The sequence below is a fragment of the Mycobacterium gordonae genome, assembly GCF_002101675.1.
Taxonomy (GTDB): domain Bacteria; phylum Actinomycetota; class Actinomycetes; order Mycobacteriales; family Mycobacteriaceae; genus Mycobacterium; species Mycobacterium gordonae.
In genome coordinates this window covers 1-55767 of the sequence record NZ_LQOY01000210.1, presented here as the reverse complement: position 1 = coordinate 55767, position 55767 = coordinate 1, and the positions used below count along the sequence as shown (strand labels likewise).

The following is a 55767-nucleotide window of genomic DNA, read 5'->3' as shown; positions in this document are numbered from 1 at the left end:
GAACGCCCGCCCCGAGCCTGCCCCGGCCAGCAACCATCCGGCGGCCGTCAGGCCGGCAATGGCGAACACGCACGGAACGAACACCGAGGCGATGCGGTCCGCCAGTCGCTGCGCATCGGCCTTCTGCACCTGCGCTTCCTCGACCAGGCGGACCATCCCGGCGAACTGGGTGTCGGCGCCGACGGCGGCAGCCTCCACGATCAGCCTGCTGTCCAGGACCACGGTGCCGCCGATCACCTGGGCACCCGGATGGACTTTCACCGGCTTGGCCTCGCCGGTCATCGCGCTGACGTCGACCGCCGCGCAACCTTCCACAACCAGTCCGTCAGCGGCGATGGTCTGGCCGGGGCGCACCACGAAACGCTGCTGCTCGCTGAGGTCGTCCGCCGGGATCACCCGCTCGGAGCCGTCGGGCTGCAGCACTGTGACGTCCTTGGCGCTCAAGGCCGCCAGCGCCCGCAGCGCGCCGCCGGCCCGTGACTTGGCCCGCGCCTCGAAGTACCGCCCGGCCAGAACGAACACCGTCACACCGGCGGCGACCTCGAAGTAGATGGCATCGCTGCCCAGCAGCGCCTGCCAGACACCCCGTCGTTCCACGGATTGCTGGGCGCTGAAAGCCGTGCGCAACGACCACACCGTGGCCGCGGTGATCCCCACCGAAATCAGCGTCTCCATCGACGCGGCGCCGTGCATCGCATTACGCAGCGCCACCCGGTGGAACGGCCACGCGGCCCAGACCACCACCGGCAGAGCGAGCAGCGTGAGCACCCATCCCCAGCCGGTGAATCGGGTGCTGGGCACCACCGCGAACATCACCGACAGATGCGCCAGCGGTACGAAGAACACGGCTGCCACCGCCAACCGAACCAGTAGATACCGGGCGTGATCGGCGTCGGGATCGGCGGTGTGACTGCCGCCGGCGCGCGGTTCGGCCTGGTAGCCGGCGCGTTCAACGGCCGCGCACAGGTCCTCGGTGGTGATGTCCTCGCGGAGCTCCAGCGTCGCCACCCGGGTGGAGAAGTTGACCGATGCCCGCACACCGGGCAGCTTGTTGAGGGTCGACTTCACCTTGTGTGCGCAGGCCATGCATGACATCCCGGTGATGTCGAGCTGGACCCGCTGCACATCCGCGTGCGCCTCTGCCGTTGCCGTCGTCACGCTCATTCTTCTAGCCCCTCGCCTCCCTGCGAACTCGTCCCTAGACAAGTCGTCACGGCCGGTTCAAGAGTTCCCTGCGTTCGCCACTTGCGCATGGCCTAGGCTCAGAGCCCGTGGCCCCGGGCAGTGACGATGACCAAATTACCGATCTCGCCAGATCCGCGGGACGGGGCGACCGGGCGGCGTTGTCCGAGTTCATCCGGCGCACCCAGCGCGACGTCTGGCGGATGGTGGCGTATCTCGCCGATCCCGGCAGTGCGGATGATTTGACCCAGGAGACATTCCTGCGGGCCATCGGCTCGCTGCCCAGCTTCACCGGGCGCTCGACCGCGCGGACCTGGCTGTTGTCGATCGCCCGCCGTGTCGTCGCGGATCACTTCCGGTCCAAGATGCGCCGGCCGCGCTCGGCGCAGGTGGCCGATCTAGACGAGGCGCTCGGGCAGGGCCGGCGCGGTAGCAGGATCGAGAACATGGTCGAAATCCGGCTTCTGCTGGACGGATTGGACCCGAAGCGCCGGGAAGCGTTGATCGTGACTCAGGTTCTCGGTCTGTCGTACGCCGAAGCGGCCGAGGTTTGCGGGTGTCCCGTCGGCACCATCCGCTCACGGGTGGCCCGCGCCCGCGACGACCTGCTGCGGGCTGCCGCTGAAGGCGACTGCGCGGGCTAGCCGACGGCGTTCAATTGCCCTTCATCGCAGGGTGATTGCGGCTCAGCAGGGGCAGCATCCATTCGGGCGGGGCGACCCGGAACAGGCCCGCGGAGATTCGGTTGGCCAACCCGGGAACGACGACGGCCTTGCCCGCCGCCAGGCCGTCGATGCCGGCCTGCGCCACCTGATCGGCGGGGACCCACATGACCCTGGGCAACGCCGCGTCGGCTTCCTCCTTCGAGAACCCGGCCGCCTCGCCGAATCCGGTGTCGACCGGGCCCGGACACAATGCTGTCACCGAGACTCCGGTCCCCTTCAGCTCGCCCCGCAGGCTGTGGGTGTAGGACAACACGAAGGCCTTGGCCGCCCCGTAGGCCGCTTGTCCGGGCAGCGGCCCGAATGCGGCTACCGATGCCACGTTCAAGATGGCACCACGACGGCGGTCCACCATGCCGGGCAGGAACCGGCTGCACAGATCCACCACGGCCGCGACGTCCACCTCGACCAGGTTCAGCTCCTTCTCCGGATCGGACTTCGCCACCACTCCCAGCGTTGACAGGCCGGCGTTGTTGATCAGGATGTCGGGCGTCAGGCCGAGTTCGCCGACCCGATCCAGCAGGGTCGCGCGGTCGCCGCGCTGGGCCAGGTCGGCGGGCAGCGGATGGGCCTTGGAGCCCAGCTTTCCGGCCAGCGCCTCGAGTCGGTCGGCGCTGCGGGCAACGAGGACGATGTGATAACCGCGCTTGGCCAGGATGGTGGCGATCTCCTCGCCGATGCCCGACGATGCCCCGGTGACGACGGCCGCGCTGGTGTTTCCTGCAGGTGGGAGAGCCATATGGTGACCGTACCCGGGCCGCTACGGCTGCGTGCCTTCGGCGATCGCCGCGAGCCGGTCGATCGACGCCCGCAACCACTGCGCGGTGGTGGCTTGCGCGCGCGCCAGGCGATCGGGATCTTGCAGGGCCGTCCAGTCGTAGGTGTGTGTGACCGTGGTGCGCGTGTCGGACACCGGGGTGAGCTCCCAACGCCACAGATGGCCGGGCGGCGGGTTGCCCGGTTCCGACGGGCACCAGGCGATCCGTCGCCCTTCCTCGAACTCGACTACGTGGTTGTGCCGGACGGCGCCCAGCGTCAGCGTCATCTCGAAGACGTCACCGACCCGACGGACGCGCTGCCCGGGGTCGGCGGCCGCAAGGTTGTCGTTGCCGTCCCAACTCGGCTGGCGAGACGGATCGGCGATCAATTCGAAGATTCGCCGGGCGCCGGCCGCGATGTCCCGCGTGGCGCTGACCACCCGCGCTGACTCCGCCATCACACGATCCAAACATGCCGCTGCGTCATCCCGCCCGCAGCGCCTCGACCGGGCCCGACAACGCGGCCTTGACCTGCCGGGTCAGGTCGTCGGCCAATACTTCCGCATCGCCGCGTTCGACGCCGTCCAGGATGGCACAGGCCACATCCCGCGGGTCGTTCTTCGGGGCGTCGAGATCGGCGACCATGTCGGTGTCGGTGTAGCCGAGGTGCACACCGGTGACCGAGGTGCCCTGCTCCTCGAGTTCTAGGCGCAGCGAGTTGGTGGCCGACCAGAGCGCGGCCTTGGAAGCGCCGTAAGCGCCATAACCCCCCAGCCAGGACAGTACGGAGTGGATGTCCACCAGCGCTCCTCCGCCATTGGCGGCCAGGATCGGCGCGAAGGACTTGGCGACGCGAAGCGCGCCGAAGTAGTTCGTTTCGAACACTTCTCGGATCTCCCCCAAATCGCTGGCGAGCAGGCTGTGCCCGCCGACGATACCGGCATTGTTGACGACGATCTGCGCATCGGTGGCCGTTTGGGCCAGTGCCGCAACGGATTCCGCGTCGGTGACGTCGAGCGCGACACTGACCACCCGCGGATCCGCGCTGGGCTGCGGTACCCGAGCGGTGGCATATACCTTGGCCGCGCCCCGCGCCAACAACTCGGTTACGACGGCCTTGCCGAGGCCACGTTGCCCGCCGGTGACCACCACTGTCGCCCCGTGAATGCTGACCATGATCGGCTCTCCCTGGAAAGTAGTTCGGCTGTATCTGACATAGGCAACTAAACTTTGGCTATGTCAATTCCATGGCCTGCGTCACAGCGGTACGGACTCACGCCTGCGCCCGGCGGCCTGGGCCTGGCCCAGGACTTTCTCAACACGGTCGGCATCGGTGATTACGGTCCGGATCTGTTGGGCGAAGGCAGGCTGGCCCGGGCATGGGCGACGGACGCGGCACGAACGTGGTTGACCGAGCGCGGCATCGACGTGACTCCGCCCGAACTGAGCGACGCGGATGTGGCCCGGCTTCGAGGCTTGCGGGACACGATCACGAGGCTGGTCATCGGCGAATCCGCAACCGCGGACATCGGATCGGTTTCGGCGAGGTTCGCGTTAACCGACCGCGGCGACGTACGCCTGGAACCCGTTGGCAGCGGCTGGCGCTGGTACGCCTCGGCGCTCTGGACGGAGATTCTGCACAGCCAGCACGACAACACCTGGCGCCGCATCAAGCAATGCCGCAACCCGCGCTGCGCCTCGACGTTCTATGACCGCTCCAAGAACAACAGCGGTGTCTGGCATGACGTCAAGACGTGCGGAAACGCCGCCAACCTCCGGGCGTCCCGGGCCCGTCGCCACCAACCGGGGGTGGAACGTTGAACGTCAGCAGCGCTCGGCGCCAGGGCGCATGAGGTTGGGGCCGGTAACCGGCGGCCGCGGCCGCCCTCGCCGCATGGCGTACAGCGCGCGGCAGGCCCGCGCCTTCATGGGCGCGGCAATCGCGGAGCCACCGGGGCTCTGGGTGATCCAGTTCTGCAGTGCTGTCACGGTGTGGGTCCTTGATAGGTGCGACTTCGGTACGTCGCTTGGTGCCATATCAGCCGATTCCCTTTAAGCCTGCACCGCGGCACGGTGAACATCGTGGAACGCCGACCCGTTGCGGCCTGTGCGATCCGGCACACTGCACAGCAGACGTCACGGCAGTCACAAAAATTCGAATCAGCGCTTCGCTTTTCGAATGACTACATCGGAAAACGAAACGTCGTGACCGGCCGCACACCGCACCTGCGGGACCACAGGCTGACCGCAACCCTCGTGCACCAATTCCGTAGCGGGCTCGGCCTGCAGCATCCTGCCGAATTGGATCAAGCTGATCAGCACCGGGAACAGGTCGCGTCCCCGATCGGTGAGAAAGTATTCGTACCTCGTGCGCTGGCCGGGTTCCCGGTAGGGCTGCTTCTCCATCAACCCCGCCTCGACGAGCTGGCGCAGACGTTTGGCCGCAATCTGTTCGGTGACCCCGGCCCGGTGCGCCAGATCATCGAAACGCCTTCCGCCCCAGAAGGCTTCGCGCAGCAGCACCATTGCCGAATGGGTGCCGATCAACTGCAGCGCGTATTCCATCGGGCACCAGTCGGCCGCCGTCCAGCCATCCCGATCGGCGAGCCGTCCCGAAAGCTTCACGTCGGTCTCAGGCGTTCAGAATCAGGCAGTTACTGGTGGCGGTGGCCAGCAACTTGCCGGTGCTGCTGGTCAATTTCGCCTCGGCCAGCGCGGTACGCCGGCCCAGGTGCGTCACCGTGCCGGTGCACCGGACCGGCCCGGTCTCCACGCTGATGGCGCCGATGAACCGCACCGACAGATCGAGGCTGGTGTACGCCACCCCGGCGGGCAGCATGCTGTGCACCGCGCACGCGGCCGCCGAATCCAGCAGCGTGCAATACATTCCGCCGTGCACCGACCCGATCGGATTGTAGTGAAACTCGGCCGGCGTCAGGGTGAAGACGGCCGTACCTGGCGAAACCGATTCGAGCCGGCCACCAATGGTGCTCATGACGGGCGGCTGCGGAATCTCGCCGTCCACCATGGCCTGCAGGAACTCCAAGCCGCTGCGGCTGCGCGCCGCCTGCGCCGCGCTGAGGGGGTCTGACCATTCGATGGTCCGGCTTCGCTCGTCTTGCTCACGCTCGGGAACGCACGCGGTTTCGGTCATACGCGGCATCATCCGGCGCTGACTAAACTCAAGTCAAGCTAGCGCCGGTGTTGCCTGGCTCACACCGGCCACTTTCCAGGTACCGGTCTCAGGCAGCCGTCATGGCCGCGCGCTCCAAGTCCAGGAGTTGTTCGCCGTGCCGTTCCTCTTCGTAGGCCTCGCGGCCGCCCCGTATCCCGAACAGCCGCTTGGAAATCAACAGGTAGAGCACCGCGGCGACATTGATCGTCAAAGTCGCCACCCGCGTCGTCGTGACGCCCTTGAGCAGGTCGTGAATCTCCAGCGGCAAAAACACCGACGTGGCGACCACCGCGAAATACTCACCCCAGCGTTTCATCAGCCACAGCCCGACGCCTTCGACGACCTGCAGTACGGCATAGGCGGCGAGCAGGCAGGTGATCAGGGCCAGGGTGGAAGGTTTGGCCGCCAGCGCCTTCTCCAGCTCGTGGATCGCCGACATCTGGTCGACCTTGAAGCCGGCGGCACGAAAGACCGGTAGGTCGCGGTCGAGGGTTGCCTGGATGGCTCCCCGGGCGCCACGGAACGTCCACACCGCCCACGCGGCCAGTCCGAGCACGACCGCTCGTCCGAGCCGCTCGACGGCCAACGCGCGGATGATGATGGCCTGCCGTAACGCCTTGCCGCGCATGATCATCGGCGCGTCCTCGGGATGCCCCCGGCCGTGCGGTTCACCCAGCGCGAAGTCACCGCAGCGCAGGCAGCGCCATACCTCGCCGAGCTCGGTCCTGGCGGACAGGCGCTCGGCCAGTGCCTCGTCATCGGGAGCATAGGTGGCGTGGCCGGCGACCGCGCACGTCACCAACTCCCACCGGTTGACCGCGCGACTCTTACGTTTACCCACGTACGCTCCTTCGGCGAGGCTGAGGCCGATCATTCAACGGGAACAGCAGGCAACGCAAGGTGACGCGCGTCGGTGGCGATGCGCAAAGTCGCCGCGCGCCGCGTCCGCGTTGGCTTCAACCGCGAGCAGTGCACCCGTCGTGCATGACGACGGGAACGGACTCGCCTACGTTTCGGATCGAGCGTCGGCGAATTCGCAGAACGCCTGAAAGGCGCGGGCGCCGTAGATGGTGCCCGGCCCGCCGTGCATCATGATGCTGACACCAATAGCCTCCGCGGCCTCTTCCTTGGTGGCTCCGGCGCGGACCGCCGCTTTAGCGTGGGAGGCGATGCAGCCGTCACATCCGTGCACCACGCCGATCGCGAGCGCGATCAATTCCTTCAACTTCGCATCGAGGGCGCCGGACGCCATGGCTGCTTTGCTCATCTCGCCGAATCCGGCATACGCGCCGGGAATCATCTGCCGCAGCGCACGATGCTGGGGGTTGAGGTCATCCAGAACGCTTTTGTGAACGTCGTGATTAGGGTGCTGTTGGTCCATGGCCAACACTCTACTGATACCGGTAGGGGTATTGGTATATGATGTGGGCAGGGGTGCGACAGGAAGGCATTCGATGAACTCTGACGAAGACACGATGGCGGCGGTGCTCAATCGATTGCGTCGGGCGCAGGGGCAACTCGGCGGCGTGATCGCGATGATCGAGCAGGGCCGAAACTGCAAGGACGTGGTGACCCAACTCGCGGCCGTGTCGAAAGCGCTCGACCGGGCGGGGTTCAAGATCGTCGCCTGCGGCCTGCGTGACTGCATCAACGGCACGCAGCACGGCGACTCGCCGCCCCTGAGCGAGGCCGAGTTGGAAAAGCTGTTCCTGGCTCTGGCCTGAGGAACAGACCTACGAATAGAAAGGGATCAGCCATGACGATAGGAACCACCGGTTTGACCACGACGCTGCACACCTCGTTCAGCGACGCCGTCGAACAGACCACGCAGGCTCTGTCCGAGCAGGGCTTCGGCGTGCTGACCAGCATCGACGTCAAGGCCACGCTGAAGCAAAAGCTCGGCAAGGACATGGAGGACTACCTGATCCTGGGCGCCTGCAACCCGCAGCTCGCACACCGCGCCCTGGACGTCGACCGCCAGATCGGACAGTTGCTGCCGTGCAACGTGGTACTGCGGACGGCCGAGGACGGTGGCGTCCTGGTGGAGGCGATGGACCCGCAGCTGATGGTCCGAGTCGTGGACCAGCCAGGCCTGCAGGAGGTTGCCGACGAGGCCGCGGCCAAACTGCAGGCTGCCATCGGCAAACTCAGTGAGGCAGCGCACTAACGGCGGAGGCCATCGCGGCTTCGTAGGTCCCCGACGCACTCGAGCTGGCCCGGCGGTCGCGGGCCCACCGCGAATAGTCGTGCACCCCAACGGAGACTGAGCGATGACGGAACGCGAAGACAGGCAGGACATTTCCGAGCTGCTGGTGCGCTATGCCACCGGAATCGACCGCCGGGACTGGGCACTGTTTCGCACCGTCTTCACCGATGACTGCGAGCTGGACTACGGCGAGATCGGTTCGTGGAGCGGCATCGACGCCGTCACCGACTTCATGGAGAAGGTTCACGCGCTGGCTGGGCACACCCTGCATCGGTTGAGCAATCAGGACATCACTGTTGATGGTGAGAATGCGGTGGCTCGCACCTACGTCGACGCCCTGATCATGTCCGCCGACAACGCCGGCGGCGTCAACGGAATCGGCTTCTACGACGACGACATCGTGCGCACTTCGCAGGGATGGCGCATCGCACGCCGGCGATTCACCGCCGTGCGAGTCAGTACGGTCGGATAGGAGCCCTGGTGACATTCGCGGCGAAGTACGGACCGTGGGCGCTGGTGGCGGGCGCCTCTGATGGTGTGGGTGCCGCGTTCGCCACCGGGCTGGCCGAACGGGGCGTTAACGTCGTCCTGCTGGCCCGCCGGCAAGCGGTATTGAATGACGTTGCCGCACAAATTGATTCGGCGACCTCCGCGCAAACCCGGACCCTGGCCGTCGATCTCGCACAGCCAGGCGCGGCGGCCGCCATCGCCGAGGCCACCGCCGAACTCGAGATCGGGTTCGTCGTCTATTGCGCGGGGGCCGACCCGAATTTCAAACCGTTCCTGTCCAGTCCGGTCGAGGCCGCCGAGACCATGGTGCAGCGCAACTGCATGGTGTTGATGCAGCTGTGCCATCATTTCGCGCCGTCGATGGTCGAGCGCGGGCGTGGCGGTATCGTCATTTTCGGTTCCGGAGCCGGGTTCGCCGGCGGACCCAATATGGTGGCATACGCCGCTTCGAAAGCTTTCGACATGGTTTTCGCGGAGGCATTGTGGGCCGAGTTGCGCGATAAGGGCGTCGACGTCCTCGGTCTCATCCTCGGCAAGACGGACACCCCCGCGCTGCGCGAACTCGAGTACAGCCGTGGCCGGATCGCTTCGCTCGACCATGTCCCGCCCGGCGCTGTGGCGGTCGACGACGTCATCGCCGAGGCGTTCGAGAACCTGACCAGCGGACCGACCTGGATCGTCGGGGAGGAGCTGCGCGCCGGTATGCAGATATTGGGATCGCTCACCCGCAATCAGGCCGTCCAACTCATCAGCGCCGCCAGTGAAGCGGCAATGGGTTCCGGTTGAGGGGTGTTTGTCCTCGGTAAAGGCGGGCATCACAAGCACGTGAGCGGCCCCCGCAGCGCATTCGACCGAGACCTGCTGCAGGAGTTGTTGTGGACCTACGGTCCCTGCGGCCAGGAGGACGCCGTGCGCGAGGTCTGCCGCCGGGAACTGGAGCCTGTCGTGGACGACAGCTGGACCGATCAGGCGGGCAACCTCGTCGGGCTCATCCGCGGCGGCACGGCCACCCCAGACACCGAGTCGACCCGCGTCATGGCACACCTGGACGAGCTCTCCATGCTGGTCAAACGGGTTGAACCGGACGGTTCCCTGCACGTGACTCCGTTGGGGACCATGTATCCGGGAAATTTCGGGCTCGGGCCGGTGGCCATCCTCGGCCATCACGAAACGCTCATCGGGGTGCTGGCCGTCGGCTCCGAGCACACCACCCGGGAAAGTGAGCGAATTTGGCAGACCAAGCCCGATCAAGGCGATCAGGCGCTGGACTGGACGCACGTCTACGTATTCACCGGCCGCACGCCGGACGAATTGGCCGCCGCCGGCGTACGGCCGGGTACCCGGGTCTGTGTCGAGCGAGGTAAGCGAACGCTGGTGGAATTCGGCGATTATCTCGGTTCGTATTTCATGGACGACCGCGCGCCGGTCGCCGCACTGCTGCAGGCGGCCCGGTCGCTGCACGATGGCGAGGTGCGTCCGGCCCATGACGTGTACCTGGTGTTCACCACCAACGAGGAGGTCGGAGGGATCGGTGGGTCGTATGCCGCCCGCAGTCTTCCCGGCGACGTCACCCTTGCCCTCGAGGTGGGTCCCACTGAACAGGAGTACGCGACCAGCTGCGCTGGTGGTCCGATGGTCGCCTACAGTGACGCCGAGTGCGTCTACGACAAGGACATCGCTGACCGGCTGATGGACATCGCGGAGAAGCTGGGCCTGTCGCCGCAGCCGGCGGTACTCGGCGCCTTCGAGTCCGACGCGTCACACGTGAAGGCAAACGGCTTGTCTCCCCGCGCGGGGCTGCTCTGTCTGCCCACCCTGAGCACTCACGGGTATGAGGTGATCACCCGCCGGGCGATTTCTGAGATGGTCGACGTGCTTCGGGAGTTCATGCTGCGGCCGTCGATCGCCAGCTGATCAGCACCCGTCCATAGAGCAGGCGCCGAATCCGTGCGCCGGGAAGCACCGCACGCACGTGCGCGCGCAACTCGGCGAAGGTGTCCGGCGGAGGCCACTTGATCGGAGCGGTGTGTTCCCACTTGCCCCGGATCTGGTTGACGACACCGCAGGCCATCCACGAGGTCAGATGCCAAACCCCCTCTCGCGCCGAGGGTTTGACGAAGGTGACCACAGCCAGCGTCCCACCCGGGTGCACCAGGGCGGCAAGGCGTGCCAATGCCGCCCGGGTGTCGTCAACGTGGTGCAGTGCGGCGTTGGACACCACCGCGTCGAAGCCGGGCAGTTCGGCCGTCATCACGTCGCCGTGTGTCCACTGGACCGGCACATCCGGGAACCGGGCAATCGCGCGCTTCAACACGGGCTCGTCGATGTCCAGAGCGATGACCCGGGGGATCCGCTCGGCGAGTCTGGCGGCCAGGAAGCCGTCACCGCAGCCGACGTCCAGCACCTTGTGCGCTTCGGCGGGGACCTGGGCGTCGACCAGCGCGTCGTAGTGGATGTTGATATTCCATGGTCGTTGGTTCGACATTTCATCCACCGTAGCTCCGGGAGTTCTATTCTTCGATTGGCGTCAGAACCGGATCGGGGTGCAGGCATGACGAACGCGGTGACCGCGTGCGTGACGTGCGGCACCGCGTTGCGTGCCGCGGCGAAGTTCTGCGACGAGTGCGGAGCGCGGATTGCAGCGTTACCTTCCCCCGCGGAATACAAGCACGTGACGGTGCTTTTCGCTGACGTGGTGCACTCGATGGATATCGCCGCGGCGGTGGGCCCGGAGCGGTTACGCGAGATCATGGCCGAGCTCGTGACGGCCGCCGCGGCGGTTGTGCAACGATTCGGCGGCACTGTGGACAAGTTCACCGGCGACGGGATCATGGCGGTTTTCGGCGCACCGGTCGCGTTGGAGGATCACGCTTTTCGGGCGTGCTTGGCCGCGCTCGGGATTCAGGATGCGATAACGCGGCTTGCTGCCGACGTCACGCACCGGGATGGTATCGACCTGCAGTTGCGGGTGGGATTGAACTCGGGTCAGGTGATCGCCGGTGAAGTCGGCTCTGCTGCTTTGGGTTACACCGCGATCGGCGAGCAGGTCGGCATGGCACAGCGGATGGAATCGGCGGCGCCGCCAGGTGGGGTGATGCTCAGCGAATCAACCGCCCGCCTTGTGCGAGACGTCACCGTGCTGGCCGAGCAGGACCTGGTGCGCATCAAGGGCGCGACTGACCCCGTCCCCGCGCACCGCCTGATTACGACGACAACAGCACACCGCGTCCGCACCGACCCTGAGCTTGTCGGACGCATCTGGGAACTCCAAACCATTACCGGTCTCCTTGACGAAGCTGGTAGCGGGATCGGTTGTGTCATCGGTGTCGTCGGGCCAGGCATCGGAAAGAGCCGCATCGTCCGCGAGGCGGCGGCACTCGCTCACGTCCGTGGCATCAAGGTCTTCACCACTTACTGCGAGTCCCATACCAGTGACATTCCTTTCCACGTTGTGACCGGACTGCTGCGCGCCGCCCTGGAAATCGGTCCGCTGGACGACGAGGCTGCGCGTGCTCAGGTGCGTGAACTTGTCCCGGATGCCGACCCGGAAGACCTGATGCTCCTCGATGACCTGCTGGGCATCGCCGACCCCGGCATCGAGCCGCCCGGCGTCGAAGCCGATGCACGTCGACGCAGGCTGACCGCCCTGGTGAATGCGGCATCGCTGTCTCGTACGGAGCCGGTGATGTATGTGATCGAGGATGCCCATTGGGTCGATGAAGCCAGCGAATCGATGTTCGCCGACTTCTTGGCCGTGATCCCACAGACCGCGTCTCTGGTCTTGATCACTTACCGCCCCGAGTACCGCGGTGCGCTCACAACGATGCCGGGCGCTCAGACGATCGCTTTGCGTCCTCTGAATTCGACCCAGACAGCTGCCCTGATCGGTGAATTGCTCGGCGGCGACTCATCGGTGCGCGCTCTGACCGACGCTATCGCCGAACGTGTCTGTGGGAATCCGTTTTTCGCGGAGGAGATGGTGCGTGACCTCGCTGAGCGTGGAGCGCTGGAAGGGGTCCGCGGATCTTATCTGCTGCACGGCGAAGTCGCGGCGACGTTGCCGCCCACTTTGCACGCCGCCATCGCGGCGCGGGTGGACCGGCTCAGTCGCCGTGCCAAGCGGACCTTGAATGCCGCAGCGGTTATCGGATCACGCTTCACGCCCGAACTGGTCGCGCTGCTCGGCGTCGATCCAGTCGTCGAAGAACTGGTCCATGGTGAACTGATCGACCAGATCGGATTCACGCCCCAGGTGGAATACGCCTTCCGCCATCCGCTGATCCGGGCAGTGGCGTACGAATCACAGCTGAAATCTGACCGTGCCGAACTACACCGGAGGCTGGCCGCCGCGATCGAACAGCGCCAATCGGCTGACGAAAACGCTCCGCTCATCGCCGAACACCTGAGTGCCGCCGGCGATTTGAGCGCCGCGTTCGACTGGCACATGCGGGCCGGCACCTGGCTGACTCATCGCGACATCACAGCCGCGCGGGCCAGTTGGCGACACGCGCGCGACGTCGCTGACCGACTAGCAGACGCCGATCACGCGGCCACGACGATGCGGGTAGCGCCACGGACACTTTTGTGTGCCAGTGCCTGGATGGCAGGTGGCAGCATGGCGGACACCGGGTTTGACGAATTGCGCGCCCTTGCCTCCGCGGCGGGCGATCAGGTATCGCTGGCAACCGGCATGGCCGGGTGGCTGTCGGCAGCTTTGGTTCACGCCCGATTCCACGAAGGATCTCGGCTGGCTGCCGAACTCGTCGACCTGCTGGAGTCGATAGGCGACCCAACACTGACACTCGCGTTGTCGTACAGCGCGGTCACCGCGAAGTATCAGCACGGCGAGCTGTCGGCCGCAATTGATCTGGCTGAGAAGATGATTGATCTGTCGGAGGGAGACCCGGCGAAAGGTGACCTGATCATAGGATCCCCGCTGGCGGCCGCGACCCTCCTGCAAGGCTGTGCCAAATGTTTCGTCGGTAACCCGGAATGGAGGACCGACGTCGACCAGGCTTCCGCCCTGGTTCGAGCCTTCGACCCGACACTGCGAGCGATAATCTCGATGTTCAAGTACGTCTTGCACGCCGTCGGTGCTTGGCTTCCGGACGACGCAGCCCTGCAGGAAACAGCGGAAATGCTTGACATCGCGGAACGCTCGGGCGACAACCTCACGCTGGCTTGCGCTCAATACGCGCGTGGTCTCGCCCTAGCATCCCATCCGGGTCCCGAGCGCGAAGACGCCCACCCCTTGATGTCCGCGGCCCGCAATGCTGCCCTGCACGAACGCTCGATGATGTCGCTTGCCACTTTTATCGACGTGTGGGAGGCCGGCGAAAGGATCCGGTACGGCCTTGAGGGTGCGGTCGAACTTTCCCGGGTAGCCGTCGAGACGGACTACGCGTCCGGCGACATGACAATGCTCGCCTGTGCCACCGACACCCTGGTCCGGGCACTACTGCAACGAGGTGAGACTAGCGACGTGCTGGAAGCGCAGGCAGCCGTCGAGCGGCTGGCATCCGAGCCCACCGAACCTGGATTCATCATGAATGAACTCTGGCTGCTTCGGATGCGCGCGCTCCTGGCCAGGGCGCATGGCGACGACGAGGATTACCGCGATCATCGCCATCGCTACCGTGAGATGGCGAATTCACTTGGCTTCGAAGGGCATATTGCCTGGGCAAGGGAGATGCAGTGACGGTATACCGCGAAGTGCTGACCGTGATCGGCGCCGGCGGCATGGGTCAGGCGATTGCCCGGCGGCTGGGTTCGTCGAAGACGGTGCTGCTGGCTGACAACAACGAACGGGTGCTGACCTCGGTGGCCGAATCGCTCTCCGCGGACGGCTACGACGTCGAGAGTCAACCGGTCGACGTCTCCGCGGCCCAGTCTGTCCGCGCGCTGGCGACCTTCGCCGCCTCCCTCGGCCCCGTCGTTCAGCTGGCCCATACCGCCGGACTCTCCCCCGCGCAGGCCTCCGCCGACGCGATCCTCGCCGTCGACCTACTCGGTGTTGCCTTGGTACTGCAGGAATTCGGCGATGTCATCGCACCCGGCGGCGCGGGCGTTGTCATCGCCAGCATGGCGGGGCACTTCATGCCACCGTTGACGGCCGAGCAGGAAAAGGCGCTGGCGCACAGTCCACCCGAGGAACTGCTCACCCTGGACTTCGTGACCAGGATCAGCGAACCGAACTTCGCCTACCCAGTTGCCAAACAGGCCAACCATCTTCGCGTTCGCGCGGCCAGTGCGCACTGGGGCCGTCAGGGCGCCCGCATCAACTCGATCAGCCCCGGCATCATCTCCACCCCGATGGGACAGCAGGAACTCGACTCACCCGTGGGTGACGGGATGCGGGCCATGATCGCCATGTCCGGCACCGGGCGCATCGGGACCCCGGACGACATCGCGGCAGCCACGGCGTTTCTGCTCGGCAGCGACGCCTCGTTTATTACCGGCACCGACCTGCTGGTGGACGGCGGTGTCGTCGCCGCAGTGAAAGCTGGCTCGCCGTATTCTTGACCACGATCGCGGTCCCCGCCAAAGCGATTGCGACGATACCGAGGACGTTGAGCCACGACACCCCGCCGAGCCAACGCAGACGGCCACTCACAGCGATCCCCGCTCCTACGCTCGACGTGCAATTCGACGATGCTAGCGATCGGGCCATCGCCAGGCAGCGGTGAGAATCAGGCAGAAAATAAGGCCATGGCGCTCACGGCCGCAGGTCGACGACCCGCTGCAGGTCGTCGGCGCAGGCCTTTACGACGTTGGCCAACATCATCCCCTCGACGTCGGTGGAGTCCAACGACGCCGTGCATCCGCAGGCGGACCGCACGTGTGCGCTCGCGGCGTCGGCGTCACCCTCGATGTCAGTGAGACCACTGGCGAGTTCACCGATTGCCTCCCGCACGGGTTGGGGCAGTCCCGCCCCACCATGCACCGGCGCCGCGATGCGGGCCAAGTGCAGCACGGAGCCGGCCAGCAGCGTCATTTCCGCGGCCTGCCGATCGGCGGTTTCAACGGCGGCGCGCAGGTTCCGGCGCAGCGGTGCGAATCTAGCCAGCAGTCGCGCGTGATAGCGCGCCTCGATGAGGTCGTCAAGCCGCTCGTGCACCCGGTCGGCCGCCGGCCGGATCTGATCTGATTGCGTGAGAACGTGTTCCAGAGCCCGCAACACCTCAACGCGGGCCTCACGCAGAATCCTCACCGGGTTTCCCGGGAACAGCACGAGGCTCATCGCCAGGGCCAGACCGCCGCCGATCATCGCTTCCTGCAGGCGCTCGAAGAGCCGGTCACCGCCGGTGATCGCCATCACCAATACGGCTGACCCGGCGGTCTGGTTGGCGAATGTCAGTCCCTCGCCGAGAAATCCGTGACCGATCAACACCGCGATGCACAGCGCGAGGAACACCGCCCCGGACATCGCGATCCATTCGCTGCCGAGCAGCAGTTGTACCGCGGCGCCCAGGCCGATGCCCAGGGCCACGCCGCAGATGTTCTGGATCACCCGCTGAGCGTGAAACACGTTGCTGGCCGACAGTGTTACCGCCGCGGTGATCGGCGCGAAGAAGGGATCGGAATGACCTAGCAGGTCGTGGGCGATGTACCAGGCCAGTCCGGCGGCGGCAGAGGCCTGCACGATCGCCCACAACACGTCGCCCAGCCGGCGGGCCGCCAGCTGACTGTTGCCCTTTGTCCTGGTGAGCAGCGAAGCGTTCATCACGCCTGCTTACACCAACATCAGCGAATGTTGAACTCGTGCAACGTTTGGCCGGTTCCCTCGCTGACCGTCACGTAGCCCTGACCGTCGGGGTGGAAGGCGATCGCTTCACCCTGTGTCTCACTGACGGCGGGTGCGTCGACCGGCGGCTTGTCGAATGGAGACCAGGCGCTGGTTCCCGGTGCGCGATCCCAGAGCAGGACATCGCGATACGTGCGCACCGCCAGTTGCGAGCCGTCCGGTGAGAAGTCCGCGGCGGTTACCAGCTTCGACGAAGAGTCTGACATGTCAAGCGTGGCAACCTGCTTCCACTGCGTCGCGGCACTGCTGCTGCCCGCGCTGGACCAGCCGGCGTCCGGAGCGACGAACACCCGGGAGACGTTGCCGCTGGTCTTCTCGACGACCACGAGGTTGTGCGTGTTCGGGTCGACCGCAAGCGCCTCGGAGTTGATTTTCTCCCCGTCGGGATATTGAAGCTTGAGCTGTTCGACTCCCGACAGCGAGCCGCTGGTGGGATTGCTTGCCGTGCCGGTGACGATCGGCTCGGGAACCCGGTAGACGGTGACGCTGCTGCGCGACAGGCCGTTGTCCCCGATGTCCCCGACGTAGATGTACGACTTGCCATCCGGGCCCTTGGCAACCTCGATGTCCTCCCAGTCGCTCGCCGTGGCGCCACTGAGCTTGTAGGTGGCCAGGGTCTGACCGGTCTTGGCGTCGACAGCGAAGATCCGCGCCGTGTCTCCGGAATCGTTGTGCACCCAGTAGACATTCGGGTTGTTGATCCCGGCGTCGACGCCGGAGATCTCTTTGAGGTTGCCGTCGGTGATGGTTCCACCGTTGGAGGAACTGATGTTGCCGTCGCGGGCCGCGTCCACAGCGTTCTGGCCAGAGGGGTCGGTCGGGTTGCCCGGGTCGGTCGGGGTACCGGGGTCGGTCGGGGTACCCGGGTCGGTCGGAGTGCCCGGGTCGCTGGGGACGCTGACCTTGGTTCCCGTTGCGCCCTGCGCGCCGTCGTGGCCGGCGAGCCGGCCCCCGGAGCCGCCCGCGCCACCCGCACCCGGCGTTTGACCGGACCCGCCGGTACCGCCGTTGCCGCCGTCGCCGGCCAATCCCGCGTTGCCCCCGGCACCGCCGGTACCACCGATCGCGCCGGAACCGCCGACGCCGCCCGCACCACCGTTGCCCGCCAGCAGCCCGCCGTTGCCGCCCCGGCCGCCCGCCGGAGCCGGCCGGGTGGCATCGACGCCGGCACCCCCCTGCCCGCCCGCGCCGCCGTTACCGATCAGCCCGGCGCTGCCGCCGTTGCCGCCGGTTTGGCCGGCCGCCCCCGATCCGCCCTTACCGCCGTTGCCGTACAGCAGTCCACCGGCTCCACCGTCGGCACCGGAGCCGGCCGCCCCGTCGGCGCCGTTCCCGATCAGCGGACGGCCGACGAGTGTCCGGGTCGGCGCGTTGATCAGGTTCAGCGCCTGTTCGAGCGGGTTGACGTTGGCCAGTTCGGCTGCGGCATACGAGCCCGCCCCGGACGTCAGCAGCCGCACAAATTCCTGGTGAAAGGCCTCGACCTGGGTGTTGAGCGCCTGGTACTCCCGGGCGTGACCGGCGAACAGCGCGGCGATGGCCGCCGACACTTCGTCTCCGGCCGCAGCCAGGATCGTCGTCGTCGGTGACGCCGCCGCGGTGTGCGCGGCGGCCAGCGTTGACCCGATCCCCGCCAACTCCGACGCCGCCGCCGACACCATCTCGGGGATTGCGACAACGTACGACATCGGCGACCTTCCAGACGGCTATAACCAATCAATTGATCGTATGTGCGGCGCCCAGTCACCGGAGGCGTTTTACCAAATAATCAATCAGTTGATAGTTTAGACCCGGTTGGTCGGGGTCTTCGCGGCAATTTTCGGCGATACAACCCGGTCGTGCGCCCAATCGCCGGGCTTGACACGCCAGGTACGGCGCGCGTACTCCAACTCGGTGTACGGCCACTGGGTCACCACACGGCCACTCGGCGACCGGAAGTAACTGTCGCATTGCGTCCAGATGGAGCGTTCCAGGTCCGCCGAGAGGCGCTCGTTGTACCGCCGCTCCGCCTCCGCGCGCACACTGAGATATCCCCCATGACGCGCGATCCGAGAGACCGCACTCGCCACCAACCTGGCGCCCGCCTCGAGGATGTAGACGATCGAATTCCCACCCTGATTGGTGTTGGGCCCATACAGCATGAAGAAGTTCGGGAACCCCGACACCGCGACACCCAGGTAAGCGCTCGGGTCTTCGCCCCACCGCTCGTGCAGGCTCTGTCCCCGCGCGCCCACCACCTCGATGCCCGACAGGTAGTGCGAGGTTTCGAATCCGGTGGCCAACACCACGGCATCGACGTCGGCCGTGACGCCCGACGCGGTGACCACCGCGGTGGTAGTCAACCGCTCGATGGGATCGGTGACCAGGGTGACGTTGTCCCGTTGCAGCGCTCGATAGAAATCGTCGCCCAGCAACACGCGCTTGCAGCGGAACGGATAGTCCGGCGTCAACGCCCGGCGCAGTTGCTCGTCGGGCACGGTGCGCTCCAGGAAGGACGTAGCGAATTCAGAGCGCGCGGCGACGATCGGGTCGTCGGCCATCGTCGCGGTGTTGTCGTGCTGGAATTTCCAGATCTGCCAACGCTTCCGGCGTGCCGCCAGCGGGTTGCGGCGGAACTTGGTCAATTCGGTTTCGCTGTAGGGCCGGTCCTCCTTGGGCACCATCCACGGCGGTGTGCGCTGGAATACCGTGAGGTGTTCGGCGATCTTGGCCAGTTCGGGAACGACCTGCACGCCGCTGGCACCGGTGCCGATCACGGCCAGCCGTCTACCCGTCAGATCGACGCCGTGATCCCACTGCGCGGTGTGCATCACGGTGCCGCCGAAGTCGGCCAGGCCCGCGATATCGGGAAGCCGCACCGAACCGAAAAGCCCAGCGGCACAGACGACGGCGTCGACAACCAGGTGCTGGGTGCCTGCTCGGCAATCCAGCTGCAGATGCCACTGCCCGGCATCGTCGTCCCAGCGTGCGTAGCGCAGCCGGGTGTCGAGCATCAGATGGCGGCCGAGGTCGTAATCGTCGACCACCGACTCCAGGTAGGCCAGTATCTCGGGCTGCCGAGCGTAGGTCCGGCTCCAGGATTTGTTGGGCGCGAACGAAAACGAGTACAGATGGCTCTGGATGTCGCAGGCCGCGCCCGGGTAGGTGTTGCGCCGCCAGGTGCCCCCCACACCGTCGTCGGCTTCGATGATCACCAGGTCGTCGATGCCGGCGCGGCGCAGCGCCACTGCCGCACCCAGGCCGCCGAACCCCGCGCCGATGATCGCCACCTTCGGCGACGGCCGGCGGCGGGTGGCCGCCCTGATGCGGCCGAGGACGTACTTCACCGAAGGTCCCTGGTGGGCCGGACCTCGAGCCCGGCCAGGTCTCCGTCGGCTCGCCAGGCTGCCAGCAGATCGGCATATTCGGTAGGGCCACCGAAGAAGAAGCTGCCCTGGCGGGTCTTGGCGTCGGCCTTGCCTTCCCGGTTGTAGTAGCCGGGCGTACAGGTCCTGGCCCGTTCGGCGGTGGCTGCGGAGCGCTGCACCACCGTCTGGACCCAGGTGGCTTCGGCAGCCTCCGATGCCTCAACCTCGGCGACTCCGTGTTCCAGAGCCCAGGCGATGATCCAGGCGGCGTGGGTGGCCTGAATGTCCAGCAGATACGGGAAATTCACGGTGAGCCCCGCTTGGGCGATGCTCTCGATGAAGCAGTTGGGAAATCCGTTTGCGCACAGGCCCTGGAAGGTTCGCACACCGTCGCTCCACCGCTCGGTCAATGTCACGCCGTCGCGGCCGATCAACTCGAACCCGGTGCGGCGGCAGTAGTCGGTGCCCACTTCGAAACCCGTTGCGAAGATCAGCAAGTCGAGCTCGTAGGTCATCCCGTCGACCACTACGCCCGCCCCGGTGATCTGCTCCACGCCCCGTCCGCGGGTGTCCACCAGAGTCACGTTGTCGCGGTTGAAGGTCTGCAGGTAGTCGTCATGGAAACAGGGTCGCTTACAGAAGTAGCCGTACCAGGGCTTGAGCGCCTCGGCCGTCGCGCGATCGACCACGATCTCGTCGACCCGCGCCCGGATCTCCTCCATTTTGGCGAAGTCGGCGATCTCGATGTCCCTGGTGCGTTGCTCCGGGCTGACGGTGGCATCGGTGTCATGGCGCATCACCGGCAGCTTGCGGGTGATGCTCGTCCACGCATCGGCGACCAAATCCTCCTCGGCCTGCCCGCCGGAGGTGAGTATCTGGAAATTGTCGATCCGCCGGCGCTGCCAACCCGGCTCTAAGGTGTTGGCCCACATGGGGTCTGTAGGTCCGTTGGCCCGGACGTCGACGGACGACGGCGTGCGCTGGAAGACATACAGCCGCTGCGCCGCCGCCGCCAGATGCGGCACACACTGCACCGCGGTGGCGCCGGTACCGATGATGCCGACCCGCTTGTCGGCCAAATGTTCCAACTGCGGACCGGTGTATTCGTAGTCCCAACGACTGGTGTGAAAGGTGTGGCCCCGGAACTCATTGATGCCGGGAATGCCGGGCAGCTTCGGCTTGGCCTGATACCCGTTGGCCATCGAGATGAACTTCGCCCGCATCTCATCGCCGTGATTCGTCTTGATAACCCAGCGGGAAGTGTCCGCCTCCCAACGGATTTCGTGCACATCGGTCTGCAGGCAGGCATCCCGGTACAGATCGTAGTGCTCGGCGATGCGCCGGCAGTGCCCGAAGATCTCAGATCCCCTCGCATACTTGTGCTCGGGAATGTAACCGAGCTCTTCCAGCAGCGGGATGTAGACGTAGGACTCGACATCGCAGGCGATTCCCGGATAGCGGTTCCAGTACCAGGTGCCGCCGACATCGGCCGCCCGGTCGATCAGCCGGATGCTGTCGACCCCGAGCTGGCGTAGCCGAACGCCGGTCAGCAGTCCGCCGAATCCGGCGCCGACAATCGCCACGTCCACCTCGTCGGTGACCGGCTGGCGGGTGAAGTTCTTGTCGGCCCACGGGTCGTCGGCAAAACGGGCGAACTCCCCCGCGATCTCCACATACTGGCCGATCCCGTCCGGACGCAGCCGGCGCCCGCGCTCGAGGGCGTACTTCTGGCGCAGCGCTTCTACGTCCAATGTGCGTCCGACAGTCCCGGTCACCTTCGACCTCCGTGAGCCCGCCTGGATAATCGATCGCTTGATCGCATCAAGCAGATGCTAGCTTCCCGGGGCGAAGAGTTCCCCCCTGACCATTACTTTGGCCGCATTCAAGGCCGCCTGGTAGTCATCGGCCGGCAGCGTCGCGGCCAGCTCCGTCAGGCCATAGATGAGCGCGTAGATCGCTTCCTCGGTGGCGCGCGGGTCGGGCTGAGCTCCGAGCTCACCGTTGCGGCAGGCCTGCTCAACCAGGCCCTCGATGATCTCGCGGAACCGCTCGAACCGGGCTTCCCCGCCGAACTTCGCGAAGTGCTCCGCCCGGATCGCCCACTCAAATGCCGCCAGATCGGGGTACTCACGCATCAAGGCGCCGCATTCGTCCAGCACGGCCTCGATCCGGTCGACGGCAGGACCCGGACCGGCGGCCGCCTTGCGCAGCCGGGGAACGGCCGTGTCGGCCCGGTCTCTGACCGTGGCTTCGAGCAGTTCGGCCTTGTTCGGAAAGTAGTTGTAGAGACTAGCGCTGGTGACGTTGGCCGTCCGGGCGATCTCACGAATCGTGGCCCGGGAGTAACCGACCTGCGCCACGCAGCGCATCGTCGCGCCGATGATCCGGCGGCGAGTCTCCTCGCCACTTGCGCCGACAGGGCGGCCCAGCTGGGTTCCGGCCATGGTGAGCCGTGTCCTCACTCGTGTAGCTGTCCACCTCAAGAGGTGGGGTCGGTGTCGTGGTCGAATATATTCGACCGATCAATTAGTTCCTGCGGCCGCCGGTCGCGGTCGGTAGGCGATTTTCGGCGATTCTCGATGGGGGCAATACGGCGTGACAGTCAGTTCTTCCCTGTCCGATCCGTCGCCGCCGGGAACTCAGCTCGGCCGTCCGGTGGGCGCAGACGGTGAGCAGACCCGCCACCGGATCATGGCTGCGGCGATGCGGTGCGTGGCTGAGGTCGGCTATTCGCAGACGACGATCCGGGAGATCGCCCGGGCCGCAGACATGACCAGCGGCAGCCTTTACCACTATTTCCCGAACAAGGCCGAACTGCTCAAGGCGACCAGTGAGGAGATCGAGAACATCGTCCTGCCCCGACTGCGTGCTGCCGTCGAGGGCTCTGATGACGTCGCCGACCAGCTTGATGCCGTGCTGGACGAATCGAAGCGGCTGATGCGCGACTATCCCCACCTGGCCGCTTTCCTACGCGCCGTGCGCTCCGGCAGTACCACTCAGTCGGTGCTGAGCGGCGGACAATATCCCGGCTCGAAGGCGCTGCGCGACGTCGTCACCGAGATCGTCGAGAATGCGCACAGTCGCGGCGCGCTCTCACCGGCCACCAACACCGCGGCCGCCATCGATGCCATCTGCGCACTGACCCGCGGCCTGACGGAACCGGCGGCGCGCAGCTCCCGGGAGTCCTATGACGCCACGCTGAGCGCCGCCAAGCGGATGATCAGGGGGACCCTGTTCGCGCGCCCGAAACCCGGCAGCTGATGACGGAACTGCTTACCGCGCTGCGGCTGAACATGACCAATGTCGCGAATCCGGCCGCGCCCCATGGTGATCGCTACCGCGCCGCACTGGAGATGGCGGAATTCGCCGACCACAGCGGCTTGACGGCGATCAGCGGCGAGGAACACCACCTGGCCGCCACCGGTTGGCTCCCGTCACCGTTGTTGCTGGCGGCCGCGGTGGCGGGACGGACCCGTCGCATCCGCATCAGCATCAACGCGCTCATCGTCCCGCTCTACGATCCGATCAGGCTCGCCGAAGACATCGCGGTGCTCGACAACCTGGCCCAGGGCCGGTTCAGTTTCGTGGCCGGAATGGGTTATCGCCCTGAGGAATACCGTGCGGTCGGCAAAGAGTGGTCGCGGCGCGGCGCCTTGATGGACCGCTGTCTCTCGGTGCTGTTGAAGGCGTGGGGTGACGAGCCCTTCGAGTACGACGGCGCCGTCGTCAATGTCACGCCCAAGCCGCACACCCGTCCGCACCCGTTCTTCTTCGTCGGCGGGATGACCGTGGCCGCGGCGCGCCGGGCGGCGCGTTTCGGGTTGCCGTTCTCGCCGCCGATGGCCATGCCCGAGTTGGTGACCGTCTATACCGACGAGTTGCGCAAGCACGGCAAGACGGGCTTCGCCTACTACCCCGAGAACGGCAGCACGGTCACCTTGCTGCATCCGGACCCGGACGAGGCCTGGTCCCGCTACGGCGAGTTCATCATGAACGAGGCTGTCGAGTACTCCGGCTGGAAACGGGACGGGGTTCCCCGGCCGAACGAGGCGCCGGCGGCGTCGGTTGCCGATCTGCGGCGGCTCAACAACGTGGAGATCCTCACTCCGGACCAGTTGCTCGCGCAGATCCATGGCGGCCGAAAAGACATCGTGATGAACCCCTTGGTCGGCGGTCTGCCGATCGACGAGGGGTGGGCCAGTCTGCACCGCTTGGTCGACGAAGTGCTCCCGAACGTGTGAAACGGTTCGGGCCCTACACCATGGGAAATCCGCTTGAACCCATGCTGTGAAAATTCACAGTAATAATACGCTTGCGGTGGTTTGGATACCGGATACTCGGGGCAAAATAAGCGGCATGATCACCCGTTTTCTCGGTTCCGCAGCAGCCGCGGCTGCGGGTTTCAGCGCCCTCGTCCTGCCCTTCGCCACGCCCGTTGCGTCGGCTGAGCCGTGCCCCGATGTGGAGGTGGTGTACGCCAGGGGTACCGGTGAGGAAGGCCTCGGCGCCACCGGACAGGCATTCGTCGACGCCCTGCGCCCGCGGATCGGCACGCAGTCCATGGGCGTGTACTCCGTCAACTACCCGGCCAGCGAGGAGTGGGCTACCGGGGTCGACGGAATCCGGGACGCCGGCGCGCACGTCAACTCGATGGCGGGCGCCTGCCCCAAGACCAAGATGGTGCTCTCCGGCTTCTCGCAGGGCGCCGCGGTCATGGGCTTCGTCACCTCCGCCAGAGTTCCGGACGGCGTCGACCCCGCGACTGTGCCCAAGCCGCTGGATCCGGCTGTGGCCGAACATGTTTCATCCGTGGTCCTGTTCGGGACGCCCAACACGCGAGCGATGGAATTCCTGGGTCAGCCGCAGGTGGCGATCGGTCCGCTCTACCAGGCGAAGACCCTCAAGATCTGCGCGCCTGACGACCCGGTGTGCTCGCAGGGAATGAACTTCGCCGCGCACAACTCCTACGCTGATGACGGGGCGATGATCGACCAGGGCGCCGCTTTCGCTGCCGCGCGACTGGGCAGCGGCGCCCCTGCGCCGGCGCCCGCACCGTCCGGCTTCGGCAACTGACGGATCAGGACCGACGGGCCAACCCTGCGCAGATGAGCCGCAGGCCGAAGCTGAACTCATCGGCCAGCGGCACCGGCAAGTATCCGGCGACCGCGGCGGTCGCCGGATACGTCGCGGGATCGAGGCGGCCGAACGCCTCAGCCGCCGCGGCATCCTGTTCCTCGGACGCAGCCGACGCCCGCACCTGCATGGCGAAGCCCAGGACGTAGCGCGAGAGGGTGGCGTAGGTACGCGCTGCGGACTCCGCGGAGAACCCGTTGCCCAGTAACAAGCTGAGCAAGAACTCCCGCTGAGCCATGGCATTCGGCCCCACCGGGACATGTCCGAGCAGCAACGGCGCGGCGTTGCCATGCCGCCCAAGGGCGTCAAACATGGCGTGCCCGAACGCAATACACGCCTCGTCCCACGGCAGCCCGGGGGCGCGATCGATCACCACCTCGCCGAGCATCCGGTCCACCACCATGGCCACCAGTTCGGCCCGGTTGGCGAAGTGCCGGTACAGCGTCGCCGTGCCCGAGCCCAGGCGCTGGGCCAGTGACCGCATGGACAGCGCCTCGGCGCCTTCTTCGTCGACGAGTTCGAGGGCCACGCCGACGATCCGGTCCAGAGGCAGCGCCGGGCGTCCCCGGGACCGAGCTCGAGCAGGGTTGACATCGCCAGTATTTATGGACACACTGTATCCATAAATAGTCCGCGGGTCAACGCCCCTGCCATGTAGGACGTTTCAGGATGCTTCTCCCCCTCGCAGCCGAGCCCTTCACGGCTCCCACCGACCGCGACATGCTCCCCTCGGAGCGACGCGAATTCGTCCGCACACACCGCACGGCGGTGTTCGGCTACCGCAGGCGCAACGACGGACCGGCGATGTCGATCGTCTATTACATCCCCACCGACGGCGGCGAACTGCTCGTTTCCACCATGGCCGGTCGCGGCAAGGCCCGAATCATCGAGCGCGACAACAAGATCAGCCTGTGCGTGCTGGACGAGCGCTGGCCTTTCACCTATCTGCAGGTCTACACCGACGCGACGTTGGATGCGGACCGCGACCTGGCGGTCGACGTGATGATGGCGGTGGCCGGACGGATGTCGGGCCAGCCTCTCGGGCCCGAGGCGCGCCCGTCGATCGAGGCAATGTGCGACCGCGAGAATCGCGTGGTGATCCGGTGCCGTCCCTACTCGACGTTCGCCACGCCGCCGCGGCACCTGCACCGCAATGACCAGGTCGAACAGCTCTCGCACTGGGTTTCCGGCGTGGTGCCCTGGGATGCCGCCGATCCGGCGGCATGAATCACCGCGTCGCGTAGCGGTCGCGCAGCTTGGCCAGCGTCGCTTCGATACCGGACGCGTTCGCCTTGGCGAAACCCATCCGCTCGTAGTACTTGAGCTTCTTCTTCAGCGTCCCGGCGTCGTGGTAGTCGAAGGTCTCGGTGACCTGAGTGAGGGTGGGCGACAGCGCCTGGAATTCCCACCGCCACCGGTGGCCCAGCGGGTGCCGCCACTCGATCAGCTCGTCGGGCTTGAACGCGGTCACTGTGCTGGTGATGCGGTAAGGCAGGGCGAACATCTTCATGTTCGTGGAGAACTTCGAACCTTCGGCGAGCTGAGCCGGGGCCTTGACGTTGGCCTGCACCGTGCCCGAGCCATCTAGTTCACGGTGCCGCCGGGGGTCAGCGGCCATCGCGAACAACTCCGATGCCGGCGCGGCCACCTCCACCCTGCGACTGACCCTTCGGGGCCCCCTGTCGACAACAATGACAGTCATGCTGCCAGCCTATCGTCGGACCCGTCGAGGGAGCACGACCGCGCAGGGAGACCGATGACTAAGCCACTGGACGGACGCGTCGCGTTGATCACCGGCGCCGCACGGGGGCAGGGGCGGGCGCACGCCGTGCGACTGAGCGCTGACGGCGCCGACGTCATCGCCCTCGACCTCGCCGGCCCGCTGCCGTCCAGCGTTCCCTATGACTCGCCGACGCCTGACGACCTCGCCGAGACCGCGCGGCTCGTCCAGGCCAATGGCCGGCGGGTCGTGACGTCGGCGGTCGACGTGCGCGACCTGGACGCGCTGACGACCGCCGTGGACCGCGGGGTGGGTGAACTCGGCCGTCTCGACGTCATCGTCGCCAATGCGGGCATCTGCAATCCCGCGGCCTGGGATCAGATCACCGCTCAAGCATTCCGGGACACCATCGACACCAACGTCCTCGGCACCTGGAACACCGTGATGGCCGGCGCCCATCCCATCATCGACGGTGGCCGCGGGGGCTCGATCATCCTGATCGGATCGGCCGCAGGGATCAGGATGCAGTCGTTCATGATCCACTACACCGCCAGTAAGCACGCCGTCGTCGGCATGGCACGCGGGTTCGCCGCCGAACTCGGCCGGCACAACATTCGGGTGAACAGCCTCAATCCGGGAGCAGTTGCCACCCCGATGGGTACCGGCCGGATGCGCGAAGCCATGGAATCGGCCGCCGACACCCACCCGCACCTGCGTGACATGCATAAGCCGCTGTTACCCGAGGGCATCGCCCAGCCCGAGGACATCGCCGATGCCGTCGCCTGGCTGGCATCCGATCAATCCAAGTTCGTAACCGGAACGCAGCTGTCGGTCGACATCGGCATCGGCTACTGCTGATTTGTGATTGCCGCAACACTTCGGCGCTGCTGGGGCGTTGCGCCGGAGATGTCCGCGCAGGTCATGGTACGGTTCGCTGCTGTGGTGTCGTTGCTGGTGGAGCGGTTTTGCGGCCCGGGTGCGGGTCCGCAAGGTTCCTGGCGCACCCGGAGATCGATTGCGGCCCTCGAATGTCAGAGCTGAGCCGCCGCCGTTTCCTTGGATCCCTCGCCGTCACCACCGTCGCGGGCGTAGGTCTGGCTCGATGCATGGTGGATCCGCGCACGCAGACATTCGCGCAGGCCCCGGCGGCCGATGCCGCTGCCGCCGCGCCACCTGCCGGGCCGACCGTCGCGGGACTGCTGCCGCCGCCACCGCCGAGCGCACGCGTACGGCTGCCCGGCGGCGGCGTGCTCAGCCAGCTCCCGGGCAGTGGTGACCTGCTGGCGCTGACCGTCGACGACGGGACCAACAGCGAGGTGGTGCGGGCTTACACGCAGTTCGCCAAGGACACCGGTATCCGGTTGACGTACTTCGTCAACGGCACCTACGACTCCTGGACCGATAATCTGGCGTTGCTCCGGCCGTTGGTCGAATCCGGGCAGATCGAACTCGGCAACCACACCTGGTCACACCCCGATTTGACGACGCTGTCCAAGGGCGAGATCGCCAAGCAGCTGATGCGCAACGACGATTTCTTGAAGAAGACGTACGGTGTCGGCGCCAAACCCTATTGGCGGCCACCGTATGCCAAGCACAACGCCGACGTCGACGCGGTGGCCGCCGACCTGGGCTACAGCGTTCCGGTCCTGTGGTCGGGCTCGTTGTCGGACTCGACGCTGATCACCGAGGAATACATCGTGAAGATGGCCGACCAGTACTTCACGCCGCAGTCGATCGTGATCGGGCACCTCAATCACCTGCCCGTCACCCACGTCTACCCGCAGCTGGTCGACATCATCCGCGCGCGCAATCTGCGCACCGTCACCTTCAACGACATTTTCCTCAAGACGCCGTAATGGCCGGCGTCGATCGCGCCAAGCGCTCGTCGAGCACCGCGTGAAAATGCCCGGCCGCACTCTCGTGCCTGCCGAATTCGACAAAAGCGTTCGCCCCGGAACTCAAGCCGCGCTGAACGCCCTCTGACATCTCGTTATCCTCCACGGTTCCGCGCGCGATGAGCGTGCCCGCGGCCGCCGGGTTAGGTTGACCCACATCGCTTTCCGATCGATCGGCCATCTCCGGCCGGACCATCGAATAGACGGTGACCATGCTGTGCCCGATGTCGACCGGGTCGACCACGATCATCAACATCAGGTCGGGGAACGTCGCCAGCATCACGTTGGGAAAAAGCTGATACAGGTATGTCACCCGGGCGTCAGTGCTCCAGGTGCTCTCTGGTCGGTCACGCAGCCGCTCAATGTTGCGGTAGGGGAAGGTCAGACGGGAATTCGGGCCGAACACCTCCACCACGTTGAGGTCGTCGTACTGCAGCGGGAAGAAGGTGTCTTTGTGCGTCGAGCGGATGTGGTAGCCCTCCAGGAACTGCTCGACGAGGACCTTCCAATTCATCGGTCGTAACGTGGCGTCGACATACACGAGTCGTTGCGCGGGCACGAGCTTGTCGCGCCACGGAGTTCCGTCGGTCAACCAGGCCAGGGCGTCGTCGTCCGGATCAGGACGCGAATCCAGCGCGTCAATGACGACCAGGCCGTCCACCTCATGGCTGTCGACCTCGATCAACCCCCGGCCCGGCAGGTCGAGATCGGGAAATGCCTCCTGGTGTGGGACATGGGCGAGTGACCCGTCCAGCCGGTAGGTCCAGCCGTGGTAGCGGCACACCAGGGCGTGGGCACATCCGGCGCCCTCGACGAGCGTGAACCCTCTGTGACGGCACGCATTCCGGAAGACCCGTGCGCGCCGGTCCCGACCGCGCACCGCGAACAGCGGCACCCCGAACGCCGTCCGTTCGACGTGGTCCCCCGGGTTCGGGATCGCCGCAGACGGTACGAAGACGCTTGGCATCGACCGCAACATCTTCAGCTCCTGGGCGAATCGCGTTGCGTCCAGATAGTTTACGACCGGTTCGCGCCAGGCGGCGCCCTCATCGGTGGTGCCGGCGTCGATATGGGCCAGGACTCGCCGAACTATCTCGACGTCATCGGCAACCAACGGCTTCGTCGGGGAGGCCACGTTGGTCAGTATCACAGTTTGAATGCCACACGTCAACAATTTAGTGATATGGGGCCTGATCGGCGAAGATGTATCGGTGCCCGCCATGTCCGGATCTCGTGTGCGCGAACTGATCGGTGACCGACCGCTCAGCGCACGTTCGGTGCTCGCATCGGCATTGTTGGGCTCTGACGAGGCCCGGCTGCCGGTGTCGAATCTGGTGGCACTGGCGTCCCTGTTCGGCATCAGCGACGGCGCCGCCCGCACCTGCCTGTGGCGGATGGTCAGCAACGGAGAACTCACTGCCGACGAAGGCAGCTACGCACTCGCGGGCCGGTTGGCCGAACGCCGCCAGCGGGTCGACGAGGCTTCTCGAATCGACGATGTCAGACAATGGGACGGCACGTGGGAGCTTGCCATCGTCTCGGTGGAGCGGCGCAGCGCATCCGATCGGCTGGAACTGCGCAAGGCAGCGATGGCCCTGCACCTGGCCGACTTTCGGGAAGGCGTCTGGATACGCCCGGACAATCTTGACCCGCAACGCCTTTCGGCGTCCCGTGCGGTCCTGGACCGACAGTGCACGCATTTCCACGGTGCGGCTACCGACATCACTGCCGACAAGATGCGGTCGTTGTTCGCCCTCGACGGCTGGGCCGACGACGCCAGGGCGCTCATCGACGCGATGCGGACCGCGCTCGAGGGTAACCGGCACGACAATTCGGTCGAGCACTTCACCGACGAGTTCGCGCTGTCGATCGCGGTGGTCCGGCACCTTCAACTCGACCCGCTGCTGCCCGCTGAGCTCGTCGAAGATCACTGGCCGGGCAACGCATTACGCAGCACCTACCGCCGGTTCGACGACGCCTTCAAGATGCGGATGAACGCGGTGTTCGACGGATGAGCGGGTTTCGGGATCGCCTGCTGGTACCGGTCCTGTGCCCGGTTCTGGTGGCCTTGCTGCCGCTGTTGGCCGCGTGCGCCGGCGGCTCGCACGGGGCCGGCGGGCCACCGTCCTCCACGGCCGCGCCCAACACGAAACAGGCGAAGCACGGCCCGTTCTTCCCCGAGTGCGGTGGCGTCAGCGATCAAACCCTCGCGCAGCTCACCGGCGTCTCGGGATTGGTGGTCACCGCCCGCAACGCGGTCGGATGTCAGTGGTTGGTGAGCGGCAGCATCGGCGGCCCGTGGTTCTCGTTCAGCTGGTTTCGCGGCAGCCCCATCGGTCGCGAACGAAAGAATGAGGACCTGAGCCGGACCACGGTCAACGACATCACCATCGACGGTCACAGCGGCTACATCGCCGCGGCCACCGACCGGCTTGGCACCCGGCTCTGCGACGTCTCCATTCAATACCAGGACGACTTCTTCGAATGGTCAATCCAATTCGTGGAAAAGCCGTTTCCTGACCCGTGTGCCATCGCCACGGAGCTGGCGCGCCAGACCATTGCGTTGGTGAAGTAAGTTGCGGATCTCGGCGCTGTGCTCGCCGAGGCGGGGCGCCCTGGTGCGGTAGGTCACCGGCGTCGCGGACAGGGTGATCGGGCTGGCGACCTGGCGGCCGGGACCGTCACCGTCGCCAGTGTCGCGGATCGGACGCAGCCCCAACCGTTCGGCCAAAGCGAAAGCCTGACCGATGTTGTTGACCGCGCCTGCCGGAATGCCCAGGGCGGGAAGCATTGTCGTCCAATAGCCGGCCGAGTTGGACGCCAACGCGATCTCCAGGTGCTCGCGCAACGGTCCCCGGTTGCGCACCCGCAGTTCGTTGCTACGGAACCGCGGGTCTCGCGCCAGACCTGGAATGAGCAGCGCGTCGCACAATGCGTCGAACTGCTTGTCGTTTCCCACCGCCAGGACGATGGTCCCGTCACCGGTCGCGTAGCTGTCGTAGGGAGCGATGCTGGCGTGCCCGTTGCCCATTGCATGTGGAATGTCCTTGGCCAGAACGTAACTGGACGCTTGATTGGCCAGTGCGGCCAGCAGTGCAGACATAAGGTTGATCTCGACCAGCTGTCCCTGCCCCGTCCGGTCGCGTTCACGTAGCGCCGCCAGGATGCCGACCGTCGCAAACAGGCCCGCCAGCACGTCGACCAGGGCCACCCCGACCTTGGTCGGGTGTTCGTCATCGAATCCGGTGATGCTCATCAGGCCGCCGAGCGCTTGGACCAGCAGGTCGTAGCCGGCCAGTCGATGTCCCGCGCCGGTCCCGAATGCCGTGATGCTGCAATACACCAGCCCCGGGTTGTGCCGGCGCAGGGTGGGCTCGTCGAGGCCGAACCTGCCCATCGTGCCAGGACGGAAATTCTCCACCACCACGTCGGCGCGGGTGGCGAGTTCCGCTGCGATACGTCGGTCTCCGGGCTGGTCGAGGTCGAGCACAATGCTGCGTTTGTTGCGGTTGACGCCCAGATAGTAGGTGCTTTCGCCGTCGACGAACGGCGGCCCCCATTCGCGCGTGTCGTCGCCGCCGGGTCGCTCGACCTTCACGATCTCAGCACCGAGATCGCCGAGGGTCATGGTGCAGAACGGCCCGGCCAGCACCCGGGAAAAATCGGCTACCAATAGCGATGACAGCGCACCCTTTTCGGTCATGCGGCCTCGCCGGCGATGGCGTCGCCGAACCAGATGCGCCGCGCCTGCGGTGCGATCTCGCTTGCACGGCCGTCGAGCTGTTCCAGCGTCAGACTGCTGATCGGATGGGTCGCGACGGCGGGTTCGAGCCCCGCCATGCCGCGGGCCTCCCGTTGCAGGCGGGCCTCGAGTTCGAATTCCGTTGTCACGATCGCGACGGTCGGTACACCGGCCTGCTCGAGCCGCACCGCATCGTTGACGCACGCGGAGCAGCAGGAGCCGCAGTCGCCGATCGCCGTGAGGGCGATGTCGTTCTCGGCGGCGATCGCCGCGATCAGTTCAGGACTGGCATCGGAGGAGAAGTGGTGCTTGTCGTAGTAAGTGATGTTCGCGAAGACCGTTCCGCCATCGGTCAGTTCACGCACGGTGGCACGCAACAGTTTGGCGGCGTTCCATTTGGTATTGCTCAGCACGGCCAGGCGCAGACCCCTGGTGTGGCCCGGGCGAGGGGCGGTGGGAATTGCCGCCACCTCGACGACGCCGCAGGGGTCATAGGCAAAGTTGGTCATCGCAGTTTCCTTCCTCGAGTGTCAGAGCCGGCATGCGCCATCGGAGCAATCCAATTCGCGGGCATTGCCCCCCGCCCCGGGCACGTTGTCTTCAACTGCCCGTAGCACCGGTGTCGTCGCGGTGCTCCAGCCCGGCAGAAAGGCGGAGAACCGACCGGCCGATCCGCCGGCAACGAATAGGTGAATGTCGTCCGGGGTGAAGACAATCGGCACCCGCCGGCCCGGCTGCCGGGGATACCACTTGGGCAGGTTGCGGTTGTAGGTCCGCCCGCCCGGGGGCGCGTAGCGGTCGCCATAACTTACGTCGTCCCAGGAGTTGGTGCCGTTGAGCCACAGGTAGCGGCGCACGTCGTCACGCGACCAGCCGAAGGAAGCGATCGTCCGGGCATGCTCGACCCCGATGACGACGGTGCAGGACCCGCCGAGGACGGCGTTGTTGTGGGCGACGGTGCTCATAGCCGAGGCGATCGAATCCAGAATTCCCTGTGGGTCGTCGGAGATGTGGTTGGTGACGCTGTGCGGGGCTTCGGCACCGATCACCAGCACGGTGCTGTCGTCCGGGGCATAGCCGTGTTCGACGTGATAGGGCGCCCACGGGCTGGCTTCCTCGTTCTCGGAGATGCAGAAGGTGTACTTGCCCGGGTGGCCGAGGGTGCTTTTGTCGAGCTGGCCGGGAATGCCGCCGCCGACACTGAGCAGAATCAGCCGCACCGCGCGGCCGATGGTCGCGTTCGCGCGGTTACCGGAGCCGAAAACGTTACCGCCGGAATTCATTCCGATCCGCCGCGCGATGGGACCATTGACGACGATCAGCGGTGACACCACGTGCGTGGTGGCCTGGATGCCGTTGAGATTGAAGCGCGGGTCGGCCATTGCGAGCACCGCTGCCCGCACCACGGGTGCGTATTCAGGTTTGCAGCCGGCCATCACCATGTTGACGGCCAGTAGTTCGCGCGTCAGGCTGCCCCAGCGCGGTGGGATCCGGGCGACGAGGTCGTCGGCTTCTCCGCCCAGCGCGTCCAGCGCCTCGGTGACCCGCGCGGGGGTAGGCGGGACGACGGGCAGCCCGTCACTCCAGGGTTGGTCGAAGTAGTGGTCGACGAGATCACGTTCCGTCTCGATCAGTGCGGTCATGGTGTGCCTCCTTGGCTGTGCTGGGGCAACCGTAAGGCGGCGCCATCATCTGTGTCTAAGACATATCTGGTCTCGCTTTATATGCTGTACATATGAGCGATCCGGAGCTGCGACTACTGCGCTACTTCGTGACGGTCGCCGAGGAGCGCCATTTCGGGCGGGCCGCGCAGCGCCTGCACATCGCGCAGCCGCCGCTGAGTCAACAGATCCAGAAGCTGGAGCGTCAGCTGGGCACGGAGCTGATCGACCGGTCCCGTCGGCCGATCGAGCTCACCGATTCGGGGAGGGCCCTGTTTGACGAGGCCCGCCTGGCGCTCACTCACGCCGAGCGCGCGTTCGCGGCTGCGCGCCGGGCCGCCACCGGTCAGCTCGGTCAACTACGCATCGGCGCCCTGCAGGCGGCGGTCGACGGAGTGCTGCCCTACGTCATGAGGGCACACCGCCGGCGGTTCCCGGATGTCACGCTCGAACTCAGCGAGTCGAGCAGCACCGACCAGATTGCGCAACTGGTCTCCCACCGCATCGATGTCGGAGTCCTGCGTGGACCGGTCGACGAACCTTCGCTGACCATCCAGCCGCTGATCGACGATCCGCTCGCGGCGGTCGTCTGGGAGGATCACCCACTGGCCGAACAGGAGCAAATCGAGCCGGGACTCCTGGCTCATGAACCGATGGTCCTCTGGGCGCGGGCCGCCGCAGCCACCACCTACGGCGATGTCGTTGAGCTGTGCCGGATGTATGACATCGAACCGCCGGTGATCGATGAGGTGCCGCGCATCCAGACCATCCTCGCGCTGGTCGCGTCTGGGGCTGGAATCGCCTTGCTGCCAACATCATTCATCAACCTGAGCCGCAACGGCGTGCGATTCGTACCGTTGCAGGGACGGCTTCCCCATCGGCCACTCGCCCTGGCGTGGCGCAGCACCGACCAATCTCCGACCGTACATGCCTTTTTAGACGTCGCCGCCGCTGCAGCGCCGCAGTACCTGGAAGACCTGGGTAGGCGCTATCCGCAACTCAGCGCGGCTACCCCTCGAGCATCCCGTCGATGAGCCGGTGCAGGACCTGGCGAACCTCCTTACGGGTCCGCTTCTGGTCCTCGGCGGTCGCGATCGCCATGGCCGCCTCGTCGAGCGCGCCGATCAGCACGGTGGCCAACGCGCGCACCGGCAGTCGCGCCAGCTGACCCGCCTTGATCGCCTCGGTGATCAACTGCTCGGTCATGCCGAGGCTGTACCGCTGGGCAACGTCGCGGAAGGCCGCCCAGCCGAGCACGGCGGGTGCGTCCAACAGGATCAACTGGCGTACCTCCGGATCACCGGACACCTCCAGCCAGGCGTCGACCGCCGCGCGAATCATGTCCGCCGGGGTGGCGGCACCCGACGACGCCACCAGCGTGCCCATCCGGGTCATCACATCGAGCTCGACCGCTTCCACGACATCGCGGAATAGCGCTGCCTTGTCGGTGAATTGGTGATACATCGCGCCCCGGGTGACACCGGCCTCCGTGGCGATCTCGGGGGTGCCCACCTCGGCGTACCCGCGCAGGCCCCACAACTTGCGGGCAGCCGAGATGAGCGCCTCACGGGTCGCCGCGGAGCGCTCCTCCTGGGTGCGTCTCTTGATTTCCATACAACCTGTTGGTAACTTACGAACAGACAGACTGTTTGTAAATCCCTCTCTGTTAGGAGCCGTTCATGCCGACGATCGACATTAGCGCCGGAACCATTCATTACGAAGCAACGGGACCCGAAAACGGCAGGCCAGTGGTCTTCGTGCACGGATACATGATGGACGGCCAACTGTGGCGCCAGGTCAGCGAGCGGCTCCCCGGTCGCGGGCTGCGCTGCATCGCCCCCACCTGGCCACTCGGCGCTCATTCCGCGCCGCTGCGCCCCGGGGCCGACCGGAGTATCGACGGCGTGGCGGCGATCGTTGCCGAGTTCCTTGCCGCCCTTGATCTTACCGACGTGGTGCTGGTCGGCAACGACACTGGCGGAGTGGTGACCCAACTCGTCGCCGTGCATCACCCGGACCGGCTCGGTGCGCTGGTGCTCACCAGTTGCGATGCCTTCGAACACTTTCCGCCACCCATCCTCAAACCGGTTATCCTCGCGGCCAAGTCGAAGAAGGTCTTCCGCACCGCGATTCAGGCCATGCGCGCACCCGTCGCGCGCCGGCGGGCCTACGAAGGGCTGGCGCACAACGACATTGACGCTCTCACCGAGACCTGGGTGCGGCCGGCGCTGTCTGACCCCGCCGTCGCCGAGGATCTGCGCCAGTTCTCGCTGTCACTGCGCACCGAGGTCACCACCGGCGTCGCCGCCCGGCTCCCGGAATTCGACAAGCCGACGCTCATCGCCTGGTCGGCTGACGACATCTTCTTCGAAGTCGAAGACGGACGCCGGCTCGCCGCAACGATCCCGAACGCGCGCTTGGAGATCATCGAGGGTGCACGGACCTTCTCGATGGTGGATCGACCGGATCGGCTTGCCGAGCTGTTGTCGTCCGTCGCGGTGCCCGCCTAAGCCTTCCAGGCACTTTGCGCGACGCGATAGAAGTTTCCGCCGAGGACCGCCGCGATGTCCGCGGAGCTCCAGCCACGCTCGTCCAGATGCACACCAAGCGTTAACAGCGTCTCGGGTGGCATCCACTGGATCGTTCCCCACCGGGTGTAGTTGTCGTCGAACAGGTGGGGGTTGCGGGCCACCTCCTCGACGAAATCGTCGTAGTCGAACGAGAAATCGCTGCTGACGCCCACGTGGTCGATGCCGACCAGCTCAACCGCGTACTCCAGGTGTCGCGTCATCGCTTCCAGCGTGGGGGTGTTGGGTCCGAGGAAGATGCCGACACCGGTGATGCCGACGACTCCTCCGGTGGCCGCGCAAGCCCGCGCCTGTTCGTCGCTGATGTTGCGCGGATGGTCCCAGACCGCCCTCATGCAGGAGTGGCTGTAAATCACTGGGCCGTTCGATATCTCGCACATATTCAGACCCGTGCGGGGGCTGCAGTGCGATCCGTCCGGGACGATACCCACCCGGTTCATCTCGGCGACGATCGAGCGTCCCCACTCGGTGAGCCCGCGGTCGATCGCATCCAGGCAGCCGCTGCCGGCGCGGTTGGCATGGTTATAGGTAGGCAGCAACGTCCTCACCCCGAGGCCGGCCAGTACCGCGAGATTGTCGAGATCGTCGTCGAGGGGTCGTGAGTCTTCCAGGTCGAAGACCACCGCGATGCGGTCTTTGCCCGCAATGGCACTCACCTCCTCGGCGGTGGCTGCCAGCTCCAGGTCCGGGTGGGCATCCACCGCGCTTCGAAAGTGCCGTAACAGCGCGGTGGTGTCACTGAAGCTGTGCGGCGAATACCCCGCGTTGACCGACACGAAAGCGCCGCCGCGACGCCGGTATCTGGTCAACGGGTCTACGGCGGCGTCGACCCGCAGCGGCAGGCAGGTGTGCTGGTCCCACAGGGTCATGCCTACCGATACTGCCGCACCCGCGTCGAAGCCGGTGATCCCACCGGATAGTGTTTCATCATGTCGGACGCAGCTCTGCAGGGCAGACGCATTCTCGTGACCGGTGCGGCGACGGGTATCGGGGCTGCCGCGGTCGCCGTGCTCACCTCGGCCGGCGCTCAGATCGCCGCCACCTACCACCAGGCGCCGCCTCCCGACGATCTGGCCGCCACGTGGCTGCAGTGCGATGTGCGCGACGCCGACGCGGTCTCGGCCATGGTCGCCGGCGCGGCCGAAGCCCTCGGCGGACTCGACGTTCTGGTCAACGCCGCCGGCCTGTGGCAGCCGGGCATTCCGGGATATATTGGCGCTGAAGACATCTCATTCCTGCTGGACACCAACGTCAAGGCGACGATCCTGACCAACCAGGCCGCCTATGCCGTCATGAAGGACCAGCAACCCAAGGGCGGCCGCATCATCAACTTCGGCTCGTCGGAGGCCGTCATGGGCAGTCCGGTGTCGGCCGTGTACGCCGCAACCAAGGGTGCGGTGCAGGCCTGGACACGCTCGGCGGCCCAAGCCTGGGCCGCCGACAAGATCACCGTCAACGCCCTGGCGCCGGCGGTACAAACACCGGGTTCCAACCGGTTCCGGGAGTTTCTCGGGCCCGACGCCGCGCCGTTGATCGACGAACAGCTCAAGGCGAGGATTCCGCTCGGCGGGGCACTCGGGGATCCGGCGCGCGACTTGGGGCCGGTGCTGGTTTTTTTGGCCGGACCGGGCTCCGGATTCATCACCGGCCAGCTGATCGCGGTGGACGGCGGCCTGACCATGCTGGGTGCCTGAGGGTTTGCGCGAGCAGACGTGAAAGCGCCCAATTTCGGACCGAAATGGGCGCTTTCACGTCTGCTCGCGCCCCGTGGTGCGGCGCCGGATCTGGCCTTTGGGGCGTCGGACCCGGGCGGCGGGATCTCGTGTGGTGCCCGCTGCGATCTCGTCGCGCAACTGCTCAATGTTGGAAAGCTCGGCATACAGACCGCGGATGGCGTAGTCCAGGACGGCGAAAGAGTAACGCTGGTCGGGGTCGTCGAGGATACCGACCTCGCGGGATCGTTGTCGTGACCACAGCGCCTCGTCCAACCGCCTTCTCGTGGCCCCGAGGTGCCGGTCCAGGTTGTCGATGACGCGCTCGGGGTCCTCGCCGCGAGCCAGCCAGGTGCGCAGAATGACCGGGTGTTTGATGACGACCGGGTCCTCACCGGGGAACTGCTGGACCCAACAGCGCAACGCATGGAGGCCGACGTCGGTCGTCTCATAGAGCGTGATGGCGCGTTTACCGGACTGCGCATCGATTTCGTTGACCATCCCGCGCTCGAGCAGGTGGTGTAGTTCGCGCCGTACGTGGCTGACCGACGGGGACCAGTAGAAGTGGCCGACGGATAGCTCTGCGCGCGTTTTGATCTCGCCGGCGGTCAGCTGCTCATCGGTGGCCGCGAGCACTCCGAGCACCAGATAGGCAGTCACCGGTAGACCGTCGGTGATGCGCCGCGGGCTCATGGCGCCGCGGTGAAGTACGGAAGCGTCAAATCTTCTCCCACGGAATGGAACTCGACCCGCACGCGCAGGCTGACTTCCAAAGCGTCGGCGGCGATGCCGACGATGTTGGTCAGCATCTGGTAGCCCTCGTCCACGGTCACGATGGCGGGCGCGTAGGGGGGTGTGAAATCGGCGGTCACCGGCCGATGCACGACGGTCCAGCTGTAGATTTCACCTGTTCCGGCGCTGCGGGTCCATTCCAGCGAGCCCGAAAGGCATTGGCGGCAGTGCTCTGTGGGCGGGAAGTTGGCGATGCCGCATTCCGAGCAGCGCTGATAGCGGAGTTCATGCGAGCGACAGCCCTCCCAGAACGGCACGCTGACCGGGCTGCTGGCGTGCGGCACGGAGCCGCTCTGTGGTTGCAACAGGCTCATCGTGGCTCGTCTCCGAGCAATAGGACCGTGGTGAACAGCGCACCCGCACCGCCGTTGCTGCACAAGGCGATATGCGCGTCGGGCACTTGCAGGGTTCCGGCGTCACCGCGCAACTGTTGCACCGCCCGAACGGCGCGCTGCATCATCTGCGGGTTGGCGCCGGCATGGCTGAAGGACATGGTTCCTCCGTCCGTCGTGATCGGATGACTGCCGTCAATGGCGATGTGACCGTCGGCGACGAACGGCCCGCCCTCGCCGTCCCCGCAGAACCTGAAGGCCTCCAGCTGCCGGATGATTTCGAACGAGAACGGATCGTAGAGCTCCAGCACATCGACGTCGTTGCGCCGGATTCCGGCGTGTGCGAATGCGCGGTCGGCCGCGTTTCGGCCGACGACTCCGTTGACGTGATCGCCGCGGCGTCCCGCGAGATCCCAGGCCGGCGGGTGTTGGTAAGACGGGCCGTGGAAGTCGGCGCCGCTACCCAAAATGTAGATCGGCTGCCCGGACGTCTCCACCGCCTCGATGTTGGCGACCACCAGCGCGCAGCCGCCCTCCGAGGTGGTGGCGCAATCGAGAAGATGGAACGGGTCGGCGATCAGTCGGGACGCGGTGATGTCATCGGGGGTGAACGGGCCGCGTTGGTAGTAAACGGCTTCGGGGTTGTTCGACCCGTTGTTGCGGATAGTCGCCGCCACCATCGACAGTTGTTCGCGCGTGGTGCCGTAGACGTGCATGTGCCGTCGGGCGACGAGCGCGAACTCCGCGGTGGTGAACATGCCCCAGGGCGCCACGAATTCGTTCTCCGGACGGGTCCACGGCGCGGTGGCCTCGTGGTCGCGGTATTCGCCGGCCTGCGCGGCGACGAGCACCACCACGTCGGCCATGCCGTGCTCGATCGCGGTGGCCGCTTCGGTGACCATGCCGACGCCGAATCCCATTCCCTGCCAGGCCGGCCCGACCCGCAGATCGTAAATCAGTGCGGTCGACAGCGGTCCGGCGCTGATCCCGTCGACGTCGTCCAGTCGCAGGCCGGCGTCGTCGAGTGCGCCCTTGATGGCTTTGACGGCCAGGCCGCGGGAGGTTTCGCCGTCCAGTCGCCGGCCCTGGACGGTGTTGTACACCCCGACGATCGCCGCGGTGCGCTGCTGTTTCACCTGGACTCCATTCTGGTGTGCGCCGCTTCAGTTTTCGTCTGCCACGACACCGAGATAGGTGCCGAGCACGTCGCACTGCCTGCCGTGCCTGACGATCCGCCCGATCAGCTGGGCGCGGCCGTCTCGCGGTGACCCGCCGCCTTGCACAATGTCGATTCGCACATCGACCGGCCGAGCGGTTTGCGGGTCGGTGATCTCCACGACCATCGCCACCGCACGTTCGCCTTCATCCCACTCCACACCGGTGATGCGTTGCCGCGCCGTCAGTTCCATGACCACCGAATCCTGGCGCAGCAGGAACCGGACCAGCTGGCACAACTCGCCCGGGCGCGGCGGTACACACAGCGTCACTGCCATCTCACAAGCCCGCCGGGCGCACCGCGGTGACCTTCGACTCGCTCAACTCGCCGAGATCTACACGGCTGTAGCCTAATTCGGTCAGCACGTCGCTGGTGTGCTCGCCATACAGCGGAGCGCCCCGGTGAATCCAGCGGCGCGGTCGGCCGGAAAAGGTGAACGGCATGCCGGTGCACAGGAACGAGCCCGCGACCGGATGGTCGACGCGTTCCCAGAAGCCACGGGCAAGCAGGTGCGGATCGGTGAGCAGGCCGGCCGGTGCTCTCACGGGGGCGGCCGCCACCCCGGCCGATCGCAGTTCGCGTACCGCGTCGGGCACCGTGCGGCCCGCGGCCCAGTTGATGATCAATTCGTCGATGCCGTTGTCGGAGCGCAGCTCGCGCTTCTCGACGAGCCTGGCCAGTGCCCCGCGGGCGGCGTCGTCCATCGCAGCAACAGCCACCCACTCGTCGTCGCCCAGGCAGCGGTACACACCCTGCGGGCTGGCGCCAGGGGCGCGATTTCCCCGACGGCGCAGTTCGATTCCGTTGCGCGAGTATTCGACCAGCATTTCCGCGGCCACATTCAGTGCCGCCTCCACCATCGTAGATTCGACGTGCACGCCGATCCCGTCCCGGTCGCGGACCACCAACGCCGCCACCGCGGCGAAGGCGGCGTGCAGACCCGCGATCGGGTCGCACACACCGCGCGGGATCACCGGGGGGCCCTGCGCGTGGCCGGTGATCCACGCCATGCCCGTCGCCTGCTCCATGGTCTGGGCGAAGCCCACCCGGTCGCGCCACGGGCCGTCCAGCCCGAACGCCGGCATCCGCACCATGACGGCGTGTGGGTTCGCGGCGCTGACGGCATCCCATTGCAGGTCGAAGTTCTCCATCACCCGCGGCGAGAAGTTCTCGATGACGAGATCGCTTGCGGCGATGAGCTTCAACGCCGCCGCACGTCCGGCGTCGGTTCCGAGTTCGATGCTGATGCCGCGCTTGTTGTTGTTGCTGCACAGGAAGACCGGGCCCCATTCCCACCACTGGTCCCAGGTCGGTGGCCGGCCGGCGGAGAACCGCATGCCGTCGGGCCGCCGCACGCCCTCCACTTTGACGACGTCGGCGCCGAGCGCGCCGAGAAACTGGGTGGCAAATGGCCCGGCCCAGAAAGCCGTGAAGTCGGCAACGCGGATGTCGGACAACGGAAGTGCCTGGGGATCGGCCCGGCCGGCGTTTTCGCGGCGGGGTGGCCAGTCGATGCTGCCGTTGTGCTCGCCGAGTTCCGGTGGCCGGCCCGGCAGCCGGGTGGTAATGGCGCCGCCGCGGTAGGGCACTCGCGGTTGCAGCACACCGAGTTCGGATTCGACGAACACGCCCCGTTGCAGGAAGTGATCGACCGTCGGCAACATCGCCGGGGTACCGATCGGCGCCACCGGAATGCGGAAGGCGACGGCAAGGTCGACGATCTCCGCAGTGGTGCGACATTCGGTCCACTGCGTCACCATCCGCAGAAACTCGTCGCGACGCGCGATGCGCCCCTCGACGGACGCCAGTTCGGCGTCGTCGAGCAGGTCGGCACGCTCGATGAGCACCAGGAAATCCTGGAACTGTTGTGCGGTGATGGTGCAGAAGCCGACCATTCCGTCGGCAGTCGGAACGATCGACGGCAGTTCCAGACTGCGGGAGTTCATCTGGGAGTCCGGGCCCATGACGCTGGCCGACATGGCGGGCAGGCCGCCCATCGCGATGGCCATCGCCTCGTAGGTCGAGACATCGATGACCTCGCCCCGTCCGCTGCGTGCGGCGTGGCGTGCGGTGGCGGCGGCGACCGCCGCCGCGAAAGTGCCGGCCAGCCACTCACCGAGGCGCCCGCCCGCCTGCACGGGTTCGTCTCCCGGCCAGCCGCGGCTGGCGATCGAGCCGGACAGCGCCTGCAGGATGAACTCGTTGGCGATCACCTGCTCCTCGACATAGGGCCCGCTCGTCCCGAACGGCGTGACGGCGACAAGCACTGCTGACGAATGTTTGTGCGCTACGAGGTTGTTCAGCGTCCAGCCGTCGGTGAGGTCGGTGATCACGACGTCGGCGCCCGGCAGCAACGCGTGAAGGTCATCGCCCAGGACCGACTTCTTCCCGGCGGCCAGATAACCGAACAGCGCCCCCGGCGGTCCACCCCCGGCCGACCACGCCCGCAGGGAATCGCCTTTCTCGCACTCGATTTTGACGACCTCGGCGCCGGCATCAGCGAACATCTTCCCCGCGTATCCCGCCGCTATTCCGTTGGACAACTCCAGCACGCGCCACCCGGTGAACGGTGGTTGGTGTGCCACGCTCAGTTGCCCAGCGTCGTGGCACGCCCGGCGATGCCGGGCGCTTCCACCGTCACCGGTGTCGCGCCCTGGGCTTGCAGAGCGAAAGTCGTCATTCGCGTCCACGCGTCGCGGTCACGCTGGCTAGCCTGATGCCCGACGTGAGTCACCACGTCGACGTCAGCGGCTTGCCCACGAAGATACCCCGCGCGGGCGTGCTCTTTCGGGATGTGCCGAAATGGGTCGAATGAGTAGGCGGCCATGGCGTTTTCGTGGGTGATCTTGTCGATGACCGCGTCGTCGAGGTGGCCCATCGTCTCGATGACGTCCTCCGGCGCGAACGGCCAGTTGCTGTCCGAATGCGGGAAATCGGACTCCCAGCACACCATGTCCTCGTTGAACCAGTCCATATTGCGCACGCCGACCTTGTCGCTGATGAAGCAGGTATAGAAGTGTCGGTTAAACACATCGACCGGCCCGGCGTAGCCCGGCGGGAACGTCGCGAGTGTCCAGCCCGAATGCCGTTGGTAGACATGCTCGGCGCGCCACAGGAAGTACGGCATCCAGCCGATGTCGCCTTCGGTGAGCGAGAACTTCAATTCCGGGAAGTCGGCCCAGAACTGTGCCCAGATGAGTTCGGTGAAGGTGAACATGCTCATCATCGACGAGGCGGTCATCATCACACTGGCCGGCGCGTCCATCGACACCATGGGTGACCGCGACGCGGAGCCGACGTGGGTGCACAGCACCGTTCTGTTCTCGCAGACGGCTTCGAACAGCGGGTACCAGTATTTGGTGTGAATGCTGGGCATCTGCAACGCTTCTGGGTTCTCCGAGAAGGTGACCGCATGGCAACCCTTGTCCGCCAAGCGTTTAACCTCCTTGGCCGCTTCCGCTACGTCGTAAAGCGGGAGGATGCCGCACGGAATGAACCGGCCCGGGTACGCGGCACACCACTCGTCGACGTGCCAGTCGTTGTAGGCCTTGATCATCACCAGGTTCACGTCGCGGTCGGGGCCCTGGTTGAGCACCTGTCCGGAGAACCCGGTGAAGTTCGGAAAGTTCAGCCCGGCCAGTTGACCACCGGCGTTCATGTCGCGCACCCGCTCGTCGACGTTGAAGCAGCCCGGACGCATCTCGTCGTAGCGGGAGGCATCGACGTTGTACATCTCGCGCGGTTTGCCGGCCACCGCGTTCAAGCCCATGTTCCGGCCGCGGATGTCGCCGTAGTACCACTGCTGGACGCCATCGGCTTCGATCACCACCCGGGGGGCGAGATGCTTGTACTTGGCCGGGACGTGGGCGTCGAACATGTCAGCGGGTTCGGCGATGTGGTCGTCAACGCTGATCAGGATCAGGTCGTCTTTGTTCATCCTGCGCTCCGGGGCTCAGTGACTACTAGGCCATGATGTCAGACCCAGCTATCCGACGCCATGACATGTAATCGCTCACTACGGCCCGAGCCAGGCCGTGAGGGGAACGGACTATTAGTCCGTGGTGGCGTCCCGGTCGACCGATTGACACGCGTGCCACCATGAGGCATGCCGGTCAGTGACGAGTTGGGCACGGCCAAGGGTGCCCGACCCACCACCGCCGATGTCGCCCGTCTGGCGGAGGTGTCGACCGCGACGGTCAGCTACGTGCTGAACAACGTCGAGGGACGCCGGATCTCGCCGCAGACTCGCGAGGCGGTCAACCGCGCCGCGAAGTTGCTCGGCTATCGACCCAACATCGCCGCGCGCAACCTCGCCCGCGGCAAGGGCGGCGTAGTGCTCTACGTCATCCCGCTCGTCGCAGTGGGTGACATGCCGATGCAGGCCGGCAGCCGGATGACCACCGAACTGGCGCGCCTGGGTCTGCTGCAGGTGCAGATCTTCGAAACCGAAGACGACCATCACGTCGTCGACGCCATCGAGAACCTCGACCCTGTCGCGGTGGCCAGCCTCTTCCCGCTCACCCAGGCGGCGGCCACTGCGGTCAAAAACGCCGGCATTCCGCACATCGACATCGGCAGCCTGCCCGCTCTGGGCGATCCGCACCTGGCGGTGGGCGAAATGCGGGTGGCACATCTCGTCTCGCGGGGCCACCGGCAGATTGCCTATGCCTACGGCGGAACCCCCAGATGGCGCGCGCTGGGTGACTACTGGCTCGACGGGGTCACCCGCGCAGCACAATCGCGCGGCCTGCCGCCGGTGCCCGTCGCCACCGTCACCATCGACAACGCCGCCGAGGTCGTGAGCGATTGGGTGCGCGACGGCGTGACCGCGGTGTGCGCGCAGAGCGACGACATCGCGTGCCTGGTCCTGTACGGAATTCATCGGGCGGGCCTGCAGTGCCCACAAGACCTCGCGGTGATCGGTGTCGACGCCAGCCCGATGGGCGAGGTGAGCACCCCGCCGTTGACCTCGGTCCAGTTCGATCCACGCGCGGTCGCCGACGCCGCGATCGCGGCCATCTACGAACGGTTGGGCTACCCGGCCCCGCCGTCTCCGGACATCACCGACATCGCCCGCGTCGTAGTGCGCTCCTCGACCTAGCCGAGGGATAGCCGATCGACTACTCAAGGTCTGGACATCCGTTGGTTAAGCGCATAACCTCGCCTTGACGAGTCAGATACTCAAGGAGGAGTACCGATGACGGTCCAGGCCGTTTTGGACGAGATCCGGGAGCGCCCGGGGACCGGCGAGGTGATCACGGTTGTCGATCCCGCCACCGAAGAGCAGGTCACCGAGTTCAAGGACTGCGGCCCGGAAGCGGTCGACGATGCCGTCGCGCGGGCGCGGGCGTCCTTCGAGTCGGGGGTCTGGCGGGACAAGCCGCCCAGCGAGCGGGCCAAGATCCTGTGGCGCGTCGGCGAGCTGATCGACCAGAACGCCGACCTGTTGGCCGAGCTGGAATCGCTGAACGCCGGCATGACGCCGCTGCAGGCCCAGGGCACCGTCACGGTGGGTTCGGAGTTCTTCCGCTACTACGCGGGCTGGTGCACCAAGATCGAGGGCATCGCCGCCGACGTGCACACCGGCGGTCTCACCGGCATCGACTCGCACCAGCACGCCTACACCCTCAAAGAGCCCTATGGCGTCGTGGGCCTGATCTTCCCGTGGAACGGACCGGTCTTCAATTTCTGCTGCAAGCTGGCTCCGGCCCTGGCGGCCGGCTGCAGCAGCGTGGTCAAACCCGCTGAGGAGACGCCGCTTTCGGCGCTGGTACTGGACAATATCCTGCATGAGGCCGGCGTGCCCGAGGGTGTGGCAAACCTGGTGCTGGGCAACGGGCACACCGCGGGCGCGGCGATCACCGCGCACCCCGACGTGGAGAAGGTCGCCTTCACCGGGTCTACCGAGGTCGGCCGGGCCATCGTGCACGCGGCCGGCGAAAGCAATTTGAAGAAGGTCACTTTGGAACTTGGCGGCAAGTCGCCGGTGGTGGTCTTCGACGACGCCGACCTGTCCAAGGCCGTTCCGATGGCGGCGTTCGGTACCTTTATCCACTCCGGTCAGGCCTGTGTGTGCGGATCGCGGATCTTCGTGCAGCGGGGCATCTTCGATCAGTTCGTGGACGCCCTGGCGAAGGTGGCGGACGGGCTACCACAGGGTGGCCCCAAGGACGAAGGCAGCTTGATCGGTCCGCTGATCAGCCAGAAGCAGCTCACTCGCGTCCTGGGCTACCTCGACCAGGGCCGCTCCGACGGCGTCGAGGTGGTCACCGGCGGCGAGAGGGTGGACCGCAAAGGCTATTTCGTCCGTCCCACCGTACTGACCAACGTCGCCACCACCAGCCGGCTGTTCCAGGAAGAGATCTTCGGGCCGGTGGTCGCGGTGATTCCCTTTGACGACGAGGACGAGGCCGTCGCGCTGGCCAACGACACCACCTACGGCCTGGCCGCCACCGCATGGACTCAAGACCTGGCCCGCGCCCACCGAATTGCCAAGCGGCTCAAGGCCGGGACGGTGGGGCTCAATTGCCAGATGCAGTTCGACCACTCGATGCCGTTCGGCGGCTACAAGCAGTCGGGTTGGGGTTACGAGTCCGGCAAGGCCGGTCTGGAGACCTACCTGCAGACCAAAATCGTGTGGGCGCAGATGTAGTCCCCTTGCGCGAGCAGACGCGTAGGCCCCTGATTCGGCACGAATTCAGGGGCCTACGCGTCTGCTCGCCACCCTTAGGCGGGCTCGTAGCGCAACATGGTGACGTCGTGCTCGGGGTAGTCGCAGAACACCGGCCGCACCCGCATGCCCACTCCCAACGCCTCCGGCTCGACGTTGACCATCTCGGTGGAAAACCGTGGACCCTCATCCCATTCGACAATGGCGAGCAGCTGCGGGACGGCGTCGGCGAAGTGCGGACTGACCGGGCGGCGCGCCACGGTATAGGAATACAGCGTGCCCATCCCGGAGATCTCGCGCCACTCCAGATCGTCGGCCAGGGTGCGCGGCGCCCGTACCCGCGGATAGAAGACATAGCTTTGCGACGACGGCGAATACTGGATGACGATGCGGTGCTGGGCCAGCGCATCCCAAAACGGCGCCGTGGTCGGAGTTTTGACGGGCATCGGACGGTCGAAGTTCATGTCAGTCTCCCTGCAGCACGAGCGCAGTCTGCTCGGACAGGATCCCCCCGTTGCCGGACACGAAGGCGCGGTTGCAGTCGGCCACCTGCGCCGCCCCCGCGCGGCCCATGATCTGCCGCGCGGCATCGCAGACGTGGTGCATGCCACCGGCCAGGCCGGCCTGCCCGAAGCCCAATTGGCCGCCGGCGGTGTTCAGGGGGAAGTCGCCGCGGAACGTCAGATCGTGCTCCGCGATGAACTTCAAACCGGTGCCCTTGTCGCAGAAACCGGCGTCCTCGAGCGACAGCATGACGGTGATCGTGTAGCAGTCGTAGATCGACACCATGTCCATCTGATCGCGCGTCAGGTCGGTCATGGCGAAGGCGGTCTCGGCCGCGGCGGCCATGGGCGTGTTCAACAGGTCTTCGGCATACGTCGGGGTCTTGAACGGCACGTTCTCACCAAAACCCTTGATCCACACCGGTCGGTGCCTGGCACGCCGGGCCAGGTCGGCGTTGGCGACCACCACCGCCGCGCCGCCGACACACGGCATCACGATCTCCAGCATGTGCAACGGATCAGCGATCACCGGGCTGGCCAACACGTCGTCGACAGTCAGCGGCTTGTCTTTCCAGATGGCGCCCTCGGTGTGATTGGCGTTGACCCGCTGGTCGACGACAATCTTCGCCATGGCGCGCTCGTCGTATCCGTAGACGGCGGCGTAACGCTGAGCCACCTGGCCATAGGGGCCGTTCTGCCCGAGGTTGCCGTACGGGATCTCGAATTCGGCTTGTGGAGAACCGTATTGGTTGCTCGACGAGCCGAAGAACATGGCGTCGACCATGGGCCTGGGCTTCTTCTTGGACGACGGCGTGATGTAGCGCGCGGGCAGCGCACACAGCACGGCGTCACAGATTCCGAGCTCGATCGCCGCGGCGGCGCGCCACACCATCGCGGCGGCGCTCGCTCCGCCGAGGTCCACCAACTCGGCGAATCGGGCTGGCATGCCCAGGTATTCGGCGATAGTCGAGGGCACGAAGATCTGCGACTCGGCCAGGTGCGAGGCCGCGATGCCGTTGACCATCTCGCCGGAAAGACCCGCATCGTCGAGTGCCGCCGCGGCGAGTTCGGCCCACTGCTCCAGAACGAACGGCGCGGGCGATGCCTTATTGAGCCGTTCGGGCGGTAGCTCCACGTAGCCGACGATGGCGGCCTCTCCGCGTAATCCCATGTTCGGTACCTATTTTCGTGGTAGACCCAGGATCATCTGAGCGATGATGTTCAGCTGGATCTCCCGGGTTCCGCCGCCGATCAGTTCGGCCGGGAGGTGCAGATACGGCTCCACGATCGCGGGATCGGAGTCGGCGACCATCGCCAGTCGGCCCGTCAATTGCAACGTCGCCTCAAAAGTGCGCCGCAACAACACATTCATCGCGACCTTGGCGATGCTCGATGCCGGACCCGAGGGCTGTCCGTCGAGCAGCCGGATGGTTTCCCGCACGCCCAGGGCCTTGATCGCGTGGGTGTATGCGTCGAGCTCACCAAGAGCGCGAAGCGCGTCCTCACGGTCCGGCCCCGGTTCGGACGCCAGCCGGCGCAGTGCGGCGGCCCGGTCGAACTTGACGTATCCGCTTATTGCCGAGCGCTCTTCGGCCATTGTCGCAATCGCCAGGTTCCACCCGCCGACCGGGTCGCCGAGCAGCATGTCGTCCGGGATGAAGACGTCGGTGAGGAAGACCTCGTTGAAGTGCGCCTCACCCGTCGCGGTCTTGATCGGCTGGATCTCGATCCCCGGAGACCGCATGTCCAGGATGAAATAACCGATGCCGCGGTGCTTGCTGGCCGCCGGGTCCGTGCGGGCCAGCAGCGCGCCGAAGTCCGCCCGGTGGGCCACCGACGTCCAGATCTTGTGTCCGTTGATCGTCCAGCCACCGTCCACTTTGGTGGCGCGGGTGGCCAAAGCCGCGAGATCAGAACCCGCGCCGGGTTCACTGAACAGCTGACACCAGGCGATCTCACCGCGCTGGGTCGGCGGTATCAACTTGTCCTGCAGGTCTTTCGGCGCCGCCTTGAGCACCGAGGGCAGGATCCACTCCGCGATGCCCAGGGAGGGCCGGACCAGCTCCGGGCGCTTGGCGAACTCGTCGTCGATTATCAGTTGGCGCAGCGGTCCGGCGTCCAGCCCCCACGGCCTCGGCCAGTGCGGCGCGATCAGACCCGCCTCGGCGATCAGGGTGCGTTGCGGCCCGGTCTTGAAGTCCTCGTAGTCACCTTGCCGTCCGGGCTGGTCGTTCTCCAATTGCAACGCGGCATCCAAGGTTTGAGCCACCTGTGCCCGGAATTCGGCGTCGGCGTCGCCCAGGTTCACCGACATGTCGCGCTGTTGGGTGCAGGTGAGCCGCCCCAGTCGGCGTGCCCACCGATTCGCCGGTCCGATCGACGCCGCCAGGCTGATGGCGCGCCGCCAGTACAAGTGCACGTCGTGTTCCCAGGTGAACCCGATGGCCCCGAACATGGTCAGGGCATCCAGAACCAGATCCGGGGCGGGTGAGATGGCGACAACGGCGGCACCGGCCGCAGCCATCCGATGCTGGTCGAGCGACTCGTCGGCGGCGCGCACGGCGTCCCAGGCTGCCGCCGTTGCCAATTCGCTGTTGATCAACAACATCGCCGCGCTGTGCTGTAACGCCTGGAAGGTGCCGATCACCTTGCCGAATTGTTCGCGGATGCGCAGATGCGCGGTGACCGCCTCGACACACCACTGTGTGATGCCGGCCGTCGTGCTGGCGACCAGCGCCGCCGCGACACACTCCGCCCGGTTCGCGTCAATGCCGCTGAGAACCGCAGAGGCCGCGTTTTCCGTCAGACGTAACCGACCGACGTCGGTGACGATATCCGTGCCGTCTTCGGGATTGGTTGCAGCCGAATGTGTTTCCGGGTCGATGAGCGCCCAGACGACGACGTTGTCTGGATCGCGGGCCCCCACCAGAAGGATCTGTGCCGAGCAGACACCCGAGGTGACGTCGGATTCCCCGGACACCACCCAGCCTTCCGCGCTGGGCCGGGCGCGGAATTCGCCGTTGCCGGGCAGGATGACCGCGGCGGGCACGCCGGCGGCGAGTTGTCGCAGCAGCGATTCGGCCGCCGGCGTCGGGTCTGCCAGTAATGCGACGGCGCCCGCGGTCACCGTCGGCAGCAGCGGTCCGGGCAGCAGCGCCTTGGCGGCAGCCTCCAGCACACACGCGCTGTCCATCAGCCGGCCGCCCTGGCCACCGACCCGTTCGGGCAGGTGGACCGCATGAAAACCGCTGGCGATCAGCGCTTCCCACCACTGCGGCAGCTTCCCCGCGGCCAGGGCCTCGAAGTTGTCCCGCGTCGTGGCGATGGGGGCATGCCGCGCAGCGAACTGCCCAACGGCATCGCTGAGTTCCTGTTGCTCAGCGGTCAGCCCGAGAGTCACGACGCCGACCCGCCGTGGGCGACGTCCGGACTGAAAGGGCTCGGCATCGGCCGCACAGACTGCTATCCTCTCCCCTTACAAGACGAACCGTCTCGTCTTGTCGAAGATTACGTTGTCGGGTCATGTTCTGTAAAGGCGAGTCAGGATCCTCCAAGATGTCCACCGACCTCGCGCCTCGGCGCCGCAGCGAGAAGTCGCGCACGGCAATTGTGGCCGCCACCCGTGAGTTGCTGTTGGAGCGCGGTTTCGACGGGCTGACCATCGAAGCCGTCGCCGCCAGGGCGGGTGTGGGAAAGCAGACCATCTATCGGTGGTGGCGCAGCCGTCCCGCACTCGTCGCCGACGTCATGCTCGAAGACGCCGACCGGATCCTCGCATCGATGAATCACACCGACGATCTGGCCGCCGACCTGGTGGAGTGGGTGGGCAAGCTCGCCGCCACCCTGACCAGCGACCGTGGATCGGCGATGTTGCGGATCCTGACCGCGGCAGGGATGGAACACGAGGACACCGCCGTCAAGCTACGCGCCGGATTCAGCAAGCCCCTGCACGACAGCGTCCGGACGCGCCTGGTGGCCGCGGACATCGCCGAAACCACCGCAGAGTCGGCCGCTGACGCAATACTGGGTGGCGTGGTTTATCCGATTCTCTCTGACGCACAAGGGTATTCACCCGAGCGCGCCGAACATACGACGCGCCTGATCGTCGAGTCCCTCACTCGATCGTGATCGCGCTCAGACCATGACGCACCCGGTCGGGTAGCGACCCGCCGTGCACCAGCCAGTCGTCCAGGGCGAGCCGCACGGTGGCCATCGCCAGCGCTCCGATCAGACGGGGGCGCGGGTCCCGCGCGGCAAGCCTCGCCAGCCGTGGGGCGATCAGGTCGGCGATTGCGGCCTCGTACCGCACGTAGATGTGCAGGGTCCAGGCATCCAGTGTTTCCGAAGACCGGGTGAGGGTGGCCAACTCGCGCACCTGGTCCTCGATCTCGGCGAATCCGTCAGCGAGGTCACCGAATGCGGCGACTACAGCATCGATGGCCGACAGGTGCGGCGGCTGGCTGGCCAGCGCGGTGGTGATCCGCTGCAGCCAGTGGACGTTGACCCCTTCGGCGACAGCGTCTTCCTTGGAGTTGAAGTAGCGAAAGAAGGTCGCTCGGCCGATGTCGGCCGCGTCCGCGATCCGTTCCACCGTGGCCCCCGCCAATCCCACCTCGGCCACCAGCTGTGCCGCCGCTGCCGCGATGCGCTGGCGCGTCGCCGCCCGCCGCCGCGAAGCAAGCGATTCACGCGAAGTGCTGGCCAAAGGCTGAGACATAGTCTAATTATGAGACCATGACTCAAGCCGAGGCGTCGGAAGCGCTGGCCGCGTGGCTGTTCTTTCAGCAGATGCTCGCCAACGCGACCGATGTCGTGACACAAGACGCGGAGTCCGAGCGTGAGCTACTGGAAGGACTGCGGGCGATCGCGCGGGTGTCCTCGTTGTGCTCGCAACTGTCCGTCGAAGCCGACACCGCGCAGCCGTCCTTCTTCGACATGTCCACGCCCAACCGGATGATCGGTGGCCCAAACCCCGACGGCAACTACTACCTCGCCATGATCCGCGGCGACCGCAGCTACCGCATTACCGGAACCAGAGGCACCAGCGCCTATCTCGGCTTTCAGATCCTGGCCGGCACCGGACTCACCCCGCGGCGCATGGCCGGGTATCTGAGCGATACGGAGCTGGACACAGACGAATTCGCGATCATCCTGTCCGCCGCCAAGCCGTCGAACACCGACGGCGGCCACTGGCTAAAGATGCCCGAGGACGCGTCGTCCCTGGTCGTCCGGGAGTACATCGGCGACCGCGCTACCGAAGAACTGGCCACGCTGCGCATCGAAGCTCTGGATCCCGATCCAGTGGTCCCCCTGACCGAAAGCGAACTCGCCGACCAGTTCACCGCGATGGCATGGACGCTGATGAAGCTGGTCACGCTGCATCGCACGATCAAGCCCGAACTCCTCGACCAACCCAATACGCTGCTGACCGCCCAGGCGGCCGACCTCGGTTCGGCCGACACCACCCCGGACAACCTCTACATGATCGGCACCTTCCGGCTTGAACCCGAGCAGGCACTCGTGCTGGACATCTCCCCGCCCGACACCAGGTACTGGAACGTCACGCTGGAAAACATCTGGCACGAATGCCTCGAGCCGCGTCGCCGGCACAGCTCGGTTACCAACCGGGGCGTCCAGCCCGACGCCGACGGGCGGGTACGCCTCGCAATCTCGGCGCAGGACTTCGGATTCGGTCACTGGCTGGATACCGGCGGCCGCCATCGCGGCTTCATCGTCCTGCGCTGGCTGGACAACCCGTCACCACCGGACGTGACGGTGTCGGTGCGCACGCGGGGGGAGCAACCATGACCCTGCACGAGCGATTCGCCCCGGACCGGCTGATCGCCACCGCGTGCGCGGAGACCGGCCACGACGACTTCGGTGCTGACGGCTGGCAACACGGACTCGAGCTGGTCGCCGACGGGCTGATCAGGGAGGCGCGGCTATCACCCATCGGTGTGGAGGTCGCCTACCTCGATCTGATGCGCGCCCTGAAGAACCGGCTCGACGTGATCGCCTGGCGCAAGCAACATCCCGAGATTGCGACCCAACCGATCGATGCACCGATCGTCATCGTCGGTCAGCCCCGCACGGGTACCACCATCCTCTACGACCTACTCGCCCAGGACCCTGACCTGCGTGCGCCATTGACCTGGGAGGTCGACGCCCCCTGCCCGGTGCCCCAGCCCGAGACCTACCATGACGATCCGCGGATCGCGGCCGCGCAGGCCAGCATCGAAATGTCCGAGCAGATCATTCCGGGGTTCATGGCGTTTCATCCGATGGGAGCGCTAGTGGGACAGGAGTGCGTCCGCATCACCGCGAGCGAATTCACCAGCATGATCTTCTCGGTGCAGTACCGGCTGCCGAGCTATTACCGTTGGCTGCTCTACGAGGCCGACCATGCCGGCGCCTATCGCTTCCATCGAATCTTCCTGCAGCACCTGCAATCCGGCGTGCCCGGGCAATGGCTGCTGAAGTCGCCGGCGCACTTATGGCAACTCGATGCGCTGCTCACCGAGTACCCCGATGCGCTGATCGTTCAGACGCACCGAGACCCGCTCAACGTCATTTCGTCGATCGCGGCACTGACACAGCACCTGCGACGAATGGGCAGCGAAGAATCGAATATCGCCGAGTGCGCGGCCCAGTCCTACGAGGAGATCGCCGTCGGACTCGAGCGCGAGATGGCACTACGCGACAGCGGTGCTGTTCCCGCCGGTCAGGTGATCGACATCCACTACGCGGATTTCATCACCGATCCCTGGACCACGATCCGCGGCATCTATCAGAAGCTCGGCCGCGAACTGCGTCCGGACACCGAGCAGCGCATGCGGGACTTCCTGGCAGCTCATCCGGGCGACGGCGGCCGCGGTCGCTACACCTGGTCGGACACCGGTCTGGACGCCGGGGAAGTGCGGGAACGGGTCACGGCATATCAGGAGCGCTACTCGGTACCTACCGAACCGCTGCGGTAACCCCCCGAAGGCAAAATCGGTCGAAGAAATGAATTCGTTATGTCCCCCAAAGTGTGACGTAGGACATAGACTTCCGGCTTGTGACGACCCCGTCCAACCCTTGGGGCGACGAACGACGGCGACTCTCGCACCAGCTACAGATGCGAGGGCAGTATCTCGGCCGCAGACAGGCGCGACGGCTCAGCCGGCGCTTCGCGCAAGTCGGCGTGCACATCCCGGCGACGCGCCTGCAGCAGTTGGTCACCGGCACCCCGGTAGCGGACCGGGAGTTGACCGACGTCAACTTCGCCCTGATCGCAACTCAGTACCTGCGCGAGAAAAAAGCCGCCAGAACAACGCGCCTGCAGCGCCGTTGCCGGCACGCGGCTGTCTGCGCAGGCCTGATCCTGGTGGCCCTGAACTTCCTGTTCTGCCTCGCCTATCTCTTCTTCACCCTGACCCAGCACGGCGCGCCGATGTGAGACCGGAGGCCGTCGATTGTCTTATGTAGTCGCCGTGCCGGAGCTGCTGGCCGCCGCGGCCACCAATGTCGCCGGCATCGGCGCCGCACTGGACGCCGCGAATGCGGCCGGCCCGGCGACGCGAGTTCTGGCAGCCGGCGCCGATGAGGTGTCAGCGGCCGTGGCGGCGGCGTTCGGCCGCAACGCCGCGGCATACCGGCTGGCCAGCGCTCAGATCGCGGTCCTCCACGAGCAGTTCGTGCAAGCCCTCGGCGCCGCGAGCGGCAGCTACGCCGCCGCGGAGGCGACGAACATCGCCACATTGCTGCAGCGCGCGCCGCAAGCCCTGCTCGACGCCGTCAACGCGCCCGCCCAGGCGGCCACCGGCCGTCCGCTGATCGGTAACGGAGCCGACGGGGCACCCGGCACCGGCCAGGCCGGCGGTCCGGGCGGGCTGTTGTTCGGCAATGGCGGCAATGGCGGATCTGGTGGGCCCGGCCAGTTCGGTGGTCGCGGCGGCTCCGCCGGATTCATCGGCAACGGCGGCAACGGCGGCCAGGGCGGAGCCAGCACGGCAATCAACAAGATCGCGCCTCCCGGCGGCAACGGCGGCTCCGGCGGATGGTTGTTCGGCAACGGCGGGGCCGGTGGGCAGGGCGGGCTGGGCGGGGCGAACATGACC

General features: G+C 66.3%; 58 protein-coding genes and 2 pseudogenes (1 of these 60 only partly in view). 27 read left to right on the top strand and 33 right to left on the bottom strand.

The window, feature by feature from the left end:
• Positions 1 to 1164: pseudogene (locus AWC08_RS27025) on the bottom strand (heavy metal translocating P-type ATPase) (its annotated part extends 1112 nt beyond the left edge of the window); the annotation flags it as partial.
• A 107-nt stretch (positions 1165 to 1271) separates the two neighbouring features.
• On the opposite strand from AWC08_RS27025, the gene sigC reads away from it, so the two are divergent.
• The gene (gene sigC / locus AWC08_RS27020; protein WP_069434040.1) at positions 1272 to 1826 is read left to right on the top strand and encodes an RNA polymerase sigma factor SigC; all 555 of its coding nucleotides are present in this window, start codon (positions 1272 to 1274) and stop codon (positions 1824 to 1826) included.
• Positions 1827 to 1836: 10 nt separating this feature from the next.
• On the opposite strand, the gene AWC08_RS27015 is transcribed toward sigC, so the two are convergent.
• Genes AWC08_RS27015 through AWC08_RS27005 form a run of 3 tightly spaced genes read right to left on the bottom strand, consistent with a single transcriptional unit; the run spans position 1837 to position 3838 of the window.
• Positions 1837 to 2643, bottom strand: a complete 807-nt coding sequence (locus AWC08_RS27015; protein ID WP_069434041.1) for an SDR family NAD(P)-dependent oxidoreductase — start codon at positions 2641 to 2643, stop codon at positions 1837 to 1839.
• A gap of 21 nt (positions 2644 to 2664) precedes the next feature.
• Entirely contained in the window at positions 2665 to 3120 is a 456-nt protein-coding gene (locus AWC08_RS27010; protein WP_069434042.1) for an SRPBCC family protein, read from the bottom strand.
• 25 nt (positions 3121 to 3145) lie between these two features.
• Positions 3146 to 3838: an SDR family oxidoreductase gene (locus tag AWC08_RS27005; protein WP_065131915.1), complete on the bottom strand. Its 693-nt coding sequence runs from the start codon at positions 3836 to 3838 to the stop codon at positions 3146 to 3148.
• A 60-nt stretch (positions 3839 to 3898) separates the two neighbouring features.
• On the opposite strand from AWC08_RS27005, the gene AWC08_RS27000 reads away from it, so the two are divergent.
• A complete protein-coding gene (locus tag AWC08_RS27000) occupies positions 3899 to 4483 on the top strand; it encodes a CGNR zinc finger domain-containing protein (RefSeq protein WP_232007918.1) in 585 nt (194 codons plus the stop codon).
• 3 nt (positions 4484 to 4486) lie between these two features.
• Here the strand turns inward: AWC08_RS27000 and AWC08_RS36810 are convergent, their stop codons facing one another.
• From AWC08_RS36810 to AWC08_RS26975, 5 genes are all read right to left on the bottom strand, one after another.
• Positions 4487 to 4651, bottom strand: a complete 165-nt coding sequence (locus tag AWC08_RS36810) for a hypothetical protein (RefSeq protein ID WP_156781032.1) — start codon at positions 4649 to 4651, stop codon at positions 4487 to 4489.
• A 171-nt stretch (positions 4652 to 4822) separates the two neighbouring features.
• Entirely contained in the window at positions 4823 to 5287 is a 465-nt protein-coding gene (locus tag AWC08_RS26990) for a winged helix-turn-helix transcriptional regulator (RefSeq protein WP_069434043.1), read from the bottom strand.
• Between the two features lie 7 nt (positions 5288 to 5294).
• Positions 5295 to 5816, bottom strand: a complete 522-nt coding sequence (locus AWC08_RS26985) for a PaaI family thioesterase (RefSeq protein ID WP_065131918.1) — start codon at positions 5814 to 5816, stop codon at positions 5295 to 5297.
• Between the two features lie 88 nt (positions 5817 to 5904).
• Positions 5905 to 6678, bottom strand: a complete 774-nt coding sequence (locus tag AWC08_RS26980) for a DUF2127 domain-containing protein (RefSeq protein WP_142283834.1) — start codon at positions 6676 to 6678, stop codon at positions 5905 to 5907.
• Positions 6679 to 6843: 165 nt separating this feature from the next.
• On the bottom strand, positions 6844 to 7218 hold the full coding sequence (locus tag AWC08_RS26975) for a carboxymuconolactone decarboxylase family protein (protein WP_069434045.1): 375 nt from the start codon (positions 7216 to 7218) through the stop codon (positions 6844 to 6846).
• 73 nt (positions 7219 to 7291) lie between these two features.
• Between AWC08_RS26975 and AWC08_RS26970 the strand changes: the two genes are divergently transcribed.
• The 5 genes from AWC08_RS26970 to AWC08_RS26950 all read left to right on the top strand — a co-directional run bounded on the left by AWC08_RS26970 (position 7292) and on the right by AWC08_RS26950 (position 10467).
• The gene (locus AWC08_RS26970) at positions 7292 to 7561 is read left to right on the top strand and encodes a metal-sensitive transcriptional regulator (protein WP_065131920.1); all 270 of its coding nucleotides are present in this window, start codon (positions 7292 to 7294) and stop codon (positions 7559 to 7561) included.
• 32 nt (positions 7562 to 7593) lie between these two features.
• On the top strand, positions 7594 to 8004 hold the full coding sequence (locus tag AWC08_RS26965; RefSeq protein WP_069434046.1) for a DUF302 domain-containing protein: 411 nt from the start codon (positions 7594 to 7596) through the stop codon (positions 8002 to 8004).
• A gap of 103 nt (positions 8005 to 8107) precedes the next feature.
• Positions 8108 to 8515 carry a nuclear transport factor 2 family protein gene (locus tag AWC08_RS26960; protein ID WP_065131922.1) on the top strand — a complete coding sequence of 136 codons (408 nt, stop codon included), beginning with the start codon at positions 8108 to 8110 and terminating at the stop codon, positions 8513 to 8515.
• Positions 8516 to 8523: 8 nt separating this feature from the next.
• On the top strand, positions 8524 to 9339 hold the full coding sequence (locus AWC08_RS26955) for an SDR family NAD(P)-dependent oxidoreductase (protein WP_069434047.1): 816 nt from the start codon (positions 8524 to 8526) through the stop codon (positions 9337 to 9339).
• A gap of 39 nt (positions 9340 to 9378) precedes the next feature.
• The gene (locus tag AWC08_RS26950) at positions 9379 to 10467 is read left to right on the top strand and encodes a M42 family metallopeptidase (protein WP_069434048.1); all 1089 of its coding nucleotides are present in this window, start codon (positions 9379 to 9381) and stop codon (positions 10465 to 10467) included.
• Here the strand turns inward: AWC08_RS26950 and AWC08_RS26945 are convergent.
• Positions 10439 to 11038: a class I SAM-dependent methyltransferase gene (locus tag AWC08_RS26945; protein ID WP_069434049.1), complete on the bottom strand. Its 600-nt coding sequence runs from the start codon at positions 11036 to 11038 to the stop codon at positions 10439 to 10441. The genes AWC08_RS26950 and AWC08_RS26945 overlap by 29 nt on opposite strands.
• 66 nt (positions 11039 to 11104) lie before the next feature.
• Here AWC08_RS26945 and AWC08_RS26940 point away from each other — a divergent pair, with 66 nt between their 5' ends.
• Together AWC08_RS26940 and AWC08_RS26935 are read left to right on the top strand one after the other, a co-directional pair.
• The gene (locus tag AWC08_RS26940; RefSeq protein ID WP_069434050.1) at positions 11105 to 14251 is read left to right on the top strand and encodes an ATP-binding protein; all 3147 of its coding nucleotides are present in this window, start codon (positions 11105 to 11107) and stop codon (positions 14249 to 14251) included.
• A complete protein-coding gene (locus AWC08_RS26935; protein ID WP_264074095.1) occupies positions 14248 to 15075 on the top strand; it encodes an SDR family oxidoreductase in 828 nt (275 codons plus the stop codon). The genes AWC08_RS26940 and AWC08_RS26935 overlap by 4 nt, the downstream gene beginning before the upstream one ends.
• A gap of 193 nt (positions 15076 to 15268) precedes the next feature.
• Here AWC08_RS26935 and AWC08_RS26930 read toward each other — a convergent pair whose 3' ends face one another.
• The 5 genes from AWC08_RS26930 to AWC08_RS26910 all read right to left on the bottom strand — a co-directional run bounded on the left by AWC08_RS26930 (position 15269) and on the right by AWC08_RS26910 (position 22148).
• Positions 15269 to 16276 carry an FUSC family protein gene (locus tag AWC08_RS26930; RefSeq protein WP_065131926.1) on the bottom strand — a complete coding sequence of 336 codons (1008 nt, stop codon included), beginning with the start codon at positions 16274 to 16276 and terminating at the stop codon, positions 15269 to 15271.
• A gap of 20 nt (positions 16277 to 16296) precedes the next feature.
• Complete coding sequence (locus tag AWC08_RS26925) at positions 16297 to 18045, bottom strand: PE domain-containing protein (RefSeq protein WP_085088460.1); 1749 nt, start codon at positions 18043 to 18045, stop codon at positions 16297 to 16299.
• 96 nt (positions 18046 to 18141) lie between these two features.
• Complete coding sequence (locus AWC08_RS26920; RefSeq protein ID WP_083271269.1) at positions 18142 to 19626, bottom strand: flavin-containing monooxygenase; 1485 nt, start codon at positions 19624 to 19626, stop codon at positions 18142 to 18144.
• Between the two features lie 53 nt (positions 19627 to 19679).
• Complete coding sequence (locus tag AWC08_RS26915) at positions 19680 to 21479, bottom strand: flavin-containing monooxygenase (protein WP_069434501.1); 1800 nt, start codon at positions 21477 to 21479, stop codon at positions 19680 to 19682.
• Between the two features lie 57 nt (positions 21480 to 21536).
• On the bottom strand, positions 21537 to 22148 hold the full coding sequence (locus tag AWC08_RS26910) for a TetR/AcrR family transcriptional regulator (RefSeq protein ID WP_069434502.1): 612 nt from the start codon (positions 22146 to 22148) through the stop codon (positions 21537 to 21539).
• A gap of 151 nt (positions 22149 to 22299) precedes the next feature.
• Here AWC08_RS26910 and AWC08_RS26905 point away from each other — a divergent pair, with 151 nt between their 5' ends.
• The 3 genes from AWC08_RS26905 (at position 22300) to AWC08_RS26895 (ending at position 24777) form a co-directional block, all read left to right on the top strand.
• On the top strand, positions 22300 to 22965 hold the full coding sequence (locus tag AWC08_RS26905) for a TetR/AcrR family transcriptional regulator (RefSeq protein WP_232008012.1): 666 nt from the start codon (positions 22300 to 22302) through the stop codon (positions 22963 to 22965).
• Complete coding sequence (locus AWC08_RS26900) at positions 22965 to 23945, top strand: LLM class flavin-dependent oxidoreductase (protein ID WP_065136440.1); 981 nt, start codon at positions 22965 to 22967, stop codon at positions 23943 to 23945. Before AWC08_RS26905 ends, AWC08_RS26900 begins: the two co-directional genes overlap by 1 nt.
• A gap of 115 nt (positions 23946 to 24060) precedes the next feature.
• A complete protein-coding gene (locus AWC08_RS26895; RefSeq protein WP_065136441.1) occupies positions 24061 to 24777 on the top strand; it encodes a cutinase family protein in 717 nt (238 codons plus the stop codon).
• 4 nt (positions 24778 to 24781) lie between these two features.
• Here the strand turns inward: AWC08_RS26895 and AWC08_RS26890 are convergent, their stop codons facing one another.
• A complete protein-coding gene (locus AWC08_RS26890; RefSeq protein WP_069434507.1) occupies positions 24782 to 25384 on the bottom strand; it encodes a TetR/AcrR family transcriptional regulator in 603 nt (200 codons plus the stop codon).
• A 122-nt stretch (positions 25385 to 25506) separates the two neighbouring features.
• Here AWC08_RS26890 and AWC08_RS26885 point away from each other — a divergent pair, with 122 nt between their 5' ends.
• The gene (locus AWC08_RS26885; protein WP_065136442.1) at positions 25507 to 26064 is read left to right on the top strand and encodes a pyridoxamine 5'-phosphate oxidase family protein; all 558 of its coding nucleotides are present in this window, start codon (positions 25507 to 25509) and stop codon (positions 26062 to 26064) included.
• Position 26065: 1 nt separating this feature from the next.
• On the opposite strand, the gene AWC08_RS26880 is transcribed toward AWC08_RS26885, so the two are convergent.
• Entirely contained in the window at positions 26066 to 26539 is a 474-nt protein-coding gene (locus AWC08_RS26880) for an SRPBCC family protein (protein WP_069434503.1), read from the bottom strand.
• Between the two features lie 54 nt (positions 26540 to 26593).
• On the opposite strand from AWC08_RS26880, the gene AWC08_RS26875 reads away from it, so the two are divergent.
• Positions 26594 to 27415, top strand: a complete 822-nt coding sequence (locus tag AWC08_RS26875) for a mycofactocin-coupled SDR family oxidoreductase (RefSeq protein WP_069434504.1) — start codon at positions 26594 to 26596, stop codon at positions 27413 to 27415.
• A 179-nt stretch (positions 27416 to 27594) separates the two neighbouring features.
• Positions 27595 to 28413 (top strand): polysaccharide deacetylase family protein, encoded by an 819-nt coding sequence (locus AWC08_RS26870; protein ID WP_065136470.1) that lies wholly within the window; start codon positions 27595 to 27597, stop codon positions 28411 to 28413.
• Here the strand turns inward: AWC08_RS26870 and AWC08_RS26865 are convergent.
• Positions 28400 to 29602: an aromatic ring-hydroxylating oxygenase subunit alpha gene (locus AWC08_RS26865; RefSeq protein WP_065136444.1), complete on the bottom strand. Its 1203-nt coding sequence runs from the start codon at positions 29600 to 29602 to the stop codon at positions 28400 to 28402. The two genes, AWC08_RS26870 and AWC08_RS26865, sit on opposite strands and share 14 nt — an antisense overlap.
• 70 nt (positions 29603 to 29672) lie before the next feature.
• Here AWC08_RS26865 and AWC08_RS26860 point away from each other — a divergent pair, with 70 nt between their 5' ends.
• On the top strand, positions 29673 to 30467 hold the full coding sequence (locus AWC08_RS26860; RefSeq protein WP_065136471.1) for a PaaX family transcriptional regulator C-terminal domain-containing protein: 795 nt from the start codon (positions 29673 to 29675) through the stop codon (positions 30465 to 30467).
• On the top strand, positions 30464 to 31027 hold the full coding sequence (locus tag AWC08_RS26855; RefSeq protein ID WP_065136445.1) for a DUF3558 domain-containing protein: 564 nt from the start codon (positions 30464 to 30466) through the stop codon (positions 31025 to 31027). The genes AWC08_RS26860 and AWC08_RS26855 overlap by 4 nt, the downstream gene beginning before the upstream one ends.
• Before the next feature lie 12 nt (positions 31028 to 31039).
• On the opposite strand, the pseudogene AWC08_RS26850 reads toward AWC08_RS26855, so the two are convergent.
• The 3 genes and pseudogenes from AWC08_RS26850 to AWC08_RS26840 form a co-directional block, all read right to left on the bottom strand.
• A pseudogene (locus AWC08_RS26850) lies at positions 31040 to 32155 on the bottom strand (CaiB/BaiF CoA transferase family protein); the annotation flags it as partial.
• A complete protein-coding gene (locus AWC08_RS26845) occupies positions 32152 to 32703 on the bottom strand; it encodes a UGSC family (seleno)protein (protein ID WP_065136447.1) in 552 nt (183 codons plus the stop codon). The pseudogene AWC08_RS26850 and the gene AWC08_RS26845, both read right to left, overlap by 4 nt.
• Before the next feature lie 21 nt (positions 32704 to 32724).
• The gene (locus AWC08_RS26840; protein ID WP_065136448.1) at positions 32725 to 33837 is read right to left on the bottom strand and encodes a hypothetical protein; all 1113 of its coding nucleotides are present in this window, start codon (positions 33835 to 33837) and stop codon (positions 32725 to 32727) included.
• 92 nt (positions 33838 to 33929) lie between these two features.
• On the opposite strand from AWC08_RS26840, the gene AWC08_RS26835 reads away from it, so the two are divergent.
• Positions 33930 to 34889, top strand: a complete 960-nt coding sequence (locus AWC08_RS26835; protein ID WP_065136449.1) for a LysR family transcriptional regulator — start codon at positions 33930 to 33932, stop codon at positions 34887 to 34889.
• On the opposite strand, the gene AWC08_RS26830 is transcribed toward AWC08_RS26835, so the two are convergent.
• Positions 34864 to 35469: a TetR/AcrR family transcriptional regulator gene (locus AWC08_RS26830; protein ID WP_065136450.1), complete on the bottom strand. Its 606-nt coding sequence runs from the start codon at positions 35467 to 35469 to the stop codon at positions 34864 to 34866. The genes AWC08_RS26835 and AWC08_RS26830 overlap by 26 nt on opposite strands.
• 65 nt (positions 35470 to 35534) lie before the next feature.
• Here AWC08_RS26830 and AWC08_RS26825 point away from each other — a divergent pair, with 65 nt between their 5' ends.
• Complete coding sequence (locus tag AWC08_RS26825; protein ID WP_085088457.1) at positions 35535 to 36365, top strand: alpha/beta fold hydrolase; 831 nt, start codon at positions 35535 to 35537, stop codon at positions 36363 to 36365.
• On the opposite strand, the gene AWC08_RS26820 is transcribed toward AWC08_RS26825, so the two are convergent.
• Positions 36362 to 37312 carry a dipeptidase gene (locus AWC08_RS26820; RefSeq protein WP_065136452.1) on the bottom strand — a complete coding sequence of 317 codons (951 nt, stop codon included), beginning with the start codon at positions 37310 to 37312 and terminating at the stop codon, positions 36362 to 36364. The genes AWC08_RS26825 and AWC08_RS26820 overlap by 4 nt on opposite strands.
• A 60-nt stretch (positions 37313 to 37372) precedes the next feature.
• Between AWC08_RS26820 and AWC08_RS26815 the strand changes: the two genes are divergently transcribed.
• Positions 37373 to 38137: an SDR family NAD(P)-dependent oxidoreductase gene (locus AWC08_RS26815; protein WP_065136453.1), complete on the top strand. Its 765-nt coding sequence runs from the start codon at positions 37373 to 37375 to the stop codon at positions 38135 to 38137.
• 54 nt (positions 38138 to 38191) lie between these two features.
• On the opposite strand, the gene AWC08_RS26810 is transcribed toward AWC08_RS26815, so the two are convergent.
• From AWC08_RS26810 to AWC08_RS26785, 6 genes are read right to left on the bottom strand one after another with little or no spacing between them, the layout of a single operon-like run.
• Positions 38192 to 38848 (bottom strand): hypothetical protein, encoded by a 657-nt coding sequence (locus AWC08_RS26810; protein ID WP_065136454.1) that lies wholly within the window; start codon positions 38846 to 38848, stop codon positions 38192 to 38194.
• Positions 38845 to 39261, bottom strand: coding sequence for a Zn-ribbon domain-containing OB-fold protein (locus tag AWC08_RS26805; protein ID WP_065136455.1), 417 nt, complete (start codon positions 39259 to 39261; stop codon positions 38845 to 38847). The genes AWC08_RS26810 and AWC08_RS26805 overlap by 4 nt, the downstream gene beginning before the upstream one ends.
• The gene (locus tag AWC08_RS26800; RefSeq protein ID WP_065136456.1) at positions 39258 to 40415 is read right to left on the bottom strand and encodes a thiolase family protein; all 1158 of its coding nucleotides are present in this window, start codon (positions 40413 to 40415) and stop codon (positions 39258 to 39260) included. The genes AWC08_RS26805 and AWC08_RS26800 overlap by 4 nt, the downstream gene beginning before the upstream one ends.
• Before the next feature lie 27 nt (positions 40416 to 40442).
• Entirely contained in the window at positions 40443 to 40772 is a 330-nt protein-coding gene (locus AWC08_RS26795) for a hypothetical protein (RefSeq protein WP_065136457.1), read from the bottom strand.
• Between the two features lies 1 nt (position 40773).
• On the bottom strand, positions 40774 to 43080 hold the full coding sequence (locus AWC08_RS26790) for a CaiB/BaiF CoA-transferase family protein (RefSeq protein WP_065136458.1): 2307 nt from the start codon (positions 43078 to 43080) through the stop codon (positions 40774 to 40776).
• Between the two features lie 2 nt (positions 43081 to 43082).
• Positions 43083 to 44432 carry an amidohydrolase family protein gene (locus AWC08_RS26785; protein WP_065136459.1) on the bottom strand — a complete coding sequence of 450 codons (1350 nt, stop codon included), beginning with the start codon at positions 44430 to 44432 and terminating at the stop codon, positions 43083 to 43085.
• A 168-nt stretch (positions 44433 to 44600) separates the two neighbouring features.
• Between AWC08_RS26785 and AWC08_RS26780 the strand changes: the two genes are divergently transcribed.
• Both AWC08_RS26780 and AWC08_RS26775 read left to right on the top strand, forming a co-directional pair.
• Complete coding sequence (locus tag AWC08_RS26780; protein WP_065136460.1) at positions 44601 to 45596, top strand: LacI family DNA-binding transcriptional regulator; 996 nt, start codon at positions 44601 to 44603, stop codon at positions 45594 to 45596.
• 96 nt (positions 45597 to 45692) lie between these two features.
• Positions 45693 to 47147 carry an aldehyde dehydrogenase family protein gene (locus AWC08_RS26775; protein WP_065136461.1) on the top strand — a complete coding sequence of 485 codons (1455 nt, stop codon included), beginning with the start codon at positions 45693 to 45695 and terminating at the stop codon, positions 47145 to 47147.
• Between the two features lie 74 nt (positions 47148 to 47221).
• Here AWC08_RS26775 and AWC08_RS26770 read toward each other — a convergent pair whose 3' ends face one another.
• Genes AWC08_RS26770 through AWC08_RS26760 form a run of 3 tightly spaced genes read right to left on the bottom strand, consistent with a single transcriptional unit; the run spans position 47222 to position 51068 of the window.
• Entirely contained in the window at positions 47222 to 47629 is a 408-nt protein-coding gene (locus tag AWC08_RS26770; RefSeq protein WP_069434519.1) for a Zn-ribbon domain-containing OB-fold protein, read from the bottom strand.
• Position 47630: 1 nt separating this feature from the next.
• Complete coding sequence (locus tag AWC08_RS26765; RefSeq protein ID WP_065136462.1) at positions 47631 to 48839, bottom strand: thiolase family protein; 1209 nt, start codon at positions 48837 to 48839, stop codon at positions 47631 to 47633.
• Between the two features lie 9 nt (positions 48840 to 48848).
• Positions 48849 to 51068, bottom strand: coding sequence for an acyl-CoA dehydrogenase family protein (locus AWC08_RS26760; protein ID WP_069434520.1), 2220 nt, complete (start codon positions 51066 to 51068; stop codon positions 48849 to 48851).
• Between the two features lie 155 nt (positions 51069 to 51223).
• On the opposite strand from AWC08_RS26760, the gene AWC08_RS26755 reads away from it, so the two are divergent.
• On the top strand, positions 51224 to 51796 hold the full coding sequence (locus AWC08_RS26755) for a TetR/AcrR family transcriptional regulator (protein ID WP_065136472.1): 573 nt from the start codon (positions 51224 to 51226) through the stop codon (positions 51794 to 51796).
• On the opposite strand, the gene AWC08_RS26750 is transcribed toward AWC08_RS26755, so the two are convergent.
• On the bottom strand, positions 51783 to 52385 hold the full coding sequence (locus AWC08_RS26750) for a TetR family transcriptional regulator (protein WP_065136464.1): 603 nt from the start codon (positions 52383 to 52385) through the stop codon (positions 51783 to 51785). The genes AWC08_RS26755 and AWC08_RS26750 overlap by 14 nt on opposite strands.
• A 17-nt stretch (positions 52386 to 52402) precedes the next feature.
• On the opposite strand from AWC08_RS26750, the gene AWC08_RS26745 reads away from it, so the two are divergent.
• The 4 genes from AWC08_RS26745 to AWC08_RS26730 form a co-directional block, all read left to right on the top strand.
• Positions 52403 to 53476: a DUF1214 domain-containing protein gene (locus AWC08_RS26745; RefSeq protein ID WP_069434521.1), complete on the top strand. Its 1074-nt coding sequence runs from the start codon at positions 52403 to 52405 to the stop codon at positions 53474 to 53476.
• Positions 53473 to 54645, top strand: coding sequence for a sulfotransferase family protein (locus AWC08_RS26740; protein WP_069434522.1), 1173 nt, complete (start codon positions 53473 to 53475; stop codon positions 54643 to 54645). The genes AWC08_RS26745 and AWC08_RS26740 overlap by 4 nt, the downstream gene beginning before the upstream one ends.
• A gap of 80 nt (positions 54646 to 54725) precedes the next feature.
• A complete protein-coding gene (locus tag AWC08_RS26735; protein WP_065136467.1) occupies positions 54726 to 55106 on the top strand; it encodes a hypothetical protein in 381 nt (126 codons plus the stop codon).
• 16 nt (positions 55107 to 55122) lie between these two features.
• Positions 55123 to 55767: PE family protein (locus AWC08_RS26730; RefSeq protein ID WP_085088466.1), on the top strand; the 645-nt coding region annotated here is incomplete at its 3' end.

Bases quoted from the DNA above. Each gene is read 5' to 3' on its own strand.
- AWC08_RS26855 (WP_065136445.1), top strand. From the start codon at position 30,464: ATGAGCGGGTTTCGGGATCGCCTGCTGGTACCGGTCCTGTGCCCGGTT.
- AWC08_RS26820 (WP_065136452.1), bottom strand. From the start codon at position 37,312: ATGACCCTGTGGGACCAGCACACCTGCCTGCCGCTGCGGGTCGACGCC.
- AWC08_RS26755 (WP_065136472.1), top strand. From the start codon at position 51,224: ATGTCCACCGACCTCGCGCCTCGGCGCCGCAGCGAGAAGTCGCGCACG.
- AWC08_RS26805 (WP_065136455.1), bottom strand. From the start codon at position 39,261: ATGAGCCTGTTGCAACCACAGAGCGGCTCCGTGCCGCACGCCAGCAGC.
- AWC08_RS27000 (WP_232007918.1), top strand. From the start codon at position 3,899: ATGTCAATTCCATGGCCTGCGTCACAGCGGTACGGACTCACGCCTGCG.
- AWC08_RS26765 (WP_065136462.1), bottom strand. From the start codon at position 48,839: ATGGGATTACGCGGAGAGGCCGCCATCGTCGGCTACGTGGAGCTACCG.
- AWC08_RS26945 (WP_069434049.1), bottom strand. From the start codon at position 11,038: ATGTCGAACCAACGACCATGGAATATCAACATCCACTACGACGCGCTG.
- AWC08_RS26750 (WP_065136464.1), bottom strand. From the start codon at position 52,385: ATGTCTCAGCCTTTGGCCAGCACTTCGCGTGAATCGCTTGCTTCGCGG.
- AWC08_RS26845 (WP_065136447.1), bottom strand. From the start codon at position 32,703: ATGACCAACTTTGCCTATGACCCCTGCGGCGTCGTCGAGGTGGCGGCA.
- AWC08_RS26795 (WP_065136457.1), bottom strand. From the start codon at position 40,772: ATGGCAGTGACGCTGTGTGTACCGCCGCGCCCGGGCGAGTTGTGCCAG.
- AWC08_RS26910 (WP_069434502.1), bottom strand. From the start codon at position 22,148: ATGGCCGGAACCCAGCTGGGCCGCCCTGTCGGCGCAAGTGGCGAGGAG.
- AWC08_RS26880 (WP_069434503.1), bottom strand. From the start codon at position 26,539: ATGACTGTCATTGTTGTCGACAGGGGGCCCCGAAGGGTCAGTCGCAGG.
- AWC08_RS26900 (WP_065136440.1), top strand. From the start codon at position 22,965: ATGACGGAACTGCTTACCGCGCTGCGGCTGAACATGACCAATGTCGCG.
- AWC08_RS27015 (WP_069434041.1), bottom strand. From the start codon at position 2,643: ATGGCTCTCCCACCTGCAGGAAACACCAGCGCGGCCGTCGTCACCGGG.
- AWC08_RS26860 (WP_065136471.1), top strand. From the start codon at position 29,673: ATGTCCGGATCTCGTGTGCGCGAACTGATCGGTGACCGACCGCTCAGC.
- AWC08_RS26840 (WP_065136448.1), bottom strand. From the start codon at position 33,837: ATGACCGCACTGATCGAGACGGAACGTGATCTCGTCGACCACTACTTC.
- AWC08_RS26960 (WP_065131922.1), top strand. From the start codon at position 8,108: ATGACGGAACGCGAAGACAGGCAGGACATTTCCGAGCTGCTGGTGCGC.
- AWC08_RS26770 (WP_069434519.1), bottom strand. From the start codon at position 47,629: ATGAACTTCGACCGTCCGATGCCCGTCAAAACTCCGACCACGGCGCCG.
- AWC08_RS26780 (WP_065136460.1), top strand. From the start codon at position 44,601: ATGCCGGTCAGTGACGAGTTGGGCACGGCCAAGGGTGCCCGACCCACC.
- AWC08_RS26830 (WP_065136450.1), bottom strand. From the start codon at position 35,469: ATGGAAATCAAGAGACGCACCCAGGAGGAGCGCTCCGCGGCGACCCGT.
- AWC08_RS26925 (WP_085088460.1), bottom strand. From the start codon at position 18,045: ATGTCGTACGTTGTCGCAATCCCCGAGATGGTGTCGGCGGCGGCGTCG.
- AWC08_RS26785 (WP_065136459.1), bottom strand. From the start codon at position 44,432: ATGAACAAAGACGACCTGATCCTGATCAGCGTTGACGACCACATCGCC.
- AWC08_RS26835 (WP_065136449.1), top strand. From the start codon at position 33,930: ATGAGCGATCCGGAGCTGCGACTACTGCGCTACTTCGTGACGGTCGCC.
- AWC08_RS26885 (WP_065136442.1), top strand. From the start codon at position 25,507: ATGCTTCTCCCCCTCGCAGCCGAGCCCTTCACGGCTCCCACCGACCGC.
- AWC08_RS26930 (WP_065131926.1), bottom strand. From the start codon at position 16,276: ATGAACGCTTCGCTGCTCACCAGGACAAAGGGCAACAGTCAGCTGGCG.
- AWC08_RS27010 (WP_069434042.1), bottom strand. From the start codon at position 3,120: ATGGCGGAGTCAGCGCGGGTGGTCAGCGCCACGCGGGACATCGCGGCC.
- AWC08_RS26875 (WP_069434504.1), top strand. From the start codon at position 26,594: ATGACTAAGCCACTGGACGGACGCGTCGCGTTGATCACCGGCGCCGCA.
- AWC08_RS26985 (WP_065131918.1), bottom strand. From the start codon at position 5,816: ATGACCGAAACCGCGTGCGTTCCCGAGCGTGAGCAAGACGAGCGAAGC.
- AWC08_RS26775 (WP_065136461.1), top strand. From the start codon at position 45,693: ATGACGGTCCAGGCCGTTTTGGACGAGATCCGGGAGCGCCCGGGGACC.
- AWC08_RS26970 (WP_065131920.1), top strand. From the start codon at position 7,292: ATGAACTCTGACGAAGACACGATGGCGGCGGTGCTCAATCGATTGCGT.
- AWC08_RS26825 (WP_085088457.1), top strand. From the start codon at position 35,535: ATGCCGACGATCGACATTAGCGCCGGAACCATTCATTACGAAGCAACG.
- AWC08_RS26940 (WP_069434050.1), top strand. From the start codon at position 11,105: ATGACGAACGCGGTGACCGCGTGCGTGACGTGCGGCACCGCGTTGCGT.
- AWC08_RS26895 (WP_065136441.1), top strand. From the start codon at position 24,061: ATGATCACCCGTTTTCTCGGTTCCGCAGCAGCCGCGGCTGCGGGTTTC.
- AWC08_RS26975 (WP_069434045.1), bottom strand. From the start codon at position 7,218: ATGGACCAACAGCACCCTAATCACGACGTTCACAAAAGCGTTCTGGAT.
- AWC08_RS27005 (WP_065131915.1), bottom strand. From the start codon at position 3,838: ATGGTCAGCATTCACGGGGCGACAGTGGTGGTCACCGGCGGGCAACGT.
- AWC08_RS26740 (WP_069434522.1), top strand. From the start codon at position 53,473: ATGACCCTGCACGAGCGATTCGCCCCGGACCGGCTGATCGCCACCGCG.
- AWC08_RS26810 (WP_065136454.1), bottom strand. From the start codon at position 38,848: ATGAGCCCGCGGCGCATCACCGACGGTCTACCGGTGACTGCCTATCTG.
- AWC08_RS26745 (WP_069434521.1), top strand. From the start codon at position 52,403: ATGACTCAAGCCGAGGCGTCGGAAGCGCTGGCCGCGTGGCTGTTCTTT.
- AWC08_RS26965 (WP_069434046.1), top strand. From the start codon at position 7,594: ATGACGATAGGAACCACCGGTTTGACCACGACGCTGCACACCTCGTTC.
- AWC08_RS26815 (WP_065136453.1), top strand. From the start codon at position 37,373: ATGTCGGACGCAGCTCTGCAGGGCAGACGCATTCTCGTGACCGGTGCG.